Here is a 57671-nt window from a genome sequence, read left to right on the forward strand (position 1 = left end):
GCAGCAGCTCCGCTTTTGGCTTTTCGAGCATTTACATCATTTTCGACGAGGATGTCGAGTTTTACTGGAGCCGGTCGCGGGTGCTGGAAAAACTCAATTCGCTGCCTGCCGGCTTGTTACCCGAAGATGTGCAGCCCAAACTCGGGCCTGATGCCACGGCCCTTGGACAGGTGTACTGGTACACGCTGGAGGGACGCGACAAAGACGGCAGGCCCACAGGGGGTTGGGATTTGCATGAACTTCGCACCATCCAGGATTATTACATCCGTTATGCCCTCACCAGCGTGGAAGGGGTGGCCGAAGTGGCTTCGGTGGGCGGCTATGTCAAAGAATACCAGGTGGATGTTGACCCCGTTGCCTTAAAAGCCCACGGTGTTTCGCTGATGGACGTGATGCAGGCCGTAAAAAACAGCAACATCGATGTCGGCGCCAATACGATCGAAGTTAACCGGGTCGATTATTTTGTCCGCGGCCTGGGTTACGTGAAAAGTATGGATGACCTCGACCAGGCTGTGGTGAAAGTGGTTGACAACGTGCCGCTTCGCATCAAAGACATTGGTGTGGTCAATATCGGCCCCCAGCCCCGGAACATGGGCGGCATCCTGGATAAATCGGGTGCCGAAGCAGTTGGTGGCGTGGTAATTGCCCGCTACGGTGACAATCCGCTGAAGGTTATTAACAGTTTAAAAGAAGAAATTGATAAAATTGCGATCGGCCTTCCAAGTAAAACGCTCGAAGACGGCACCGTTTCAAAAGTCACCATTGTGCCGTTTTACGACCGCAGCGGGCTGATTTACGAAACCCTCGGCACCCTTTATGATGCCATCAGTTTACAGATTTTGATCACCATCATCGTCATCATCGTGATGGTGTACAATCTGCGCGCATCCTTGCTGATTTCGGCTTTGTTGCCGCTCGCGGTACTGATGTGCTTCATTTTTATGCGGTATTTCGGGGTCGATGCCAACATTGTGGCTTTATCGGGTATTGCCATTGCCATCGGCACCATGGTCGACCTGGGGATCATCCTGAATGAAAACATCCTGCGACATTTGGATGAAGCCCCGGCAGGACAGGCCAAGCTGAAAACCATTTTTGATGCCACCACCGAAGTGGCTTCGGCCATCCTGACGGCTGTAAGTACCACCATCGTTAGCTTCCTGCCCGTTTTTACCTTACAGGCGGCTGAAGGAAAATTATTCGGGCCCCTGGCCTGGACCAAAACTTTTGCGCTGGTAGCAGCCCTGATTTTTACGCTGATCATCATGCCGGCTTTCGCGCACTGGTTTTTTTCGACAAAAAAAGGGAAAGGCCACTTTGAAAAATACTTCAATTACCTTTTAATAATAGCAGGTCTACTGATCGCTTTTACCGTTTGGTACTGGGCTGGCTTGGTACTTTTTGGTTTTGGGCTGATCAACGTGTTGCTTTTTCATTTTCCTGAGCGCTTTGCAAAACACCGCAACCTCATGCTGGTTGGTTTGACCGTAGCGGCGGTTGCCTGGCTGTTAACGATTGAATGGGTGCCGCTGGGCGTTTCAAACAGCGCCTTGGTCAACTTTCTTTTTATCGCCCTGATTATAACCATCGTGTTGGGTGGATTTGCATTATTCATCCGGGTGTACCCCAAAGTTCTGATGTGGTGCTTAAATCATAAACTGTTGTTCCTGACAATTCCCGCTTTCATTATTCTGATCGGGCTGAACGTTTGGATGGGCTTCGACAGGTTCTTTGGCTTTATTCCAAAAGCTTCAGAAAAGATAGGGTGGAACATCAGGGAAAGTTCCGGATGGTCGGCAATGAAATCAACTTTTCCCGGTTTGGGCAAGGAATTTATGCCATCACTCGATGAAGGCTCTTTTTTGCTGATGCCCACCTCGATGCCTCACTCCGGCGTGGAAGCCAACCGGGAAATCGTACAACAACTGGATATGCTGGTGACAGCCATTCCCGAAGTGGACATGGTGGTAGGCAAAGCAGGCCGTGCCGAAACAGCTATCGATCCGGCGCCGCTTTCCATGTTCGAAAATGTGATCAACTACAAAAGCGAATATGCCTCCGATGTGAATGGTACCAAACTCAGGTTCAAGGTTGATCAGAAGGATCGATATTTGTTGAATTTCAATGGAAATTTATTGAAATATGACAGGAAACAAAACCACATGGAGGATGAAAGTGGTGCGAAGGTCGATCACGATACCTTTCAACAAGTTTCAAAGAATATCCGTCAATATCTTGTAGAAGACAAAAACGGCGAATATTTCCGCCAGTGGCGGGATCACATCAAAACCCCGGACGATATCTGGAACGAAATTGTGGGCGTGATCAACATTCCGGGTGTCACTTCTTCGCCTAAACTGCAACCCATTGAAACCAGGCTGGTGATGTTGCAAACAGGAATGCGCGCGCCCATGGGCATCAAAGTGTACGGCCCCGACCTGAAAACGATCGAAGCCTTTGGTATGCAATTGGAAAAATACCTGAAGGAAGTTCCGTCGGTGAAGGCGGAAGCGGTTTTTGCCGATCGGATCGTAGGAAAACCTTATCTCGAAATTGACATCAACCGGACCGAAATTGCACGCTACGGGCTGAGCATCCGCGATGTGCAGGATTATGTGGAAACAGCCATTGGCGGCATGAAGGTCAGCACGACGGTTGAAGGGCGCGAACGTTTCCCCATCCGGGTGCGTTATGCCCGCGAATGGCGCGACGACCCCTCGACCATCGAAACCATGCAGGTACCCGTTCAAACAGGCGCTTACATCCCGCTTGGGCAGTTGGCTGACATCACCTACCGCCCGGGCCCGGAGATGATCCGCGGTGAAAACAGTTTTCTGGTGGGTTACGTGCTGTTGGACAAAAAGCAAGGTTTTGCCGAGGTGACGGTAGTCGAGGATGCCCAACGTTATCTGAAAGAAAAGATCAATTCGGGTGAACTGGTGGTGCCGGCCGGGGTGCGTTACATTTTTTCGGGCAGTTACGAAAACCAGATCAGGGCCGAAAAACGACTTTCCATCGTGGTGCCGCTCTGTTTGATTGTCATCTTCCTGATCCTGTATTTTCAGTTCCGCTCGGTGTCAACCACTTTGTTTGTTTTTTCAGGCATCGCGTTGGCATTTTCAGGCGGTTTTATGATGCTTTGGCTGTACGGACAGGACTGGTTCCTGAACTTTTCGGTATTCGGCACCCACATGCGCGAATTGTTCCAAATGGGAACCTATAACCTCAGCGTGGCGGTGTGGGTCGGTTTTATAGCCCTCTTTGGAATTGCTACCGACGACGGCGTTGTGGTATCGACTTACCTGATGCAGAGTTTCAAAAAACACCGGCCCGAAAATGTGAAAGAAGTCCGCGCGGCAGTTTTGGAAGCCGGCATGAAAAGGGTCAGGCCCTGTTTAATGACCACAGCCACCACTTTGCTGGCGCTTTTGCCGGTACTCACTTCTTCGGGGCGCGGCTCCGATATCATGATCCCGATGGCCATCCCGTCGTTCGGGGGAATGACCATCGCGCTGATCACCCTGCTGGTTGTGCCGGTACTTTACAGTTGGTGGGAAGAACGTAAAGTGAAGCAAACTTCAGAATCTTAACAATGACGACATGAGACGAATAATAATTATATTTTTCATTTTTGTTGGGCTGACCGGAATAACAACTGCTCAAACCTTAAATGAATACCTTCAAATAGCTGCCAAAAACAATCCGGAGGTGAAAGCTTCTTTTTATGACTACCTGGCAACCATGGAAAAAATTCCGCAGGTGGGTTCGCTGCCCGATCCGGAGCTGAGCCTGGGCTTTTTTCTTCAGCCGATGGACCGGCTGATGGGACGCCAACAGGCCGATATCCGGCTGATGCAGATGTTCCCCTGGTTTGGCATGCTCCGCACCCGAAAGGATGAAGCCGGCAAAATGGCACAGGCCAGTTATGAAGTTTTTCAGGATACAAAAAACAACTTGTTTTTACAGGTGAAAAATACCTGGTACAAGATGTACCGGCTGGAAGAAGAAATCAGCATCACGGAGGAAAACCTGAAAATTCTGCAAACATTGGAGCGACTGGCATTGGTCCGGTTTCAAAGCGCGGGTACCGGATCGGGTACGGGAAATATGCCCGGCAACAGTCCGATGGGGAATAATAACCAGGGAGCAACTTCTGCTTCGTCCATGGGAAATATGGGAGGCAGCATGAACACCGGGAAAAGCGCTGGTTCTGCAAGTTCCGGCAATCCTTCATCTATGGGTTCTCCGGGAACGTCAATGGGTTCAGGCAAATCGGGCATGAGCGATGTGCTCCGGATCCGCATGGAAATCAGGGAACTGGAAAGCAGCCTGGCCCGGCTAAACGACGACCGGATCCCCTTGCAGGCTGAGTTTAACCAGCTGCTTAACCGCAATCGGAATGAACCGGTTGAGATAGCCGATACGCTGGCCGACACGGCCTTGCCCATGGAGCAGCTGGCTTTGCTGGACAGCATCACCCATAATAACCCCATGCTGAAAATGCTGGAAGCCGAAGAAGCGGCCTATGAAGCGCAAATGAAAATGGCGCGGCTCGAAGGAAAGCCCATGCTGGGCGCTGGGCTGAATTATATGCCGTTCAGCCCACGCACCGAGGACGGGATGTCGATGGGCGGAAAAGACATGGTGATGCCGATGGTGAGTGTGACGATTCCCATTTTCAGAAAAAAATATGATGCCATGTACAAAGAAGCCGAATTAAAACAGCAGGCTGTACAATTCCGAAGGGAAAACACGGTGAACCAACTGGCCACCCAATGGAGCCAATCCATTCGCGACCTGGAGAATGCTAACCGGAGAACGGCCCTTTACCGCGAACAAACCGGACTGGCAAAACAAACCCTCAACCTATTGACGACGAGCTATTCATCTGACGACGGAGGTTTTGAAGAAATCCTCCGCGTACAACAACAATTACTGGATTACCAGTTGAAGTTGGTCACGGCGATTGTCGATCAACATACCACAGTTGCCCTGCTCGAAAACCTGGCAGCAACGGATGGTTTAATAGAGTGATAATATGATGGTATGATAAAAGGATTAAAAATGAAAATACAATGGAAAAACGAACCGAAATATTGAAATTGAGCTTTGATTTCTCCTTGAAAGTCATTGACTACACGGAAAAGCTCGAAGAACAAAGGAAATATATCAACGCCCGACAGTTACTGAAGAGCGGTACGTCCATTGGAGCAAATATCCGTGAGGCACAGAATGCACACAGCCGGAAGGACTTTGCAGCAAAATGCATCATTGCCATGAAAGAAGCAGATGAAACGGAATATTGGCTGCTTCTGTGTCAAAAAAGTATGAATTATCCTGATCCTGAAGGACTCCTTTCAGAGCTCCTATCCCTGAAAAAACTACTATCCAGGATCATTTCATCAACAATAAAAAATGTAAAATCATGAAAAAGTTGACTCAAAATAAATATATAATCATTACCCTGACTTTAGTAGCCGGAGGCATCCTTGGATGGCTCCTCAAACCATCAAACAATGGAATCATCGAATCATCAGAACATCAACACATCGAATCATCAGATGATCAAGTCTGGACCTGCTCCATGCACCCGCAAATCAGGCAGCCTGAGCCGGGCGACTGCCCCATTTGCGGCATGGACCTGATACCGGCAACTTCCCGGAGATCGGCAGATGCCAACCCGATGGTGCATGAAATGACGCCCGAAGCCGTAGCGATGGCCAATATTCATACCTCTCGGGTAGCCGGTATTTCTTCGGAAGGACAGGTTTCCCTGAGCGGCAAAGTAAAAGCTGATGAACAGCGGCTGGCTTCGGTGACAGCTAAATATCCGGGGCGGATTGAGCAGCTGTTTGTCAACTTTACAGGGCAGGTGGTGCGGCAGGGCGAAAGATTGGCGACCATTTATTCGCCTGAATTGCTGAACGCGCAAAAAGAATTGCTGGAAGCAGTCAATTTAAAGAATACCTACCCGGAACTTTATGAGGCTGCCCGCGAAAAGTTAAGACTTTGGAAACTGACGCAAAAGCAGATTGACGAAATTGAAACAACCGGAAAAGTCCGCAGCCAACTAGATGTGCTGGCCGACCAGGGAGGCGTAGTCATGCAACGGAACATTGCTGCCGGAGATTATGTGAGTACCGGCTCGGTGTTATTCAATATTGTTGATTTGAGCCGGGTCTGGATCATGCTGGATGCTTATGAATCTGACCTGCAGTTTATCAAAAGGGGCGACCCGGTGTCATTTACTGCCACCGGTGTTCCGGGAAAAACCTTCACGGCCAAGGTTGATTACATCGATCCGGTGATTAATCCAAACACGCGTGCAGCGTCTGTGAGGGTGGAAATCGCCAATCCAAACATGGAGTTGAAACCGGAAATGTTCGTCAGTGCCGGCATCCGCTCATCAGTGGGCGCCGGCAAACAATCGCTGTCGATCCCGCGCACGGCTTTGCTGTGGTCGGGCAAAAGGTCGATCGTTTATGTGAAAGTTCCCGACACGGAATACCCGTCATACGAGATGCGGGAAATCACCATTGGCCCCCGGATGGGCGACAGGTGGGTGGTAGAGGCCGGGCTCGAAGCCGGTGAAGAAATCGTGACCAACGGCGTTTTTGCTATCGACGCGGCCGCTCAGCTTTCGGGCAATTACAGCATGTTGATGCGCCCGGAGAAAAAGACCATGGAAACGTCCCAGGCGTTCCGACAACAAATTACGGCTATGGCAGAGGCATATTTCGAGGTAAAAAATGCGCTGGCCGGTGATGACGCAAAGGCAGCCCGGTCGGGATCGCAAAAAGTAAAAAATGCCTTATCGAAAGTGGATATGAGTTTACTGCAAGGACAGGCACACCATCACTGGATGGACTTGGAAAAACAGCTTTCAGCAGCAGCCGGGATGATTGAAAATTCGAAAGACATTGTTGTACAACGGGAGCATTTTGAAAAACTTTCGGACCAGATCCTGGAAATGACCGAATCGTTCGGACTTGAAAAAGATAAAGCCTACAAACAATATTGCCCAATGGCTTTTGACGACAAAGGCGCTTATTGGCTAAGCGAATCGGAAGAAATCCTCAACCCCTATTTTGGCGACGAAATGCTCCGTTGCGGGGAGGTGACGGAAACTTACCGCAAAGGCCAGCCGGTGTACAAAAAAGGCGGGCCCCAACAAGCGGCAGCAGTTGGTGGACATCAGCATTGATCAATCGAAACGGTTCGTTGTTTCAATTAAAAACTGTTCTATACATGGAAATATACATCAAAAACATGGTTTGTAACCGGTGTATCATGGTGGTGTCGCAAATATTACGGGATGCCGGGATACCTGGTGCCAGTGTGCAACTAGGAAAAGTCACCCTTGGCGGTTCCATTGCAGTTGAAAAACTTGAACAGCTTAACAGCCGTTTGCATGAAGCTGGTTTTGAGATTATTAATGATACAAAAAGCCGTCTGATTGAACAGATTAAAAAGATTGCCATTGATTTTGTTTACGGACATCCGGCAGAGCTGAAAATAAACTTTTCGGATTACCTGTCGGAAAAACTGCACCTGGATTATAACCATATCAGTTCGCTTTTTTCATCGGTTGAGGGCGCTACGATTGAAAAGTACCTGATCAACCTGAAAATTGAGCGGGTAAAAGAGCTGTTGGTTTACGATGAAAAAACCTTGAGCAAAATTGCCGACGAACTGGGCTACAGCAGTGTGGCCCACTTGTCGGGGCAATTTAAAAAAGTGAGTGGATTTACGCCGTCTTACTTTAAAAAGCTGGGCGAAAAAAGACGAAAACCGATAGATCAGGTCTGAATTTCAGGAAATCATGTAAATCATTCATGAAATTCTGTAACACGCAGGCACCAGGGAACCTGTACCTTTAAATTCTGAAACATTAAAATGATTTATCATGAAAAATTTAAAGAAATTATTCACAGGATTCGGAAAGACCGCCGGCGTACACAAAGCCCATTCATGTTGCGGCGGAAATGAACATCAGCACGAACAGGGCGCCCATGCTCATGCAGAAATAATTTATCAATGTCCCATGAAATGCGAAGGCCATAAAACATACGATGCACCTGGCCGGTGTCCTGTTTGCGGCATGTACCTGAAACCGGTAACGAATGGTAAGGCAGATTGAACGACCAGGAATATCAATTTAAAATAACACCGCGATGAACAATCAGAAAACAACAAGTTATTACTGTCCGATGCTTTGCGAGGGCGATAAAACCTACGAAAAACCCGGCGACTGCCCCGTTTGCGGGATGCACCTGGTTTCGCAGGAAAAAGAGGAAGATACCAGCGAGGAAGAAAAAGCTTATCAAAAAACGGCCAGGAAATTTTGGTTTGCTCTCGCGCTAAGTATCCCGGTATTCCTGATCGCCATGTCTGATATGGTTAGCTTTCTGAACCTTGAAGCTCTCGCATCAAAAAAAGTATGGAGTTGGATCGAATTTATGCTGGCAACACCGGTGGTATTTTATTCCGGCTGGGTGTTTTTTAAGCGAGGCTGGAGTTCCATCCGCAGGTGGTCGCCCAATATGTGGACGCTGATTTCAATTGGAGTCGGCGCCGCTTATGTTTTCAGTGTTTTTGCCCTGCTGTTTCCCGGCGCTTTCCCGGAGCAATTTCAGGACCACCACGGCAACGTTCATTTATATTTCGAAGCAGCTGCCGTCATTTTAACGCTGGTATTACTTGGGCAAATGCTCGAATTGCGGGCACACCATAAAACCAGCTCAGCCATTAAAGCGCTGCTGGGATTGACGCCGCCTGTTGCCCGGGTGATCCGGAACGGGCAGGAAGTAGAAATCCCGCTCGAAGAAGTTCAGGTGGGCGACCTGCTGAAAGTAAAACCCGGCGAAAAAATTCCGGTAGACGGAATTATTCTAAAGGGCGATGCAGTAATTGACGAAAGTATGATTACCGGTGAACCAATCCCTGCCGATAAATCGTCCGGCGATCGGGTTACCGGGGGAACCATCAACGGCCGGACGGTTTTTGAAATGCGAGCTGAAAAAGTGGGTAACGACACCCTGCTGGCTCAAATCATCGATATGGTCAACCAGGCCAGCCGGTCACGGGCGCCCATTCAGCGACTGGCTGACACCGTTGCCAAATATTTTGTACAGATTGTCATCGCTATTGCCCTGCTTACCTTTACAGCCTGGGCCGTTTGGGGTCCCGAGCCAGTCTATGTTTATGCTTTTGTGAATGCGGTTGCCGTTTTAATCATTGCTTGCCCCTGCGCCTTGGGGCTGGCAACGCCCATGTCGATCATGGTGGGAACAGGCCGGGGCGCCCAATTGGGGGTTTTGGTGAAGGACGCCCGTGCCATCGAAGAAATGAACAAGGTAAATACCCTCATTATCGATAAAACCGGAACCATTACCGAAGGAAAACCCAGTTTAAAAAGTTTCAAATCATTCGGGAAGTTGAGCGACCTTGAAATTCTGCAACTGGCAGCCTCAGCCGATGCAAACAGCGAGCACCCGCTCGCCAATGCCATCGTCGCGGGTGCAAAAGCCAACGGGCTGAAACTGCTTTCTGTCGATCAGTTTGAATCTGTCACGGGAAAAGGGGTGCGAGCTGTTTATCAGGGGAAACAGATTGGTTTGGGAAATCATCGGTTGGTAGAAGATTTCAGTGCCGGTTTGGATGAAGAAAACAAAAAGTTAGCAGAAGCATGGCAGTTGACCGGGCAAACTGTGATGTACCTGGTCGTTCAGGATCGGGTGGAAGGGATGGTCAGTGTGGCCGACAAAATCAAAGACACTTCGGCCCGCGCCATCAAAAGCCTGCAAAAGATGGGCGTGAAAGTGCACATGCTCACCGGAGACAATCCTTACACCGCCAAAGCTGTTACCGATGAACTGGGACTCGATGGTTTCACCGCCGATTGCCTGCCCGAAGATAAATACAACAAGATAAAAGAGTTACAGGAACGGGGGCAGGTAGTCGCCATGGCCGGCGATGGCATCAACGACGCCCCGGCCCTGGCACAGGCCAATATCGGCATTGCTATGGGAACGGGAACCGACATTGCCATGCAAAGCGCCGAAATCACCCTGGTGAAAGGCGACCTGAACGGCATTGTCACGGCCAGAGAGTTAAGCCGGAAAGTTATGAAAAACATCAGGCAAAATCTCTTCTTCGCCTTTGTTTACAACGCGCTGGGCGTGCCAATAGCCGCCGGAATCCTGTTTCCTTTTTTCGGACTGCTGCTGAGCCCGATGATCGCCGCTGCGGCCATGAGCTTCAGCTCGGTCTCGGTTATTACCAACGCCTTGCGCTTAAGAAAAAAATAACTATTAGGTAAAAAAATAACTTTTGATTCAACCATTTGAGCGGTTAATCCTTTTAGATATGAAGATGACATGAAAAAAATCAAAAAACAGCTGACTCTCCTACCTGTCCCGTTACACAGCGGGATTAAGGAATTCTCCCGGTAATCCGGGATGGATACAGTGATCGGAAAAAAGTATTGGATTAAAAGTTGTCAACTTAAATCAAGGAAAAACATGAAAACAAAAGTAAAAGTTATTTTAAGCGCTCTGGTTTTAGCAACAATTCTCGGGGCCACCGCATGTGGGACTGCGTCGAAAAAAGAAAAAACCGACACGCAACAAGGAACAGAAGTGGCACAATACACCTGCCCGATGCATCCCGAAGTTCTTGCCGACCAACCGGGGGATTGCCCAAAATGCGGTATGGCCTTAATTGAGAAAAAAGCTGAAACGGAAGATCTCCGGGAAAAACAGGAATAAACCGGATCAAATGGCACATGAATGTTTTATAAAAAAATCAATTTAATAGAAATGAAAGCAAAAGTTTTAAGTTTAGTAAGTGTGTTCCTCTTTGGAACAGTGGCTGTTTTTGCAGCCAATAAGTCGGAGAAGTTCAAGGTATCGGGAAATTGCGGCATGTGCGAAAAACGCATTGAAAAAGCTGCACTTTCGGTCAAGGGTGTTTCGAAAGCCGACTGGAACAAGGAAAGCAAAATGATTGAAGTGGTGCTTGACGACAGTAAAACAGACGTGCACCAGGTGCAAATGGCCATTGCCAAAGCCGGGCACGATACTCCTGGGCACAAGGCCACCGACGAAGTCTACAACTCGCTGCACAATTGCTGCAAATACGACCGCGGCAATTCGGCCAAAGCACACGAAGGGCATAATCATTAAACTTAAAAAGAAGAGGTTGTATGAAAATGGATAGTCCGTTTTATACAACCTCTCTTCTCTTTTTGCGTCAGAAAATTTTGTACCGCAGTCCGAAATAGGTTTTCCGGCCAAGAATCGGGCCCCAAATCAGGGAACTGTCAAAATACAGGCTAAACGGCTGATCGCTGGCCAATATCGGCCTGTGTTGTTTATAGCCGGCCAGGTTTTCAACCCCCGCATAAAGCTCGAAACGTTCGCTCCACCGTTTACTTACCTGGGCATTCATCAGGAAGAAATCCGGTGAATAATCAGGTAAACGATATTCTTCCGGGTTTGAGCCGGTGAAGGGAATTCGCTTTCTCCCCTGCCAGTTAAGGGTATAATCGAAACTCCAGAAATTGCGGGTTTCGTAAGCCAGGTTCAGAAATGCCCGGTGACTGGATTGCAAAGGTTTCTGCATCAGCCCGTCGCGGTATGTGGTTTTCACATCGTACCAGCGATAAGCCATCCGGATATCCAGCGATTTGATCAGTTCGTAATCAACTTGCGCCTGAAAACTGTTTGACCTGGATTTCGCGTTTGATTGATAAAACAGCGCCTGTTGCGGATCGTTATCCAGGTCCATCACCACCTGCCGGGAAAAATCAGTCCGGTAAAAATCAAAACTGAGGCTTCCCTCCCGGTAGTTCATTCTGAATTTTTGGGTCAGGTTCAGTCCGTAGTTCCAGGCAACTTCAGGATCAAAACCGTAAGGCCTGTTATTTTTTTCACCCTGAAACACCAGTTGACGCGAACTGGCCAGAACGCCGCTGTTTTCGGCAATCACACTGGCCGTGCGCTGCCCCCGTCCTGCCGAAACCCGCAATACCGTTTGTTCGGCCGGGGCATACCGCACATGCAGGCGCGGCGTTAAAAAAACACCATACAGGTTGTGATAATCTCCCCGCAGCCCGGCCACCACGCTAACCCGGTCGGATGGCAGGTAAGTGTATTCGAAGAAAACACCCGGAACCGATTCGTTTCGGCTAAAGATGGTGTCATTCAACTCCTCCCTGAAATCATCAAACTGATAAGATGTACCTGTTTTGAATTCATGCCGGGCATTTCCAATGATACTCTGATAAATCAGGTTGGCATACCACGACTGCTGCCCGGCGTTGTAGGCATTCAATCCAAAATAACTGTCCTGCTCATGATCGGCTCCGGCCAGCTGTAATCCGATCGATTTCCAGGGCTGATCTTCAAATACTTTTCCAATTTTGGCCCAGCCTTCCAGCCGCCGCACGTCAATATTCATTCCCCATGCACGGGTGGTCAGTGCATCTTCGGACCTGAAATCTAACTCGCCCCCCTGGTTGTCCAACACCGAACCTTTTATCCCGAACTGAACAAACAAGCCGTCATCGCCGGTATAATCCCACCTGTTCAGGGCCGTAAACGTATTGCCCGTGGGCATGTCCATAAAGCCGTCGTTGTTGTGGTCAAGCTTTCGCGAGTTATCTTTTCCGTGCAATAATAAAACGGTTGACCATTTGCTGTTTTCGAACCGGTGAGCGAGGTTCAGGTTGGCCTCCAACCGGCTTTCGGCATCGGCAAACAGGTTTAAATACAAACGCTCGGCTACCTTTGGTTTTCTCAGTTCAATGTTTATTTGTCCGGCAATACTTTCGTAACCGTTCACCACCGAGCCGGTTCCTTTGTTGAGTTGGATGCTTTCAATCCAGGTTCCCGGAACCAGGGTCAGTCCATAAACTGAAGCCAAACCCCGCATATCCGGAACATTCTCCCGGGCTATTTGCACGTAGGGACCGGCAAGACCCAGCATCTGAATCTGGCGCGATCCGGTGACGGCATCGGTAAATGTAACGTCGATGCTTGGACTGGTCTCAAAACTTTCACTCAGGTTACAACAAGCTGCTTTGCATAATTCTTTCTCGGCGATCTGTTCTACTTTAATGGACGAGAGCATGGAAATTTCCGTCGATTTTCTGCGCTGAACAACTTCAACTTCATTCAACTCAAGAGATGCCTCCAAAACAACAGGCGGAATTTTGCCGGATGATACTTCAACGGTATCATTCCGGTAACCAATATAAGTAAAAATCCACACCCAAAGGATGTGGCTTTGGGATAACCCCTGGAAGGGGTAATTTGCTTTTACCCTCAAAGAAGGTAAAAGTTGTTGTCCCCACAGGTTAATGACTACTTTTCTTCTTCTCGTTTATCTTTCTTTTCCTGATACTTGACGTACCTCTTGATCATCTCCGCATCCAGTCCTACTGTATCCACACAGTAGCCTTTTGACCAGAAATGATTGCCCCAATAGGGGCGGCTCTTCAAGCTCTTATATTTGTTGAACAGCCGAATTGCTGTTCGTCCTTTAAAAATCCCAACCATGTCAGAAATAGAGACTTTCGGCGGAACCATCAAAACCAGATGTACGTGATCTTCCTGTACGTTCAACTCCTCAATAATACAGCCTTTCTGCTCCGAGAAAGCCTTGATGCAGTGTTCCACTTCAATTTTGATTTCTCCCTTCAATATTCTATACCTATATTTAGGGGTCCATACGATATGGTACATGCAATGCCAGATCGCATGCGACAACTTCTTAAAACGACTCATTGTTTTTTCCTTTCTTTGGTTGTGGGGACAACCTTCTAAAGGTAAATATGAGTCGTTTTACAGGCAAACCCGTGGAACGTCTCTGACCACGTTCAGAGAACGTGGGTTTTTAACTTGAACTAAAAACGAGGCGGTTGGTTTTACCGGTTCGTTCAATCACAAAGTGTCCGTGTTCGTTCGAGCTGGTACCCAAAGTGGTGCCTTCCCAATAGACGTTCACTCCGGCGAGAGCGGTTGTTTTTCCCCCTTCTTCTCCGGCGACGCTCCCGCTAACGGTTTCCGGGGCAGGCTGTGCCCCGCTTATAAACGGGACACTAAGCAGCAGAAAAAATAAATATTCTTTTTTGATGATCATGAATTGAATTTTAAATTGACACAATAAGCAATCACAGACCGATTTAATCAGCCCTTTTGTTTTTGTTCAATTTAAAAGCTAAGCGTAATACACGAGGGAGCAGTTCAGGAGCCAGGCCGGCGCTTTCGGCGGCGGGAAAAAATCATCATCGCCCGGCCCGATAGCTTGCATGACAATACAATCAGGGGAAGGAAACTGAACTCCGGCAACCAATTCCGTTACCGGGAGTTCCAGGTTCAACCTGAAGCCGGCATAAAACGATTGTTGCTCTTCAAACCGGATAATCTGCGTAACATCATGGCAACAAGCAGACTGGCAGACAAGCGCTCCGTCGCAGCAGCTTGCCGGTTCGGCATACAACTGAACCGATGCAATCTCGCCCGAACAATAATGAATATTTATGGCCAGCCCAACGGTAACCAGCAGATAAAACCCTGATAATATAGTCGCAACGGCTTTTTTCATCGGTACAATAATAGCAATAAAAACTTTATCTTCGTAATTGCTAAACGCTGAACAATGAAAATTAAAGTACTCTTCCTTCTTTTGCCTGTTTTCTACCTGACATCGGTGGCACAAACCGAAAAGCCGGAGCAGGTGACCAAACAGGGCTGGAACTTTGGCGCTCTTCCGGCGGTCACATTCGACACCGATTTAGGTTTTCAGTACGGCGGCTTTATCAACCTGTTTAATTACGGCGACGGCAGCCGTTACCCAAGTTATAACCACAGCCTCTACCTGGAGGTTTCGCGTTATACCAAAGGCAGCGGCATCTACCGGTTTAGTTTTGATTCGGACCAGTTGATCAAAGGCCTGCAAACCTCGGTCGATATCAGCTATCTCACCGACCAACTGTACGATTTTTATGGCTTTAACGGTTACGAAGCCGTGTACAACAAAAACTGGGTCGACGAGGATGCGGCAGGCTATGTCAGTCGTGCATTCTATAAATACGACCGGAAAATGTTCCGCTGGAAAATCGACCTGCAAGGGAAACTTCACGGCCGGAACCTCAGGTGGATCGCAGGCCTGAACCTCCTGAATTTTAAGATCGGCTCGGTGAATGTTGAAAAACTAAATAAAGGGAAGGATGAAGAAGATAAGCTCCCGGAAGTTGACGGTTTATACGATAAATACCTCGAATGGGGTCTGATTACGGAACAAGAAGCAAACGGCGGTTTTGTTCCAACCTTTAAAGCCGGACTGGTTTACGATACCCGCGATTTTAAACCCAATCCGATGAAAGGAGTCTGGACCGAAGCGGTTGTCGTGTTCTCGCCCGACCTGGCAGGTGCCGAGAGCTCCTTTTCCAAGTTAAGCTTAACCCACCGGCAATATTTCACACTGATCCCGGAAGACCTGTCATTTGCCTGCCGCCTTGCCTATCAGACAAGCCTGGGGGGACGCGTTCCGTTTTATTACCAGCCTCAAATCGAAACATCCATCATGAGAGGTTCCACATCCGAGGGCCTGGGCGGATCAAAAACACTCCGGGGAATCCTGCGAAACCGGGTTGTGGGCGATGGGCTGTTTTACGGGAATACCGAACTTCGCTGGAAATTTTACCGTTTTCAGTTTCGCAACAACAACTTCTACCTGGGCCTGAACGGTTTTACCGATTTCGGGAAGGTCACCAACCGGATCGGCCTGAATACTGACCCGGCCGCTTTCGCCGAATTCAGCCTGAATAACAATCCGGCTGATTATTTTGACCGGAATTCAGAAAAACTTCATGTTTCGTATGGAGCAGGCATGCGGGTGGTGATGAACGAAAACTTCATCATTGCTTTCGATTATGGGATAGCGGCCGACAAACGCGACGGAAGTTCGGGCTTTTACATGGGGCTGAATTACTTATTTTAAGCCGGATTTTTCTGAAAAAAACCGGAACATCCGGCCATATCATCTTCATATCAACACAAACAATGAGAATCTGGTCAGTTCATCCGATGTATCTGGATGCGAAAGGTTTGGTGGCGCTGTGGCGGGAAACGCTTTTGGCCAAACAGGTGCTCGAGGGAAAAACCAAAGGTTATCAACATCACCCGCAATTGAAGCGGTTCAGGGCAGCCGTCAATCCGCTTGACTGCATCAATCAATACCTGGCTGTGGTTTGGGACGAAGCGGCAAAACGTGGCTACCGCTTCGACGAAAAGAAAATACGCCGCGATTTTAAACCCGAAAAGCTAAGCGTGACCACCGGTCAGCTGAACTACGAAACCAGGCATTTACTCCAAAAGCTGAAAATACGCGACATGGCAAAGTTTCATGAGCTGAGCGGCAGACAAGAGCTTTTGCCACACCCGCTATTCGGCTTGGTCGAAGGCGGAATTGAAGACTGGGAAAAGATCAGCGAATAAGCCCGTCAGAATTCATCGATCGTATGCAACGGTTAACCGATCATCCCCTCCTCCGTGCAACATGTTTTAATTCGTTCAAATGCAGCTTCAATATCATGATCCAGGCCAACCGAAAAGCGAACCAGTCCTTCAGACAGGCCAATCTCCTGCTGCACTTCTTTCGGCACTTCCGACGAGGTACTGTGCCCCGAGCAGCTAAACAGCGTTTTAAAATAGCCCAGGCTGACGGCCAGGTAGCCCACATCACGCTCCTGCATTTTTTGCATCAGCCGGTTGGCCTTCGCTAAGGTCCCCAAATCAATCGCCAACATACCTCCAAAGCCAAAATCAGGATTCATCAACTGTTTGTGCAAACCGTGTTGTTTGTGAGTTCCCAACCCCGGATAAATTACCGGAATGCCATTTTTTTGCAGGTTCTCAGCCACATACAACGCATTTTTACTGTGTTGCTTCATGCGGATATGCAGGGTATGCAGGTTTTTCAGGATCGATGACGAACGCAGCGGATCGAGCACCGGGCCAAGTAACATGGCGGTGCCGTCGGTCACATTCGACAATTCACGGATAAACTGATTGGTTCCGCAAATGGCGCCTGCCACGCAGTCGTTCTTTCCGTTGATAAATTTTGTCATGCTGTACACCACTACGTCAGCGCCCATCCGGGCAGGAGCCATGATCATCGGGGTGAAGGTATTGTCGACCACCAGCTTAACACCATGTTTCCGTGCCAGTTGAGCCAAGGCCGGAATATCGGAAACCTGAAGCAGCGGATTGGTGACACTTTCGGTATAAATCACTTTGGTATTGGGTTGAATGGCTGCCTCAACGCTTTCCAAATCGGTAACATTGACGAAGGTCACTTCGATTTTAAACTTCTTCAGGTAATTTTTCAAAAAGGCAAAAGTGCCGCCGTAAGTGGTCACGCTGGTCACCATGTGATCGCCCGTACTGCACAATTGCAACAAGGTGCAGGTAATGGCTGCCATGCCCGAGGCCGTCACCCAGGCCGATTCGGTACATTCCATAGCAGCCAGTGCATCGGCCAGGTACTTGTTGCTCGGGTTCCAGTGACGCGAATACAGAAAACAACCTTCCAGGTGCCCGAGGAAGGTTTCCTCCATATCTTCGCCGTGCAGAAAAGTATAAGTTGACGAATCGGTAATCGAAGGGTTAACACCCCCAAATTCTCCAAACTGATGTAAGAACTGGATTTGTGAAGCAGGATCAAATTTTTGCATGACTTTTGGGTTGAAATCGCATTCAAGGTAGGCGGTTCCCAAACAAAAAATGATGATTTTAACCCAGCAACCGGACTCGCCCGCTATGTTGTTCAGCTACGAAAGTGTATCAGACAAAAACAGGCTTTTTCATGCAAAAGAACAGGTAGTATGGAGTCAATAGTAAACAGGCAGAAGGCCGAAGGTTAATTTTCACGACAGGGTAAATCTCTTGTTCCGGTTCAAACGGTCAGTTTAAACCTGACATGACAGTAGATGGTCTTTTACGGAATATTGGAATAAGCTCTCCCCGCGCACTTTGGCACTTTGAAACTTTACATCAAAACCCCTTCAGCAAAAAAGCCAGCGCCACGCCCAGGTAGTTGCCAAACGCGTAACCCAAGATGCCAACCGTAAGGCCCGAGATGATCACATCTTTATTTTTCAGGGCCCCGGCCACTACCGGCACAAAGGGCGGAGAATAGGTTAAAGCGGCAATGGTAATAATGGTGGTATCTGAGTCTACCTTAAAAATCCACGATAAAAACACATGGACGAGCATGGTACCGAACACCGCCAAGGCCACATAAAGGAACAAGTGAAGAAATTCGATGCTGAACATGTTGACCAGGTCACCCATACTGGCGACAATCAACGAAAACACAATGATAAAATACATCCCGAACTGAAAGGTTTTTTGCATCCGGTTGATGGCTTTAACCATGCTCAAAGCCAGGCTTAGCGTGGTAATGGAAAGGATAACCACCGTCATTTGCGCCGACTGCGGAAACAGGAAACTCAGGGCAGCACCCGCACCGGCCACCAACACCGACAGTCCCAGCGCTCTCCGTAATTGGGGCAAAGCGCTTCGGCTCAGCATTCCGCGGTAATTATCAATATCTTCACTCTCCAGCATAATTTGCTGAATTTCCAGTTCCCGGTGCGAATCGTAAAAGCGGGGTAAAAACAGGTTAAAAAGCCGTTGGGCCGATGTCAGCAAAAAAATCAGGAAAAAAGCTCCCAAAACCATATCGTAGGTGTTTGTCAGGATAAACTGGTTCGGTTCAACATTCAGCGCGGTACTGATGGCTGCCAGGTTGGGCGCTCCTCCGGTGTAAATTCCGATTAACATGCCGGCCACCTTCCAGCCGTCCGCGATCAGTTTTCCTAAAACAAAATAGCCGGAAATAACCACAATCAGCAGCGAGGCCAGGCCAAGAGCCAGCGAGAATAAAGCTCCTTTGGCCAGTTTTAACCAACGCTTTAAATCGAGCGAAAACAATAACAGCGGAATAGCCAGGGGAATGACAATGGACAGCAATACATTTTGAACGCTGTAAATCTGATGGGCTATTAAATCCGATTCGGTTATTCTTCCCTGTTCGAAATAAGTCATGACTTCCTGCACCGACAAATTTTGTTTTTCAACCAGAATTTCCCGGAATGCGGAGGAAGCCCGGGTCAGAATACCGATATTCCCGAAAATCAGACCCGACAGATAGGCCATAACAACGGCGCCAATCTTGTGAATCAGTTTTGACCGATGCGTCAAATAGATCAGGAGCGCCGGGAAAATAAAGTAAAACAGTATCAATAAAATTGAAATCAGCATATCCACCCGAATTGACAATCCTCAAAAATAGCAAAATTGAAGCAGATTTAAACAATTTGAAACGTTTGATCAAACAGCAGTTTCTTCCGGCCTAATTCGCCTGATTTTGATATTCAGGTAGGCAAACAGAATCGACATCAGCGGACTGATCAGGTTAAAGAAACTATACGGCAGGTAATCGAAGGTTGCCACACCAAGCACCCGCGATTGCGTAGCCCCGCAGGTATTCCAGGGAATGAGCACCGAGGTCATCGTTCCCGAATCTTCGAGCGTACGGCTTAAAACTTCCGGCTTCAAGCCCTTGTCTTCGTAACTTTTCCGGAACATGCGGCCCGGCACCACAATCGAAATATACTGGTCGGATGCCGTGGTGTTGAAAAACAGACAGGTAACCACCGTGGACGTGACCAGCGAACCGGTTGATTTGGCCCATTTGACAATCGGCCGGGTCAACCGGGCCAACAAGCCGCCCGACTCCATGATCCCGCCAAATACCATAGCCGAAAGGATCAGCCAGATGGTGTCGAGCATGCCGCGCATGCCGGTGGTCGACAACAACTCATTCACATTTTCATCGGGCGTAATAATCGATACATCGCCGTACATCGCCTGCATAAAACCAATATACGACGCCTTGGCATAGTTGGGCAGGTCTCCGGCCACTTCACGGATAATCTGCGGTTGAAAGATCACCGCAAAAGCACCTCCCAGCAAGGTCCCGATCATCAGTGAAGGAATCGGCGGAACCTTCAACATGATAATAACAAACAGGATGAGCGGCACCAGAAACAACACCGGCGACGTATTGAAGGCGCCGCTAATGGCCGATTTTGTATCGACTACATCAATCACCGCCTGACTAAAGTCGTAATTAAAACCGATCACCGCAAACAGAATCAGGGTCAGAAGCATACTGGGCACCGTGGTCAAAAGCATGTACCGGATATGCGTAAACAGGTCGGTCCCCGCCATCGCGGGCGCCAGGTTGGTGGTATCGCTCAGGGGAGAAATTTTATCGCCGAAATAAGCCCCGGAGATAATGGCGCCGGCCACAATCGGCTCGCTGATCCCAATGGCTTTCCCAATGCCGATCAGGGCTACCCCAATGGTAGCGACGGTTGACCAGGAGCTGCCTGTAGCCACCGAAACCACCGAACTGACCACCACCGCCGCCATTAAAAACAGGTTGGGGTGAATAATGTCCATACCGTAATAAATCATGGCAGGAATAACGCCGCTGATCAGCCAGGTACCCGCTAAAGAGCCAATCAACAGCAAAATCAGCATCGATGGCATGGCCGAACCGATCGTGTTCACCACATTTCGGATTGTTTTCTCCCATTTTTGCCCGCTTCGGCGAACAATAACACCGGCAATGGTGGCCGCCAGCAACAAAGCCAGCTGATTCGATCCCGCCAGGGTATCGTCAAAAAATACCACGTTTAACGACAGCAAAAGCACCAAAGCCAGAATCGGCAGCAAAGCTTCAATAAAATAAGGGTCACGCTTCATCAGAAAAAACCGGTTTTGTATATCAACATAAATAAAGCAATTAAATGCGATTTACCCGCATCGCTATGCCATAAAACTTATTTTTAAGCTCTAAAAAATAATATGGTCTTCTGTCAGTTTATATTTATATCGTTTCAATAATCGGGTTTTTGAGCTGATAATGATTAATTTTATCCTTATAATCCGGTAAAATGTGTTAAACTGTATGTTCTTGAAAAAAGCGCTTCTGGTATTCATCTTTATAGCATTTGTTTTTCAGCTTTCCGCGCAGCAGGAAGATGAAATCTTTTTTGTTGTGAACGGTCGTTTAACCACCGACAGCGGCAAACTCGACGGTGCAACCATTGCCGTTTCAAAAAATGGGGAACGCGGGGAAACAGTTACCCCCCCCAGATCCGGACGCTTCGATTTCAACCTGGAATTCAATAACGAATACCAACTCACCTTTAACCTGGCCGGCTGTTTTCAAAAAATCATTATTATTTCAACCCATGTTCCCGACGAAGTGTTACGGAAAAACAACAAATTCCCTCCCCTTCCCTTCGTTTTAAACCTGTTTAAAGAAGTGGATGATCTGGACAGATCGTTCACGATAAAACCAGTCGCCCGCGTGTTTTATAATGCCCGGATCGATAATTTTGATTCGGAAATTTACTTTTCCGACAATCAGCTCCGGGAAATGATTAAGGAAGCGCAGGCGCAAAATGCAGCCCTGGCCTCCGAAATGAAAAACATCAGCAAAGCCGACCAACTGGAACATGCCGCCCGCGAAAAAGAATATGACAAAGCAGTGGCCGAAGCCGACGCCTTTTATGCCAAAAAGCAATTCGAAGCCGCGCTCGAAAAATTTCAGCTGGCTAACTCCCTCTTTTTCGACCGCCCCTACCCGAAAGACCGCATTGCAGAAATTCATGACCTGATGGCTGCTATGCTGCTGGCCGATGACGTGACCAAAAGTTACCAGGAGGCCATCCGCGAAGGCGATACCCAATTCGGGGCAAGCCGCTACGACCTGGCCGCGACCGCTTATCAACGGGCGCTCGACATCAAGCCGAAAGATAAATATGCCACCGACAGGCTGGCTGAATCAAACCGGATGCTCGGCCAACAAGAAATTGATGCGAAGTATAATCAACTGATTGCCCGGGCCGATGATGCCTTTATTTCGCACATCTTCGACCAGGCCGTCGACCTGTATACGGAAGCCATTGGGTTAAAACCCCGGGATTCGCAATACGCCCGCGATCAGCTCAAACGAATTGAAGAAGAAAAAGCCAGACTGGCCCAACTGGCGTCCATCGAGAAACAATACCTGGATGCAATGGCCAAAGGAAATTCGGCTTATCAGGAAAAATCATACAACGATGCACTGCTGGCCTTCAACCAGGCTTTAACGATAAAGCCCAACGATGAGCCGGCCCAAAACCGGATTCGCGAAACCGAAGAAATGCTCCGCCAGCTGACAAACCAGCAAAACTATGCCAGCCTCATCGCGCAGGCCGATCAGCTGTTTAGTCAAAACCAGTTAAGCGGATCAAAAGAGTTATATACGCAGGCACTGGTCATACAGCCCGATCAGCAACACCCGAAAGACCGGATCGCCGAAATTGACCGGCTGCTCTTACTGAACCAGCAGTTCGAAAGCTTACTGGCCAATGCCGACAGCGAATTTGACAAAAAGAACTACGCTCCCGCGAAATCGCTTTATCAGCAGATTTTGCAACTGAAACCCGAACAGGAGCATGCAAAAAACAGGATCACACAAATTGACCTGATCCTGCGGCAACAGGCGCTTGACGAACAATACGCCACCCTGATTGCCCAAGCCGACCAGGCTTTTGGAATCAAACAATACCAGCCGGCACAAACAGCGTATAAGCAGGCGCTGACGCTGAAACCCGAAGAAAGTTATCCGAAAGACCAGCTGGCCTTAATTGACCGGGAACTGGCTTTGGCCGAATCGCGCGCACTCGAAGAAGCCCGTCAGCTTGAGCTCAACCGGCAATACCAGGCTACCATTGCCGAAGCCGACCGCCTGTTCCAGGCAAGCAGTTGGGAACCGGCCAGGACCGGATATCAATCGGCTAACTCCATCAAACCGGACGAACAATACCCGCTGAGCCAGATTGCCGCGATTGACGAGATCATGGCAAACAGGGCCCGCATCGACCAGGCCTACCTCGAAGCTATTGAAGCTGCTGATCAGCTGGCCAGCCGGGAAGCCTATTCCGAAGCCATCGGCAAGTACCGCGAAGCCTTGACATACAAGCCCGCCGAAGTTTACCCGCAAGAGCAGATCCGGCGTTTAAACGGAATTCTGGCCCAACTCGAAACATCCAAACAACTGGAAGCCTCCTACCTGGCATTGATAGGGAAAGCCGATTCCTTGTTCCGTTTAGAAGCTTATCAGCCCTCAAAAAATGAATTTCTGGCTGCCTCGGCCTTAAAGCCGGCAGAGCAATACCCGAAAGACCGTATCCGCGAAATTGACGGCATTCTGGCCGATTTACTTCGCCGGCAGCAGGAACTTGAGCAAACGCAAAAAGCTTACGAAGAAGCCATTGCCAAAGCCGATGCCTTGTTTAAAGCGGAACAGCTCAACGACGCCAAACCGGCCTACCAAACGGCCCTTTCGTATAAACCCGGCGATGCTTACGCCCGGCAACAAATCAGCCTGATTGACGAAAAACTGGCGCAGCTGGTCCGCGAAGAAGCAGACCGGCTGAAGCTGGAAAGCGATTACCAGGCGAAAATTCTCCTGGCCGATCAGGCCTTTAACGGCGAAAAGTATCCCGAAGCCAAAACAGCATACCTGGAAGCCCTGGTCATGAAACCGCAGGAACAATACCCGGCGCAGCAAATTGAAAAGATTGACGGAATCCTGCTCTCCCTGCAACAACAGGCCGAACGGGATAAGCAATACCTGTTATACATCGCCGATGCCGGACAGGCCTTCAAACAGGAGCAATACACCGAATCCATCGGACTGTTTAGAAATGCCCTGGCCCTCAAGCCACAGGAAAGCCTTCCTCCCAGACGAATTGCCGAGATTGAGCAAATCATTGCACAACGCGAAGAAGCGGCCCGTTTAGCGGCAGCAGCTGCTCAACGTCTGGCCGAAGAAGAAGCCAAACGCGCCAAATACCAGGAGATCATTGTCCGGGCCGATAACGAATTTAAAAACGAATCGTACGAACCCGCCCGCTTGCATTATACCGAAGCCTTGAGCCTGTTTCCCGACGAACAATACCCGAAGGTAAAACTCGAAGCGATTGCCAACCTGCTGAAACAACAGGAACTGGCCGAACTGGCGCGTAAACAAAAAGCGCTGGCCAAAGCGAAGCTGGAGGCGTTCAACCATAAAATCGCGGAGGCCGAAGCCCGATTCGACCGGCAAGAGCTAAACGAAGCCATCAGCGCATACCAGGAAGCCATCGTTATCCTGCCCGAAAGAACAGCCGAGGTGAATGAAAAAATTAAACAGGTACGCGATCTGATCAGTTTCTTCGCTCAGCAGGAAAGCAATTACAAAAATGCCCTCAGCCGGGGCGACCGTCAGTTTGAAAACCAGGAATGGACCAACGCCCTGGCTTCGTACCAACAAGCCCTGAAAATAAAACCGGAAGAAGCTTATCCGGCCGGGCAGATTGAACGCATCAACCAGATTCTGGCGGAACAACAGGAAGCCGCCGCGCGGAGGTTGGCCTCATCGGGTACCGATGACCAATACAGGGAAGCCATTAAAAATGCCGATGAGCACTACCAACTGAAAGATTACACCGTCGCCCAGTTCTACTATTACAAGGCATCTGCCCTTCAGCCACAGAATCAGTACCCGAAAGACCGGATTGCCGAAATCGGTAAACTGATCGACCAAAGCCTGGAAGCCGGACAACTGAAAGCCTACCAGGATGCCATTGTCCGTGCCGACTCTGAATTTGAACGCAAAAATTACAATGTGGCCCGCTTCTATTACCACAATGCCCTGGGTATTAAATCGTGGGAACAACACCCCAAAAACCGAATTGCCGAAATCAACGGACTGACCAACAGCTTACTTTCGGTCAGGGAAGAGCAGGAGTACCAGAACCTGATCTCGAGCGCCGATGAAGCCTTCTTCGGTAAAAACCTGGCGGTCGCCCGTTCCTATTATCAACGCGCCGCGTCCATCAAAAAAGACGAGCAATATCCGGCCATCAAAATAGCTGAGATCCAGAAAATGATGGAAGAGGAAACCCGGGAACAGGCCAATCGCGAATACGCACAAAACATCGAAGAAGCGGATAAGGCCTTTGCTACCGCGAACTACAGCGTTGCCCGTTTTTATTACAACAAGGCTTTAAGCTTAAAACCCAACGAGAATTACCCGAAAGAACAACTGGAAAAAATCAGAAAAGCCTTATCGGGGAATTAGACAGCAGAACTGATTTTCTCATAGATTCCCGGATGCTTTTGTTGCAGGTTCATATTTTTTGAGGGGGAACCAAGGAAATCGCTTTTAACCTTACATGAGATGTTCCACCCGTTATAAATAAGGTAAATAAGGTTGGATGCAATGAGGTCGGACAGGCTATTAAGGCAGATCACGAAAATAAGGTTTCAGGAGATCAGTACCACTACTTTGATCCGTCGGCTGATGAGCCATGTGAGGTCAAATCCAGTATATCTTTCTAAAAGCGATTTCCCTGAAATTAAGCCAGAGTTCCCCCCGAAAAATTATTGACGCTTGTTATATTGACGACCGCAATTTTTTCAGTTCTATTCAAATCAATCTTTCCAAAATCTCAGGACTGACTGATTTTCTTTGTAATATTTTCCAACTTTAAACTCATCTCTTCCGGTACTCACGGGGCGACATGTTCATCACCCGGCGAAACTGACGCGAAAAATAGAACTGGTCATCAAAACCTGACTCTCGGGCAATCACGGCAATACTCCGGTCCGAATTGTCTAATAGCCGACACGAACGCTGAATTTTCAACTGAATAAAATAATCGATCGGCGAATGGCCGGTTTGTTTCGAAAAAAGCCTTGCAAAATGCGAAGACGACAGTTTCATTTCAGCGGCAAGTTCTTTCAGTGTTAGTTTCCGGTCCAGGTTTTCCAGCATAAAATTGATGCTTTGACCAACCGGGTCATTTCCCCGGCTTTCGTTGATCAGCCGGAACTGCCCGAGGTGGGTGAACGACGCCAAGAGACGGTTCAGGCAAAGGTTGGTATATTCCAGCGTCTCGATGCTAAAACCGCGGTCGAAGTTTTTAAAAATTTCGTTGAACAGCCCAAGTCGTTCGTTGATCCGCGAAGTTTTTCCCCTTTCAATGCGGACCGGAAGAAGCGCCAAACGCGAAAACAGGGGTGCTTTCGGGCCTGCAAAATGAATCCAGTAAATCGACCACGGCTTATCCTTGTCGGCAAAATAGGCGTGAGACATGCCCGGAGGAATAATCAGAAAATGATCGGGCGGCAGTTCGTGTTTCGTATTGCCTGCTAATATAATCCCTTTTCCTTCAACATTATAAATAAGAATAGCCTGGCTCACACCTTTCTTTCGTTCACGGAAATGATGGCGCGCCTGCGGGTAATAACCGATATCGGTGATATACAGATCGGCGATCAGCGGGTTCGCGGTAACCATGTCCAGAATTTTGTCTGGAATGACATAACTGATCTGCCCGGGAAAGCCTTCCTGCTTTTTCATGTCGCTAAAATAAAATCGTTCATATTCCGGCTCATAAATTTGTACCGAAAAATAGAGATTATTATGAAGTGTGCTTGTAATTAGTGAAAAATTATTGAAAGTTGAGCCTTTACCTGACCGGACTGGGACGCCTTGTACAGAAAAATCAGGACGAGGCGTTCCGCTTTTTCGGAGAAGTGTTAAACAGCGACCAAACCCACAAAGGAGCCGTGGTTCATCTAAAGCTTAAACAGGAATCCGGAAGGTGAAGGTAGTTCCCCGGCCAACTTCAGATTCAAGCCGGATATCGCCATTCATCAGTTCGACCAGTTTTTTCACGATCGAAAGCCCTAATCCGGCGCCTCCGTACACGCGGGTCGACGAATCGTCGGCCTGCCGGAAACGGTCGAAAATGGCCGTTTGATGCTCGGGGCTGATCCCGATACCGGTATCGGAAACAAAAAAACTGATTTGTTCGGGAGACATCGCGGCAATACCGAAGCTAATTTGTCCCTGGCGGGTAAACTTGACCGCATTGCTCAGCAGGTTCATGAAAATCTGGTTAAACCGAACCTTATCGTTATTGATCAGGACCGGCTCATCCGGAAGAACAAACTTCAGCTCAATTTCCTTCTGATCGGTTTCGTGCAGGCGTTGTTTGAACATGGTGTAAAGCCCGTTCAGCACCGACCCAACATCAAACTGGCTCTGGTACATCACCAGCTGCCCGGTTTCCAGCTTCGAGATATCCAGAATATCATTGATAATTTGCAGCAAATTTTCGGAGCTTTGATCCAGAATCTCGTAAAACTCTTCCTTGGTGGCCTGATCCAGTTTTTCCTCTTCAACCAAAATATTGGTAAACCCAAGGATCGCATTAAGCGGGGTACGGATTTCGTGACTCATATTGGCCAGAAATGCCGATTTTAACCGGTCGCTTTCTTCCGCTTTTTCCTTGGCCATCTGTAAATCGGCAATGATCCGTTTCTTTTCGGTAATGTCTTCTTTAGCGGCTACAAAATAAATGATCTCTCCTTTTTCATCCAGGATCGACGATATAACGGCACTCTCCCAGTAGATCTCCCCGTTTTTCTTCCTGTTGAGCAACTCCCCGTGCCATTCTTGTCCGGCAAGAATTGTATTCCACATATCCTCATAAAATTCAACGGGGTGTTGTTCCGATTTCAAAATGGCCGGAGTTTTTCCCACGGCCTCGGCAAAGCTGTAGCCCGATATTTGCGTAAATTTCGGATTAACGTATTCGATGTAGCCTTTCGGATCGGTAATAACAATACTCACCGGGCTTTGCTCGGTCGACTTGCCGAGAAGTTGTAAGCGGTTTTCGGCTTCTTTCTTCTCCGTGATGTCGTGAATAATGGAATGAAGGTAGATTTTCCCTTTGAATTCAATTTTACTGGTGAAAACCTCCACATCGCGGACAGACCCGTCTGCAAGCCGGTGCCGGTGTTCCGATTGTTTGTTTTTTGATTTCCGGGCGATTGCCAGCAACTTTTCCAGCTCTTCATCCGAAAATAAAACAATCTGCCGCAAGTTCATCTGCCTCAGTTGCTGGCGCGAATAACCGTAAAATGCCCGGGCAGCCCGGTTGGCATCGACAATGTCTCCCGTATTCATATCAATCAGCAACTTGATGGCCGAATCGTTTTCAAAAAGGTTTTTATACCCTTTCTCGCTTCGTTTCAAAGCTTCTTCTGCCTTATAACGTTCGGTAAAATCCTGGTAAATCACTAAAAACTGAGGTGATCCATCCCAGTCAATCAGCTTCCGGCAGACACGCAGGTTCCGGATTCCCCCATCCTTGTGAAGAATTCCGATTTCATATTCCGACTCAACCTGCTCCCCTTTTTTGCGCTTCGCTTTTCGAGCCTGATGTTGTTCCAAACTGGCCCGGGTATAACGTTCTTCCAAAGGAACGCTAACATATTCAAGCAGGTTTTCAAATCCGTACAGTGACAAAAAAGCCTGATTAACGTATAGTGTTTGCCCGGTTTGCGACACAATGCGCAGTCCCATCGGAAATTCGTCCATCAACCGGCGGAAATTCTCCCGCGACCGGAGTAAGGTCTGCTCGGCCAGTTTCCGTTCGGTAATATCTGTGATTGTTCCGATATATCCAAGAATCTCGCCCTCGGCAGTGCTTTCAGGTACCGCCTCTCCCATCACCCAGGTGGGACTGCCGTTTGAATTACGAAAACGATACTCGGCAACCGACTTCGCCCCATTGTCGGTTGCCTGCTCCCAGCCCCGTCGCAACTGATCGCGGTCATCCGGGTGAACAGCTGCCAGCCAACCGGTACCAAGAGCATGTTCAGCAGATACACCGCTGATTGCACACCACTTCGGATTAACGTAAGTCGTGTATCCGTCTGCCCGGGTCCGGAAAATACCAACAGGTGACTGATCGGTCAGGGTATGATACAAGCGTTCGCGATCCTGGACTTGCCGGTGTATATTTCGCTCGTTCGTTTGATCTCTGAAAACCAACACAACTCCGGTTATATTTCCTTTCGTATCGCGGATCGGCGCCCCGCTGTCGGCAATGGGTATTTCTGCTCTCTGCCTGTTAATCAGTAGTGTATGATTGGCCAAGCCCACAACCACTCCTTTATCCAGTACTTTCTCAACCAGGCAGTTTGCCTTCTCTCGGGTACTCTCGTTGACGACAGGAAAGACGACACCGATGGGTTGTCCCAGGGCTTCCTGCTCGGTCCAACCGGTTAGTTGCTCCGCCATCGGGTTGATAAAGGTGATGGTTCCCTGGTTATCTGTGGTAATCACCGCATCGCCAAGGCTGTGAAGGGTGGTCCGGTAACGCATGGCGCTTTCGCGGATTTCCGTTTCAGCCAGAATACGTCTGGTCTCATTCTTCAGCAACAAGCCCATCAACAGGGTCGTAAACGGGAAAACCAGCAACACAGGAACCCAAACCTGACCAACCACTTGCACGGCAAATGGCCAGGGTAGCAACAACTGGCACAACAACATCACCAGGTTGGTAAGCAAGCCCATGCCTAATAAGTGAATGGCTTTTATATTCTCCGGTTTACCTGCGTAAATTGTTCTGAAAAGCAGTCCAACCGAAGCAGCCGTGATGATGGTGGTTAAACCGGCCCAAATACCGGCTCCACCGATATAAAGCCTGTACACCACAGCCAGCAACGCTGATATGCCGGCAACAATCCCTCCGCCAAACAGACCTGCCAGAGAGAGTACAATGGATCGTCCGTCATAGATAATTCCCGGCTGATAATAAACCGGGAGATTCATTCCGGCCACGGCAATGGCTCCAAACAGCAGGCCTGATATGATTTTAAAAATCAATATCCCGGACTGTTTGTTCCTGGCAAGGAAACTGTATAAAACAGTCAGGGTAACCAGTAAAGTCGAATTCAGAACCAGATCAGCAATCATTTCCTTCTATTTTCCAAAATACCAGGCATTCACAGGTAAAGAACGCCTTTACAAAAAAACCGCCTTTACAAAATTTTAGCGTGTAAGATAATATTTTTTCTAAACATAAGAAATTGAACTTTTGATCACTTCCGCATGACTTAACTGATATCTTTTAAAAACAATTTTCCGATCTCCTCAATGGTTTTATCGGGCTCACGGTAGTTAAAGGGAACAGTTCTGCAAATCTTGTTCCCGTCAAAGCGGTTGATGCGGTTAGAACCCGACACGGTATCACGGGTGATCACCGGTCTTTTCCCGGAGAAAAAACTGGCTAGACGGGCAGCTCTCCAGGCAAATTGCAGGATCATGTCGGAAGCAAAGGTTTTCGGCCGGGGTTTTTGCAGCACATCGGCAATCTTGTAGAAAAAATCCTGGTAGCTCATATTCCCGGCATTCAGGATAAACCGTTGGTTTTTTGTCTGGCTGAAGTAAGTCTCATCCATCAGCAGGATCATGGCTGATGCCACATCGCGCACATCGACAAAGCCGGTTTCTCCTTTGGTGTAGTATTTCAGCCCTTTCCAAATGGCCTGAAACATTTTAGGGCTGCCCACATCCCAGTTTCCCGGCCCCAAAATGATAGAAGGATTGACAATAACTGCTTCCAGTCCTTCTTCGATCCCGCGCCAGACCTCCATTTCGGAGAAAAACTTGCTGAGGCTGTATGCCGATTTTTGTTTGGACGGCGTCCAGTAGGTTTCTTCATTGATTTCCGAACCATCCTGTGTTTTGCCCAAAGCCGCGATGGAGCTGACGTGGCAAAACTTCCTGACCCGGTTAAAAAGAGCAGCATCAATCAGGTTGGCTGTTCCTTTCACATTATTATTAAGCATGCTGTCGTGGTCGTTTGGATGAAACGAAACCATAGCCGCGCAATGGTACACTTCGGTAACTCCGGCAAGCAGCTCCTCCATGCTGTGGTAGTCGAGTATATCACCTTCCACCCATTCAATCTGATCGAACAGGCGATCTGCATCGCCGGAATAATAGGAAAAGACTTTGCCCACCAACCGCAAATTACTGCTGCCGCGCTTCAGCGCGCGCACTTGTTTTCCCGACCTCAACAGATTGTACAACACGTGAGAACCAACCAAACCCGTTCCACCGGTAATAAAAATCATAAGACGCCTCCCCTGCCCCCTTCATCAAAAGAGGATTTGTTTTATTAAACCATTTCACCATCCTGAACCGGCAAACGCAATTCTTCAATATCGTCCACATAAGATCTCTTTACGCTTGCCCTAGTCGTCGCCAGCCGACCTGCAAAACAAAAATAACGAACTAATTCCGATTTTTCCCCCCAAATCCGGATCGTCTTTCAGCTTTTCCTGTTTTCATCTGTCGACGGAAGGTTTATTGATTCCAGGGAGTAACAGCCTTTGCGCCAAACTCTTTCGCACTAATGCGTTCGATTTTCACCTTGATCAGGCCCACGTTCAACACGGCCGGGCGGTTAAAATTAAACTCCCGCTCGCTGTACTGGGCCATCGTTGCCTGTAAAAGCCGGTACTTTTCGTCATAATCATCAACAAACTCAACCGTTCCATCCACAATAACCGACTTCGACTTAACCCGGTAGCTGCACCCCACGCGCACATCCTGCCAGGCCAGTTCTTCGCCGAGCGTCCAGTTAATACAAACCCTGGGGTTTTTCCTGAGAGTTTCCCACATGCGCCCATGCTGCGCGGAATGCAGGATCACCGTATCGCCATCCAGCCCGAAATTCATTGGCAAAACATAGGGACGGCCTTCATCGCTCATGCCCACATAACAGGTTTTACAGGCCCGGATAATTTGGTTGATTTCGTTGCGGTCGTCGATCAATAGGGTTCTCATACTTATTCTTTTAGCTGATGGTTCGGTTGCCTAATTGGGCAGACAGGTGTTTTTCCACTTTCTTCAGATTGATATACTGATTCTGGACATCCATAATTTGTTCCATATCCTGCGTTTGGGCAATCTGCTGTTGCAGGTCATCCAACATGTGTTTCACTTTTCGCAGTTTATATTCCTGCACAATTTTCGGAACCAGGATATCCAGGATTTCATCTTCCGCTTCCACAAAAGCACCGCCTTTTTTCCAGCGCTTGCTTTCGACATATTTTTCGGCTAAAAGATCGCTGGCCAGTTTGCTTACCTGCGGATCGCCATGCTGAATGAAAAACTGTTCCGGCCGGAAAGTGTCGTTTCCCAGATTTGCAGTAAACAAATCCAGTATGCGGTTGATCAGCTCACTATCCGAACGAAGCCCGTCGTTCTCCAATTCTTCCAGCACGAACTGTCCGACCGAAATGCTTATGGGCTCATTTGGGTTTTCACCTTCTTCTTCAAATACTTCCCGGTGGAAATATTTCAGCAGGATGCGAATGATTTCCCGCTCCTCCACTTCGCAGGTATTTTTCTTCGGGCCCACATGAACCGGTTGAAGCGGAGCCGGACGGGATTGCTCCCGAAAGTTTTTTTTCTGAAATTCTTCGCTGTCTTTAAATTTAATCTTGCGGACCTCATGGAACAAAACTTCTTCCTGAACATCCATCAGGCGACTGCATTCCTGAATGTAAACTGTGCGCGTAATGGTATCGGGGACCATGGAAATGGAGCGGACAATATCATTGATCAGGCGCGCTTTGCTCACGGGGTCATTCCCGGCGCCTTTCATCAGCAGTTGAGTTTTAAAGCGGATAAAATCGGTTTCGTTTTCAGCGATATAAGCCTGTAACCGGCTTGAGCTCATGGAACGGGCAAAGGAGTCGGGGTCCTCTCCGTCGGGCAAGAGCAATACCTTTACATTGATCCCTTCTTCCAGAACCAGATCGATCCCGCGCAGCGAGGCTTTTATCCCGGCCGCGTCGCCGTCGTAAATAATGGTGATATTGGGCGAAAAACGTTTGATCAGCCTGATTTGATCGGGCGTGAGCGCCGTACCCGACGAGGCCACCACGTTTTCGATACCCGCCTGATGCAGCGAAAGCACATCGGTATAACCTTCTACCAGGTAGCATTTATCGAGCCGGGTTATGTCGCGTTTAGCTTGAAAAAGACCGTAGAGCACACGGCTTTTGTGATAAATTTCCGATTCGGGCGAGTTCAGGTACTTGGCTACGGTCTTGTCGTTTTTCAGCGTTCTCCCTCCGAAAGCGATCACCCGCCCGGCAATGTTATGAACAGGAAACATCACCCGCCCTGCAAAACGGTCGCGCACCCAATCGTCGCGCTTAATGGTCAGTCCCGTTTTTTCAAGGAAGTCCATTTTATAACCTTCTTTTTGTGCCGACCGGGTAAAGCTGTCCTTTCCGTCGGGACAATAACCCAATTCAAATTTTTTGATGATCTCGTCGCGGATGCCCCGCTCGCGCAGATAACTGAGGCCAACGTCGCGACCCTCACTTTCTTCCCACAAAAAACGCGAAAAATATTTTTGCGCGTAGGCCGACACGATCATCATACTCTCGCGCTCGTCTTTCTGCTGCTTTTGCTCGGGCGTTTCCTCTTCGTCGTTGACCTCGATGTGATATTTTTTGGCCAGCCATTTCAAGGCTTCGGGGTACGACAGCGACTCGTGCTCCATAATAAAATGAACCGAATTGCCACCCTTGCCGCAGCCGAAACACTTGAAAATGCCCTTGGCCGGCGACACGGTAAACGAGGGAGTTTTCTCGTCGTGAAAAGGGCAATGCCCGAGCATATTAACCCCGCGTTTTTTAAGCGTTACAAATTCGCCTACCACGTCGGTAATCTCCGCGGCATCCAAAATCCGGTCTATCGTTGTCTGGTCGATCATCGGCACAAAAATAGCAAATTAAAGCAGCAGTAAAAAGGCCGAAACAGCCGTAATGATGATAACCGCTGCCCGGTACGTCTGTTCAGGCAAGATTTTCACCAGGCGGATGCCCAAAAAAGCTCCCAGTGCTATCGCCGGCAGAGTTATTAGGTCGAGCGACAGGGAATGCCAGTTGATATTTTTCCAAACAAAAAGCTGAAGGGGGAATTTGACAAAATTGACAATCATAAAAAACCAGGCCGTAGTCCCGATAAAATTATTTTTAGGCAGGTGCATGGCCAGCAAATAGATGGCAAAAATCGGCCCGGCCACGTTGCCGATCATCGTGGCAAAACCACCCAAAACTCCCATCAAAGCAGCAAACCACCACTTGTCAGGGAAAAACTGTTTTCCTCTTTTTCGGTCTTTCCAAAGCATGAGACCGATACACAAGAACACCAGAATGGCCATGGTGTCTTTAAATTGCTCATCGTTGACAACTTCGCCAACCCAAAGCCCGAGCCCAAGCCCCAGAAAAGCCCAGGGAAGAATTTTTACCAGGTAGCCCCATTGGGCATGTCGCCGGTAATACCCTACGGCAAATACATCGGCCATCATCAGGATCGGCAACAAGACACCGGTCGATTGTTTTCCTCCAAAAATAAAGGCCAGCGTAGGCACAACAATCAGCGAAACACCCGGCACGCCGACTTTCGACATACCGATCAACATACCGCATAAAGCCATCAGCGACCATTGCAGGAGATTGAGGTCTAAAAAAAGTAATTCCATCCGTTTTGTTTAGAAACCGCAAAGGTATAAAATTTCAATCCGCTGAGATGAAAAGAAAAATTGGATTCGATGAAGGGGATGCCGGGGATTGGATCATGACCATCAAAAAAAAATTACCCTGACTTGACCTTATCAAATCAGGGTAATCTAAAATAAATTCCCTCTTCAGGGAAAAATGTTATCTTTTTGTCGGCAACATTTATTTTACCACAAAACTAACTCTGCGGGCCAACTGACGAGCCTGTGAAGAATCTTTATTCACGCTGGTATCTTCGCCTTTACCAACTGCATTTAATCTTGAACCGTCAATTCCTGATTCAACCAATACTTTCACGGCTGCATCAGCGCGTCGTTGAGAAAGTTTCTGGTTGTAATCTTCCGGTCCAATCTCGTCGGCATAACCCAGAACATCCAGTTTCGCACCCGGGTTCTTCTGCAGGTAAGTGCGGATAAAACCTAAGGTAGAAGCATTGGCGCCTTTAACCACGCTGCTGTTAAAGTCGAAGTAAATATTGGCATACCCGTCGTTAACCAGCTTCTTTACAAATTCATCGTAGTTTCCTGCGCCTGGTTCTTTATCGCCCAAAGCGGCAATTCTTTTGCTCAGCTCTTCAACATCGCCCTGTGTTTTGGCAAGATCCCTGGCTTTGGCCGATTCGTCTTCAACGGTTTTCACCCGTGAATCCAAGGCCGAAACCCGCGAATTAAGCGCGTTGTACTTTTCGTCGCCACGCAGGTACCAGTCGGCGTGTGTTTTATTTTTACCCAAGTAAATTGAAAGACCTACTGTTCCGTTAAAAACAGTTCCCAGGTTTTTGTCGCTGCCGGGTCCGTTACCATTGAAAGACGGCTGTTGACGAACGTTTACAAAAGCGCTTCCGTCAAGGTTCAGGGCAACGCGGGGTGACAATTTCACCTGAGCGGTCAGACCGCCAATGACATTGCCAACGTAGTCATCTACATCAGATGCCAGGTCGTAATCCATCTTCCCAACGCCAAAACCTCCGTGGGCCAGTAAGTTAAATGTTTTGGTCCAGTTCTCGAATTGCAAAACGCGACCAACATTCATCACACCCTGTAAATCCAGACGGTATTCACTCGTTTGGAAATCAAGGCTGCTCTTTGCTTCGGAAAATTGGTTGTAACCAAAACCGAATTTCAGACCAAAAAACTCGTTAATCATGTAGCGTAATCCAATCTCTGTTGCCAAAAAATCAGGTGTCGCTGCATAATAACCTGCGTCAAAATTGCGATAAGGCTTAGTTAAACCAATACCTGCATCAATCGACCACTTGTTAAAGCTTGCTCCTTCAGCATTTTCCTGAGCAAAACCCCAGATAGTTGCAAAGCTAATTAGCACCACCAGTAATAATCTTTTTTTCATAGATCTGTTATTAATTAATAATTCAAATTATTGCGTATAAAATTTGTTTCATTTTTTACTACAAATGGTCGCAATTTCACCCTTCTTTACGGCGTCAAATATATGATAATTTGTTTAAAATTAAAAAACTTCTATTGAATAATAAAATTTAATAACTAAATAACATCTTTTTTTTACCATCTTAACATATACCCCCATTTATTTGATCGGCCAAAAACGAAATACCGGGCCTTCCATTCCATCCTCTCATTAGCAATAAAAATCACAAAGTATTCATGCAACAAACTAATTACAAGATAGTTACATGATCATACCTTATGAATAAAAGCAAGTTAACCAAAGTTTTTCCATAGTAAATATAAGGAATCCGGGCCGAATACCTGCAAAAAGTCGTTCTTTTGATTCAAACTTTATGATTTAATAATGCAAATGAGCATTCCGGTTTATTTTATTCAGCTGTAAATCAATGATTACTCTTCCGTTTCGGGTCTTATCATTTTTTCGGCGCTCCCGTGTTTTCGTTCCGACAATGCTGCCAGAACCACGACGATCATCACGACAACAACCGCTACATACACAGATGAAGGAACAGGAGGAGCATCTCCCTGTGCATACGAATGCATGCCCGACAAATAATAATTGACCCCAAAGAAAGTCATTAAAACCGAACTAAAACCAATCAAAGACAAAGCGCTCAAAATAAAGTGGTTATAAAGCCCTGGAACTTTCCGAAGATGGAGGATGGTCGAATAAACCATGATGGTTACCAGGGTCCAGGTTTCCTTCGGATCCCATCCCCAGTATCTCCCCCAGGACTCGTTGGCCCATACTGCGCCAATAAAACAACCTACGATAAGTAATGTTAGCCCAACCAGTAAGGCTAACTCAATAATAATAGCCACTTCGCTTATGGTGAGAGAGGTATTTTTCAGATTTTTGGGCGCCCGCGAAATCATAATGACCATGTTCAGCAATCCCAATAAGGCGCCTATGCCCAAAAAACCGTAGCTGGCGGTAATCACGGCCACATGCACAATCAACCAGTATGATTTTAATACAGGAACCAGGTTCGTAATTTCAGGATTCATCCAACTCATGCCGGCTACCATAAGAATCAGCGAGGTTAAGATACTGGTTACGGCCAGCGTAATTTGCGATTTACGGAGAAATACGAAGCCTGACAGCAAGGTCGCCCACCCGATAAACAACAAGGTTTCGTAAGCATTACTCCAGGGAGCATGACCGGAGATATACCAACGTACCGCCATACCTGCCGTATAAATCAGAAAAACTACAAACAGTAAAATGGTCCCGGGAAGTACATATTTGCGCAAGCTGGCCCTCGGATTGAAAATCTCAATTAAGTGCATAACCAGAAGAATGCCCCCCAATACGCCGCAAAGCTTGGAGAAGAATCCAAAAATATCATACCGGTTATACAAAATCTCCAGTTTCACTTTGGTTTTCGAAAGCATCAGGTCGGCGCCATGCTCATGCTGAAAATCTTTCAAAACCTGCAAGGAGCGATTGGCAGCCTGATAATCATTTGTTACAACCGCTTTTTGCAATGCCTGCAAATAATTAGTCAGCAACAGTCCCTCGGCGGAGGGGCCTGTTGCTGCCCGATTGGAAAAATATGTTTTCTCGGTATGCCAGGTTCTGTTCGAATCGGCCGTATCAGGAAATATCCGGAGAAAATCGCCATTGAATATCTGATAACAAATATTTACCCGTTCGTCTACAGCAATCACCTCCTTATCAAATTTATTTCGCTCAACCGGTTTTTTGTGATAGGCCTCGTCAACCAGGGAACGTAAGAGATATGATCCCTTATTCAGATCGACCAATTGGTTAAATGAAGCCAAATTGCCAGAGATACCCAATTGCCGGGCTAATTCTGTATTTGAGATTCTGATCAGTTTTTCATTTTTCCAGGATTCGGGGAAAGCGCTCATTCCAAGAAAAACCTCCGGAGCCGACATTCCACGTAAGTTATTTTTTCGGATTAATTTTCTCAGAACCTTTGACGATAAGGTATTAACCGGCTCAATCCGACCTTGCCGGTCCTGCACCAGCAATTCATCAAATGCGCGGATATGTTTCCCGTCAATCTTCCGGTCATTCAAATTATTCGCCTCCGAAAAAATTGGTAAAAACAGGAACACCGACAATAAAAGGCCAATCACCGATTTGTTTTTTATTTCCTTTAAACGGGATGAAGCCCGAAGTAAAAACTGGAAACGGCTTCGTTTATTGAAGAAGGTAAACAACAGGCCAATGGTCATCAGCAAATAACCGGCATAGGTGGTCGCTGTCCCGACGCGATCGTGGCTAACCGAAAGTATCGTGCCTTTTTCGTCCTGATCGTATGACGACTGAAAGAATCGGTACCCGCCGTAATCAAGAATATTATTCATATAAATCCGGTATGGTAATTCCAGGCGGGTTTCAGGATCAATCAGAGTCACTTCGCTGGCAAATGAAGAAGGGCTCATTGATCCGGGATAACGCTCCAGTTGAAACTCATTCAAACGCAATGAAAAGGGTAATTCAATTACTTTTGAACCATAACCCAATTTCAGTTCCAACCCTCCCAGACTAAATGCTACCGGCTCGCTCACCACGCCTTTATTTCCATAACAAACCACATCTTTCTGCTGTCCGTCAACCGTCACTGTCAATTGCAGGGCATCGGGAAATGATACCCTGTTTGACGACTGGACCGTCGCCAAACTCTTTCGTCCCCGCGGAAAATAGGTTTGCAGCACGAAAAGGTTTTTACCTAGTTTATACATGTTTTTATTCGACAGGGCATATTCGGTTCCGGGAAACAAGGTGTCGCCTTCCAGTCCCTCCATCGTGACAATAAACATTGTATCCGGCGGTATGAGAGTCAGTCCTTCTGCTGATCGGCCCAACCAGATTGTTTCCTGATCTTTTGCACCTTCAAAGCTGACCTTAAATTCATCAAATTGATGCACTTCCTGAAGCTCCAGCGCGATGTCTTTACGCACTGCCTTGTCTAATACGATACACGCCATCACCGGGTTTCCCAGTTCGTCGGCAATAACAGACTGAACCCCGTTCGGAACAAAAAACAGGTTGTTCAGTTTTATTTCTTTTCCTAAAAGAGAAACATGTTTATTAAAATGATTGTGTGTGTAGGGAGAATATCTTACTTCCCAGTTTTCCTGATCTGTTTCTCCGCCGGCAGTCGCTTCAAGTTGAATAAACGTTTGGTCGGTTACCAAGGAATTGCTTGTTTCGCCTTCCCGGATATGCATCATGCCCTCGTAACTATAAAAACGGGTAATACCGGCGCCAATAATCATCAGCACAAAAGCCAAATGGAACAATACCATGCTCCAGCGTTTCAATTTAAAAGCCCGATGATAAAATAGTCCGCCAATCAGATTTACCGCTCCAAATGCCAGCAACAGGTTGAACCAGTTCGCATTGTAAATCAAGATACGGGCTGTCTCTGTCCCGTAATCGTTCTCAATGAAGGTGGCATAGGCAATCACTATCGCAAAAACAAGCAGTAATACCACTGAGGTTAACATGGAAAACAGAGGAGCAAAAATTTTCTTCATAATACACTTTTTAAATCGCCATACAGCAAGCCATTATCCATCCCGTTTATAAACACGAACTCATCTTTTTCCGTTGACGGGCTGTGAGACTGATGTGCCGGCATCAATTTTTCATTAAAAAATCACTTCAACCAAAACGACTCTGGCTGAAGTGATTCAAATTTAAATAAACATCCCGAAATTAAAGCTTACAGATCGCTTTTAATACAGACCTGAATGACATTCCGCACAAAAACTCGTCTTCCACTCGTCCCTGATATCCACGGGATGTTTAAACTCAAGCGGTTGGTTTGCTGCGGAATATTCAATCGCATCCACAGTGCCCTGAGCCAAAATATCGTGACACAAATTACAGTCTCTTGAAATAACCCGGCCCTCGGCCGACCGATGTTTATCATTATGGCAGCGGTAACATCCGTTGGTTTCCAGATGGCCCAGGTGATTCGGATAGGCTGTCCATTTCACTTTCATCTCGGGAAAGATATTTTTTCGGTAGCCCGACTGCATGGAAGCGATCGCTTCATCGAGCAAATGCGGTTTCTCAGCCAGCAGTTCAGGGTACATGATATCGTAATATTCCATCACAGCGGCCTTGATTCCATTCATCGCGCTGTCGGTTGTGGGATAATCGGCATGGAGCGCCTCCATTGCGACCACCTTAATATCCGGTATTTCGCGCGAAATTTTGCCCGAAGTGATGTACTCATCCATAAAGTTTGGCGGCGATAAATAATTATGCGATGGCCGGTTATGGCAATCGATACAATCCATCACCCGAAGTTCGTACACATCCAGCTTGTCCGGCTCAATGAGGTTATTTTCATCCGTATAAATATGGGTTTCTCCTGTTTTCAGGTTCGTATATCTCACCCAGGGAATCTGGTTTCTCCCCTCATCCGTTGCGATATATTCAATTTTTACGTCGGGGTTAATGTGCCAGTGAATCCCTTCCTGTAGTCCTTGCGCGCTGTAAGTAGCACTGGTTTTCATCAAAAGGTGAATATCCCATTCGGTAGTTGTTTCGTCGGCGAGATACGATTTTTTCGTCTTCAGTTTACGATCATAAAATTTTTCAGTCCAGTGACACTCTTCGCAAGTTTCGCGTGCAGGACGCAGGCTGGCAATTGGTGTGGGAATAGGCTGCGGATACTTATTAAACACGACCGAATAAATCTGATACAAGCCCGACAATTTACTTTTCACGTACCATCCGGCGCCGGAGCCCACATGACATTCCACGCACGCCACCCGTTCATGCGGCGACTCCTGGTAAGCCGTATATTCAGGCGTCATAACCTGATGACACAACTTTCCGCAAAATTCATTGGACTCTGTGAGGTGAAACGCTTCAAAACTCCCTATGGATGAAAGAATTAAAAAAACAATGGTCCCGGCAATAAAAATCACCGTTGCATTCCGTACAGATTGGCTATTGAAATCGATGACCGGCCATTTTTTAAAATCGTCTTCTGCCTGGTGAATTTTCAACCGTCTTTTCTCACGCCATATACCAACGGGAATCAGAACAAGCCCCAATACCAGCACAATTGGCAGGATGATATAGATAAAAATACCGAGGTATGAGCTTCCTGCATCAAAAACGGAGGAAATGATAAAAAGAATCACGATGATCCCAAAACTGATTGATGCAATGGAGGCACCAACAACAGAAATCAGGTTTTTTACAGCCGGAGGTAGTTTCATAACCAATTTATTTACAGGTTAATAGTTTGTCCTTATATATCGGAATTACCCCGAAGATCAGCGCTCCACACCATCTGTCAGCTTCTCATTCAAGCCAACCGACGTTTCGTCCTTTTTTAATGAACTGAATTGTGATATCCGTTTATGATGCTTTTAAAATTATCCAGCGGGTTCTTCCCGATTGAGGCAACATATAAATGCACCAGCAAAAAAATGGATATCAGGTAACCCATACTAATATGCAACAAAGCGGTCAGGAAAATCCCGCTAAACGAATAAACATTTTCTATAATTGATTCCGGGAAAAGAAGAGCCAGACCGGTAACAATCAAAATAGGCACAAAAAGAAACATGACCACAACGTAGGCGTACTTTTGCAACGGGTTAAACTTTCTTTTTTCGGAAATCGGAAAAGGCGCCGCCTCATTCCTGAAAATGCCGGATAAATAATAATTGATCTGCATTTTCATCCGCTTAGGCAAACCTTTGGGTTTAATTTTATAGTACTTCTTGTTATCTGTCAGTAGATTACCAAATAAAAAAAGTAAATAATTGAGCGATACCAAAACGCCGGCATAATTATGCAAGGTCACGGCATCCTGAAATTGAAAACCCAAAAATTTCAAATCGGCATATTGCATCCTGACACCTGTAATGATTAAGAGAATAATCCCTAAGGCATTTATTCCGTGCCAAATCCTTAACCAAAGCGGGTATAAGTATAATTTATCTTCCGAGCTCATGCTTATTTTCTTTTAATGATTCTAAAGATCCAGTGAGCGCCAATCGCCAAAACCGTGCAACCAAAAATAATGAAGCTGATCGTCCTCATAAAAGGGCTTTGGTTGGTCCCGATAATATAGGCTTCATTAATCATGAAAGCTTTAAATTTTCCTTCTCCCGACCGGGCCTGGATATTTTGATATTTGTACAACGACGCCTTCAGCAACGAGTTGGATGAATGACACTCGTGGCATGATTTCAACGCATTCAGCTTTGGCATGATATTGTGCGATACCATAAACGAGTCAACCACCACGGTATGGCATTCGATGCACCTGACTTGTTTAAAATGAAGTTCCTGGTTGGGTAACCATTCATGAACCTGCGCCAGCGACGGATTGGAGTGAGAGGAAACCGTCTGGTATTTTACCGGGTTATCGTGACAGGAAAGGCAGAAACTGTTGTTATAACTCACAATTTCACTCACACGGTTACTTGTTCGGGCGGTTGGGGTATAATAATGTTGATTGTGACATTTCGAACAACTAAAACTTTCACCAACCATTTCGTAATGAACGCTTTTTTGAAACTCCTCTTCGATTTTGTCAAACTGGTAATCGGCATACGTATCGTCGCCCCCATGACAATCGATGCAGTTCATCAATGGTTCCAGTTTCAACTCGCCGCTATGCGGATAAGCTTCGTATTCGGAAGAATGGCAATCAAAACATTTAAAACTACCGTGAACCCCGTTTACAAACCTTGTTGAATCGATGATGTAGAACGGGTTCATCATCCGCTTTTGTTCGCCTTCAATCCAATCATTGTAATAGGAGTATGTTTGATTGGCATGGCATTTCAAACAATGCCGGTTTTCCTCCTGCATCACCTGATCATCAGCAAAAACCGGATGAACAACAGAAAGAAAAACAAGGACAAAAATAACTTTAACTGAGAATCGCATCACACAGGAGATTAAAAGAGCCGGGAGTCCAAATCTACTCCCGGCAACAAAAATTATTTTAAAGAACGGATGAAATTGACGATGGCCCAACGATCTTCTTCATCCGGGATTTTACTCTCATAATTCGGCATTTCATCCCGCCCGACGATGGACTGATAGTAAATAACACCGTCGCTCTGGGTCTGGAATTTAGCATCCTTAAATGATAAAATGGCCGTTTTCATGCTCGCGGCTTTTGGTCCGTCACCCAAACCTTCGCCACCGTGACACGATCTGCAATGCTTCGTATAAAGAAGCTTTCCAACTTTCAATGATGCTTCATCATTGGCAGCCGGATTTTTCATTTTCTGATATTTTTCAGGAACATTCCACGGGCCACCATCTTTTTTGTCCTGAACAGTCACAAACGAAAGTAACAGACCGGCTGTGAAAACAACCATTAACAACGCGAATAGATTTGTGTACTTTTTCATAATCCTCAGTTTTAAATTACCAACTTAAAAGCTCCACAATCGGGTGATTGTGAACCCAAAAGCAAAGTTATCTTTATTTATCTTGTTATAATTATTCATCATGATGTCCTGCGGCAGCATTCCCCGCGAGTTCCCCGCATAAATCTGAAAAGCATGGGTACTGGTTGAGATTTCGTAACCGAACGACAGACTTGGTTCCGGATGGTTTCCCCACTCCGGACGTTGTTCGGAAATCTTCTGTATTTTCAACGGAGCATCATAGGTAAAAATGACGGCTCCCTGAGGAGTAACTTTGATCCGTCCGTTAACATGCAAACCAATCCGGTCATGATCAAACTGTTCGGGTACTGAGTTGGCATGCGAAAAACTCACAGCTCCTTGAACTGTAATCCGTTCAGAAACTTTACGCCCGACAATCAACTGGGCAAAATAGGTAAATCGTTCGGGAAAATCATAACCTGGCTCATACATCGATTTATTGTTCCCGTCAATGCCCATATTTCCGTACAAAGTAACAAACACCGGTATCACGTTTCGCCGGGTTTGTTCCAGGATGGTCCACTTGGCATTCAAATCATTGTACATATTGGCTTTCGAAATTCCCCAACCAACCTGCAGGTTATTGGCAATCACATAATTTAAACCCAGCCGGATATTTGCTGCAGGAGCATAAATCCCCCATAAATCGGAATGCCCGTTGGAAATGCTGCCAAATTTATGCTGAATAACAAACTCAAGTGTCTTTACTGTTGGAATCAAGGAGGTTTGATTATCGATCAGCAAGCCGCTTTCCCAGGCAAATCGTACCGGTTTGTCTTTCTCTTTCTGCTCCGGAGCTTCTTCCTGTGCCCACAAGTTAGTGCATACCAACAGACTTAATACGACAATTATTGTTATTTTTTTCATGTTCTTAAGTTCTTTAGATGTTCACTAATTGTTTTTGGCCCCTTCCTGTATCCATACAAGAATAAGCTGGGCCTGGGCTGCCGTATATTTTTTCTGGGTGTGAGTACTTGTACCTGGACCCGGGTACGCATAAATTAAACTTTGCTCAGGCGAGCTTACATTAATATACTTCGCATTACCAATGCTTTGGTAGGCCTTCCCTGCCGAAAGATCAGGCGCCCGTCCTCCGGTATTGTGGCAACCTGCGCAATTCGCGGTGAAGATCGGCTGAATATCGGTCGAAAAATACACCGTTTCTTCCCCGTTGCCACCTCCGTTGATCGGAGGAAGTTCTTCTTCTACCAGAAAGTTGTACTCACAGGCACTTATAATTAATCCAATTACAGCAGCAAAAAAGAATATTTTAAATTTTTTCATGTTGTTGTGCGTTTAAACGTCTTTAACAATTTCAAAGAAGCTTCCGTAACCAGAAGCTTCTTTTTAAAATCTTCTTTTTTTATTGAAGTGCCTGAATTGAATTCTTCAGCAGCGCTAAGATGTAACCCGGATTATGAACTCCCTTACTGCGGTCTTCTTCAATAGCTTTATAATTATACGCAACACCGGCAAGTTCAACCGGATAGGTCCCTGTATAGAATAATCCGGTTGAAGGATTAAGGATATTCTTTTCCACCAACAAACCGCGTAATTCAACTAATAATTCTTCAACCTCTGTCTGAAGCCCATTTACGTCAAAATTATTTATTTCACCATGACATTGTGTACAAGATGACTTATTAGGATTAAACGTATGGTTTCCTTCGTGCATATGACAGGTAACACAAGCTTTCGTATCTTTCCGGTGAGCAGCCGATTTTGTTCCCGGATATGGAACTGAGCCAACCAATTCATAACCTCCCAAGCCTTCTAAAAAGTTGCCTTGAGGCCCATGATGAGGGCCAAACCTTGAAGACGTAATTTTATAGTTGCCACTATCATCCGGCACTAAGGGAGCAACGGCTCTTGACTGATGACATTTCACACATAAATTTGATGAAGATTGGAAATCAAGTACTTTTGTTGGGTCATTGTACATCATCATCTTTACAGGAGCTGTTGTACGCAATGCATAATCTTGCCCATCAGTTTCAAAATCGAAACTAATGTGTCCACCATGACAAGTTTCACAACCGATTCTTGTTGGCGCCAATAAAGCGCTTGTGATTGAATCTCTGCCTGTAAAAACGACCTCAACAAATCCTTCATGCGTATGACAAATTGCACAAGATTTTCTGGATTCGCCCCTACCGGCATAAATGTAAGTTGGGTCTGGAGTATGCGGACTGACGCCATGAACAGAAGTTTCATACTGTGCACGAATAGTATTCATGCTCTCTTTATTATGACATGCCAAACAGGTCACGTTTCCGTTCCGGCCGTCCTGTCCGTCAACGCCATCAATCCCGTCTTGTCCGTCAAGTCCCGGAGGACCTTCTTTTACACAGGATGGAGCAACAAACAACACAAGGGTAACGACTACTAATAAGTGGAGTATTTCTCTGATTTTCATAGGATTGAGATTTAGTACTATTATTAAATTCAGAATAAAATTTCAAATGTTAAATTTTACTCTAAAAATAGATATTGGGCAGTAATAAATCCCGGACCCTTAAGTGACATTTGATGCGCTAAAAATTGATATTTGTCAATTACCCATGCCTGCTCAACATCAGCAAATCGTCTTCTTTTAAAATCTCAATCTCCCGTTTATCCTGCCGAACAATTCCCGAAACTTCCAGTTCTTTGATACTCCGTATAAAACTCTCTTTGGTCATTCCCGACATTTCGGCCAGTTCCTGTTTATTCAGATTACAATTAAACGGATTACGCTGATAAATGGTATTTTTTAAGTACAAAAGGGTGTCGGCAACTCTTCCCGGCATGTATTTCTGGGTTAAACTGACCAAACCCTCTAGCATCTGAATATTTTGGCGATTGTTATATTTTAACAATTCATAAGCAAACCGACTGTTGCTTTCCAACAGCTTATGCAAGCGGGCTGAATCAATCAAACAACAGTCGACATGGGTGATGGCTGTCACGGTAAAATGCCTGATATCATCGCTCACCACTCCACCGGCAGTCACCAGACTATGAGTTGAAATAAGGCGTAAGATGACATTTTTGCCTTTAGGACCTTCGGCAACAACTTTAGCCATTCCTTCCCGAATACACACAAAATGTGTCGTATTCGTATTCTGCTTGATAATTGTTTCACCAGGTTTAAAGATAATATTCCGCTTGCACGACATTAAATAGTCAAGCTCATCTTTGGTTAACGTTTTAAATATGGTGGTTTCCTCCTCCGGGAAACACTTCAAACAGCATGATCTTGCACAGTTGGTGCAGTCCTTTAATTGCGATTCATCAAACATCTTTCACCTCCGCTCGTGTAAAAACATACATTGTTTCACAACTATATATCAATATTTATACAAATAAACAGATATTTTTGGTTTTTTAAACCATGTACCCTGTTTTCACTCCAAATGAAAATATTAATAAAACTGACTACTAAGATATTAGAACAAACGGAGATGAAAGATGTTTTACAATACAAGGTGTTTTTATAAAATATAAATCACTTTTTAACTAACGTATGTTTAAAATTAATTGGTCAGAAAATCCAATACATCGCTCATTTTACCCGACGGACCGGATTTGTACAATTCGGTGTAACCGCACTTTGTACAGGAAACTGCTGTAAAACGCCGGTTCTGGATATTAAAGTACCGGGTGAATCCCGAGCCGGTTGTCCTGATTTGATCAAGCTCAGCTTTACGTGCGCCACATTTGGGGCATTGATAAGATTGTTTCATCATTCAAAAGTTTTAAGTATTTGTTTTATTGTCTTTTGGGTTCGATCCGGGTTTCCGGCCGGCATCCTTCAATGCTTTATGGATAATCCACTCCAGCTGTCCGTTAATGCTGCGAAACTCGTCGGCAGCCCAACGTTCAAGCGCCTCATAGTCTTTGGGGTCTAACCGCAATACAAATGATTTCTTTCCTGCCATCTTTATTCCTCATCTTAGCATGTAATCCCCTGTTCGTGTCATAAATACCCGAAAGAGGTAGATTCGCCTGATACCTTAATATATACTACCGGTGTTTACCACCGGAGTCACCTCTTTGTCTCCACACAACACAACCATCAGGTTACTCACCATGGTTGCTTTTTTATCTTCATCCAGGTCGACAATCTGCTTTTTGCTCAATTCATCCAGGGCCATTTGCACCATGCTAACAGCACCCTCAACAATTTTAAAGCGGGCAGCAACAATCGCCGTTGCTTGCTGGCGTTTAAGCATGGCCTGGGCTATTTCCTGTGCATAGGCCAAATAGTTAATGCGTGCCTCAATCACCTCGATACCCGCGATGGCAAGCCGTTCTGCCACCTCGCGTTCCAATTCATCATTCACTTCCTCACCCCCGCTTCTCAAGGTGATTTCAGCCTGTTCGTCCTCAAAATTATCATACGGATAAAGGCCTGCCAGCTTGCGGATAGCTGCTTCTGTTTGAATATTGACGAAATGTTCATATTCATTTACATCAAATGCGGCCTTAGATGTGTTATTAACCCGCCAGACCAGTACCACCCCAATCATCACCGGATTCCCGATCTTATCATTGACTTTGATTGGTTCGCTATCCAGATTACGCGCCCGAAGAGAGATTTTCCTTTTAATAAGAAAGGGATTGGCCCAAAAAAATCCGTTTTTCTTAATGGTTCCTTTGTATTCGCCAAATAAGACCAGTACAGCGCTTTTATTTGGTTCAACAATGAGAAAGCCCAATGAAAAAAAAACGAAAATGAAAATGAATAAAATTGCCGGGATCACCAACCCGCGCATAAAACCGCCAATGATCATTAGCAACAGAATGAGTTCGAGCGAAACAATCAAATAACCTGATTTTGCTGAATAGACCTTTTCCATAATTGTAGTTTTAATTTAAATTCATATTGATATTATTTTGATATCACAAATATAAAATAAAAAAAGCATCTTTGTCAAGATGCTTTACAATACATGCTGATTTTTTTTATCAGTTTAAATTCATTTCAACATAGCCAATCGATGTTGTTTCTTCTGTGCTAAACGATTTCGCAAAATCCAAAATGTTTTGAAGCACCCGCTTTGAGGGTTGGTACTTCTTCTTCCCGGTTTTTTTTAACATCCCTATTTCCTCCAGCTTTAGTTTCTGTCCCAATTCACAAAATCCGTCTTGGCAAGTGTAGAATAAATTCATTAAAGTAAAATTTTCTTCCATAGGCTAATTTGATTTCTTTTTGTTCAACCCATTTATCAAACGCCTAAAACAGAAAAATATTGCCTTAATAAATGTTAATTCCTTGTCAACAACAGATTATTTTTTTCGATGATTTTCCTCAGGTTAATTAAAGCATAACGCATCCTCCCCAATGCGGTATTAATGCTTACGCCCGTCTTGTCAGCAATCTCTTTAAAACTCATCCCCAGGTAATGTCGCATAATGATCACCTGACGCTGATCCTCAGGCAATTCGTCGATCAACCGCCGTACATCAGTCCGAATCTGATCGCAGACCAACTGATCTTCGATATTATCATCTGAAAATCTGGCTGAATTGAACAAATCAAAATCAGAATCTTCATTTGATGTGGTATTCAACAGCTTCTCTTTCCTGAAATGGTCGATAATCAGGTTATGGGAAATACGGAGCACCCAGGATATGAATTTCCCGTTTTCCGTGTATTTACCTGTTTTTAGAGAACGGATTACTTTTATAAAAGTATCCTGGAAGATGTCTTCAGCCAATTGCTGATTCTTGACGATCAAAATGATGTAGGTATAAACTCGATTCTTATGCCTATAAATCAAGCTTTCGATAGCCGACTGATCGCCACCAATGAATTTTTGGACGAGCATATTGTCGTCCGTCGTAGTCATACTGAACATTACTTTCTATTTAATTTTAAACAAAAAAGTAAAATTCGTCTATAGGCAATCAGTTTTAAGAATGAGTAAAAGATTTCATTAATTTTGCAAGAGCTAAATTGGAATATTTTTGTTAAAAAAACAAATTTTCCTGGCAAAAAATACTCAAATCAATGACAAAAGACAGTATTTCGACTAAAAGTATCTACATAAAAGGAGCCCGTGTTCATAATTTAAAAAATATTGAACTTAAAATTCCACGAAATAAATTGATTGTCGTAACTGGCCTTTCCGGTTCCGGCAAATCGTCTTTGGCATTTGACACGCTTTATGCCGAAGGCCAGCGCCGGTATGTTGAAAGCTTATCGTCATATGCTCGGCAATTCCTGGGCCGGATTAATAAACCGGAGGTTGACTTTATAAAAGGAATTCCACCTGCCATCGCGATCGAGCAAAAAGTAAACACCCGAAATCCGCGTTCTACGGTAGGAACGTCCACCGAGATTTACGATTACCTCAAGTTGCTGTATGCACGAATCGGCAGAACAATCTCTCCTGTTTCAGGAAACGAAGTGAAACGCCACCAGGTTGATGATGTGGTTGATTATCTGCGTTCTTTCCCCGAAGAAACCAGGTTAATGATTTGTGCTCCATTGCAGGCAAAAAATGGCCGGTCGGTTTTAGAAGAAGCAGAACTGCTGCTGCAACAAGGCTTTTCGCGCGTTGAGACGCCAAACGGTATCCAACGCATCGACGAACTATTGAAAGAAAATTCGACCGGTTTTTGCTCCGGCAGCTGTAACCTGGTTATCGACAGGTTGCAAGCCGCTCAAGACGAAGATAATATCAGCCGGATGGCAGATTCGGTACAAACCGCTTTTTTTGAAGGACGTGGCGAATGTATTATCAAAGTATACCAGGAAAACCAGGTACTGGAAGAGAAGTTTTCAAACCGCTTTGAAGCGGATGGAATTACATTTGAAGAGCCCACAGAACACATGTTCAGCTTCAACAATCCGGTTGGCGCATGTCCTGCCTGTGAAGGTTACGGAAAAGTTATCGGCATCGACGAAGATCTGGTAATTCCAAACAAATCGCTGTCGGTTTACCAGGATGCCGTTGCCTGTTGGAAGGGAGACAGCATGAAACTCTGGAAAGAACGTCTCATTCAAAATGCCGGCCGTTTTGGTTTCCCCATTCATAAACCATTCTACGAACTTAGTCCGGAACAACAACAGTTACTATGGAAAGGCAATGCTTACTTCAAAGGCATCAGCGCTTTTTTTAAAATGCTGGAAGAAAAAAGTTATAAAATTCAGTACCGCGTCATGCTTGCCCGGTATCGTGGCAAGACCACCTGTCCCGACTGCCGCGGAACACGATTAAAAAAAGAAGCCGGTTATGTAACGGTTGCCAATACGGCTATCCAGGATTTAGTATTAATGCCCGTGAATGAATTACGCGAATTTTTCAGCAGTATCCGGTTAACTGAACATGAACAAAAAATTTCGAAACGGATTTTAATTGAAATCAACAGCCGACTGGATTTTTTGTGTGATGTCGGATTAGGATATCTAACCCTTAACCGGTTGTCATCAACGCTTTCGGGCGGAGAATCCCAACGGATCAACCTGGCCACCTCGCTGGGATCCAGCCTGGTTGGTTCACTTTATATTTTGGATGAACCCAGCATTGGGCTTCATCCGAAAGATACCGAACGCCTGATTCATGTTCTTCGAAAACTGCAAAAAATCGGGAACACGGTGCTGGTTGTTGAACATGATGAAGAAATCATCCGCGCTGCAGATGAAATTATTGACATTGGCCCCAAAGCCGGAGTACATGGGGGAGAACTGGTTTTTCAGGGCAATCACCTGCAACTTGCAGATGCAAAAAACAGCCTGACTGCCGATTACCTGAATGGCACCAGGAAAATTGAAACACCACGGTTACGACGTAAATGGACTGATTTCATCGAGATCATAGGCGCCCGTGAAAATAATCTCAAAAACATTGCCGTCAGGTTTCCGCTGAACACAATTACCGCGGTAACCGGGGTGAGCGGCTCGGGAAAGTCAACCCTTGTCAGCAAAATTCTTTATCCGGGAATAGCCAAAATACTGGGAGGCTACAGCGAAAAAACCGGACAGCACGACGCCATTAAAGGAGATATTAACCGGCTGACCGCCGTTGAGTTTGTTGACCAAAACCCGATTGGAAAATCATCCCGCTCAAATCCGGTAACCTATCTGAAAGCATTCGACGAAATCCGAAAATTATACGCTGATTTACCGGCGGCAAAATACCAGGGATTCAAACCGGCCCATTTTTCATTTAATATTGAAGGGGGCAGGTGCGAAGAATGCCAGGGGGAAGGCGAAATTAATGTCGAAATGCAATTTATGGCCGACGTACACCTGGTATGTGAAAGCTGCCAGGGAAAACGATTTAAGGATGAAATACTTGAAATCGAATACCGGGGAAGAAGCATTTACGATGTTTTGGAAATGACAGTGAATGAAGCCATTGATTTTTTCGCTAACGGAAAGAGTTCGACCGAAAAGAAAATAGCAAAAAAACTGCAACCACTAAAGGATGTTGGTCTCGGATACGTAAAACTTGGTCAAAGTTCGTCTACCCTTTCGGGCGGAGAAAGCCAACGGGTAAAACTGGCCGCTTTCCTGGCAAAAGAGAAAGATTCTCCAACCCTGTTCATTTTTGACGAACCAACAACAGGGTTGCATTTTCATGACATCAAAAAATTATTGATTTCTTTTAATGCACTGATTTCAAGAGGACACAGTATTATCATTATTGAACATAATCTGGATGTCATCAAATCGGCTGATTGGGTGATTGACCTGGGACCGGAAGGAGGTAAAAACGGCGGGGAGGTCATTTTTGAAGGGAAACCCGAAGATTTGGCCAGATCAGCCAACTCTTTCACCGGTAATGCGCTGATTGGCAAACTCTAAAAAAGGAGCAAGCAATTTAGATTGATTATTGGCGGTAAAACCCCAAAAACCCTTATCTTTACGCCCGTAGAGCAGAATGGGAATAGCGTTGATTGAATTAAAAGGGTATTAACTCTCTTTTGAAAAACCCTCTCCTGTTTATTTAAACCGACAAAAATGAATTTTAACAAACACAGCTTTCATATTCCGGTCATGGGGCTAGGCTATACTGTTGATACGCCTGTAAAAGTAGCCCATCTGGGAATTTCATCCGTTATTTCGATTGTAGATGATTTCTTAATCGAAAAAATGCGCGAGTTTTACAGCCTCAAGTTTGATCTTCCTTTTAATGAAATATCAACAAAAGCCGAAGACTTCAGGGCAAAACGGATTACTGCTTACCTGAACATGATCGATAAGCTTGTTCACGATAAATACGAAGAGCTTATTGCCAATTTCCATAAAAAAGGGAGTGAACTTGAAAAATACTTCGAGCTGTTGCCAGATGCAAAAAGTATCCGCGAAAAGTTTAATCATGCACTGGAAAGTAAGAATCTGACGGATGTAAAAAACTGGCTGCGTAACAACCTGGCCAAAGGCTGCATTGATGTGAACATCATGACCAAAGTGGACAAGGTAAACTACAAAGACCAGGTAGCGATGCCGACAGAATTCAATGACGCTCATGCCGCCCTGCGCGGATTTGCCAACAGCACCCTGTCTTCATCACTGGTACTTTCAGCCGGGATGAGTCCGCGCCTGTACAGTTACATCGAAAATTTTGATGACTTTTACCCCGATGCTGAAGGCCGGCTAAAAAAGAAAATCACCCTTAAGGTAAGCGATTTTCGCTCGGCCATGGTACAGGGACGTTTTCTGGGGCAAAAAGGAATCTGGGTTTCCGAATACCGGGTTGAATCGGGCTTAAATTGCGGCGGCCACGCTTTTGCCACTCAAGGATACCTGCTTGGTCCTATTTTAAATGAATTCAGGGAAAAACGGCAGGAGCTGTTGGATACCACCTTTGCGGTGTACCAAAAAGCGCTGGAAAAAAAAGGCAAAACAGTATTGCAGAAAGCTCCCGACATGAAAATCACGGCGCAGGGAGGTGTTGGAACAAACGAAGAACACAATTTTTTACTCGACGAATACCAACTCGACAGCATTGGCTGGGGTAGCCCGTTCATGCTCGTTCCCGAAGCCGTGAATATTGACAAAGAAAGTTTAGAACTGCTTCGGAATGCAGGCGAAGACGATGTATACCTGAGCGACGCCTCACCACTGGGTATCCAGTTCAACAATATACGCGGAACCAGCCAACAAGCACAAATCAGGAAGTATTTGGACAAAGACAAAGCCGGATTTCCGTGTGCAAAACGTTACCTGGTTTTCAATACCGAATTTACCGAACAGCCTATTTGTACAGCTTCGCGCCAATATCTGAAGAAAAAAATCAGCGAGGTAAAAGAAAGCGGCTTGCCTGAACAGGAACAACAAAAACAAATCAGCCTGCTCACTCAGAAGGAATGTTTATGTGAAGGTTTAACCAACTCAACCTACCTCGCAAACGACATCACCCCGGACAGTTCACGCATAGGTGTCAGCATCTGCCCCGGGCCCAACATTGCTTATTTCAACCAGGTAGTCTCGCTGAAAGAAATGGTACACCACATTTACGGCAAAGTAAATTTGCTAAAAGGAGTAAAACGCCCCAATCTGTTCATAAAGGAGCTGAGAATGTATGTTGATTACCTGGAAAACAAACTGGCAGAGTTCGGACAGAGCCACGATGAAAAGCAATCATCTTACTACCGGGTATTCAGAAAAAACATGCAGGATGGCATTTCCTATTATAAGCAGTTATTCACCAAATACGACAGTAAGCTCCAGGAGATGAAAAAAGATGTTTTGGCTGAACTGGAAAACATCAGTAAGAAACTGGAAAACATCAAAATTTAGCCGTTACCGATACGTTTATTTGATTTAATTTCGGAAGAAGATCCGACTTAAACATTGGATGTGGCAACCGACAATTGCCGCCATTCGCGAGATATAAAATAAGTCACAATCAGGGCTGAACAGGTATCCGAAATTGGCATAGCCACCCAAATTCCGTTGAGATCAAAGAAATTTGGCAAAATAAACAACAAGGGAATCAGAATGATCACCTGGCGTAAAAGCGTCAGCAGTGTTGCAATCTTAGCTTTTCCAACAGACTGAAAGAAGTTTCCGACCACCACCTGGAAACCGACAAACGGCAATGCAAACAACCCCATACGAAGACCTTGTCTGCCAATCACGAGCAGTTCAGGGTCTTCGGCGTTAAAGAAGCGGACAATGGTATCCGGGATAGCTTGTACCAAAGCAAAAGAAACAATTGAAATAAGGGTTGCAGCAATCATTGAAATACGCAAGGTGTCTTTTACCCGCATATGTGCATTTGCACCAAAGTTAAAGCCAATAATCGGCTGCGACGCCATATTGATGGCAACAATGGCCATGACGATCATGGTCAGCACCGAATTGATAATTCCCATGGCGCCCACAGCCAAATCGCCCCCAAACCTGATCAATTTGGTATTGATAAGCCCCTGGACAACCGAATTGGCGATCTGCATAAAAAAAGGCGCCATCCCGATCGCCAAAATCTCGTTGATAATCCCGGCATCAAGTTTAAAATATTTTGAGCGGATTTTAAGGACCGACCGGTTGCTGCGAAAATGCAACAATACCCAGGCCGATAGCACCATCATGGAAATGACCGTTGCATAAGCGGCCCCTTTTACTCCCATATCCAGCCAGAAAATAAAAATCGGATCTAAAATAATATTCGTTCCGGCGCTGATCAGCATCGAATACATCGCAATTCGCGCATTTCCCTCCGAGCGGATGACATTGTTCAGCGAAAAACCAACTACCTGAAAAACAACCCCAAACAGAATAATATTAAGGTATTCATTGGCAAAATCAACTGTTTCAGCGGTTGCGCCAAACATTTTCATCATCGGGTCTTTAATCAAAAACCCGATCAGGGTAATCAATCCCGAAGCTATAATCATCAAAACAAGGCTGTTTCCAATCACGTGTTCTGCTTTGTTCATATCCTTTCGTCCCATATTGATTGAAACCAATACGCTGGTACCAATTCCGATCAACAGCCCAAAAGCCATCATAATCAGCATCACCGGAAAAATAACGGAAATACCGCTTAGCGCCAGCGATCCGATCCCCCGACCAATGAATATCCGGTCGACGATATTATATAAAGCATTAACAAAAACACCGATAAATGCAGGAATAAAATATTTCAACATCAGACTGCCGATATTCGACTCTCCTAACTCTCTCGTTCTATCCATGTAAAAAATTTGTGCAAAGGTAAACAATCAGGCGTAAAAACCGGAATATATGACTTCTTGTTGTATTTTTGAAAAGATTACTTTTGCATCCCAAACTTGAATCAAATGAATACAGAATTCTCAAAAAAACTAAATAACGAAATAATCAGCAGGCTGAAGTCTGACAATTTGGAACTGGTAACAGAAACGCTTAATGAGTTAGGAGAAACAGGGAACTCGGCTTATATTCCCTTCTTGATTGAACTGTTGCATACCACAGATCAGCAAGAAATAAAACAGCGAATTTCCCGCTTATTGGCCGAATTGAAACACAGCGACGCCATCCCGCTCATCATAGACGCCATCCGAAACAAACAATACGGCAACGAGTTGCACTTTTTAGTTTCGGCCTGTTGGGAAAACGGGATGGATTACCGCAATTACCTCTCCCTTTTTACCGACTTAGTGATCGAACACGACTTTATTGTCGCTTTCGAAGCCCATACCGTAATTACGAACATGAGCGGGAAGATTTCGAACGAAATTTACGAAAAGGAAAGCCGGAAAATTAAAGAAGCGATCGTGGACGCAGGCGAAGAGAAAAAACAATTGTTACTCGATTTGCTCGATTTTTTACCCGAACTTGAAGCAGGTATAGAACCTCAGCAATTTTAGAATGTTCGTCATATTTAGGATTTCAGCTCAGAATAACTAATTTTATCAGGAAATCGACTATGCTGAAACCTTAAACTGGCCATGTGAAAAATGTACCCGTATTCTTTTTGCTGTTTTTATTTTTTTTTCAAGCCGGTATGGCACAGGATGCCGAATATTCGCAGTTTTATGCCAATCCGGTTTACCTGAATCCGGGCTTTACCGGCACGTCGGCTCTGCCCCGTTTCGCGGTAAATTACCGTAATCAATGGCCTCAACAAGGGAATACCTTTGTCAATTACAGTATTTCGTTCGACAGCTATATCGACAAACTTAACGGAGGCTTAGGTTTTCAACTGCAAAATAACCGCGAGTTAAACGGTATTGTAGAAAATACCTCGCTGTATGGTTTCTATTCTCATCACATCAAAATAAACAACTGGTTTTTTGTTGATGCCGGACTACAGGCTGGATTTTCCTATAAAAAATTAGATTACGCAAAATTGATTTTCCCGGACATGATTAACCAACTCACCGGGGAACGATACCTGGGAGCATCCGACCAGCCTGAAAACTCCAGTTTACTTTACCCCGATTTCGGAATTGGTTTTCTGGCCCAGTATGAATCGTGGTTTGGCGGCATCAGCCTGAATCACCTCACCCAGCCTCACGAATCTGTTTTTATTGGCGATCAGCGCGGAAGGCTCCCATTGAAGCTGACTGTTCATGCCGGAGCAAGAACTCATAAATTGCACCGGGGATTGTTGTCGAAAGAATACACCGTTTCGCCCAATATCATTTACCAGCAACAAGGCGATTTCAAACAGCTTAACCTGGGAATTTATATCCTTGAAAAATCGCTGGCCGGAGGGATCTGGTATCGTCAGAATTCGGGATTTCAACCGGATGCCGTTATTTTCATGCTGGGTGTCATGCGCGAAAAATTTAAAATCGGGTACAGTTACGATCTGACCTTATCCCGCTTGTCAAATTACTCAAATGGCGCCCACGAAGTGTCGTTAATTTTTTTTACGGGTGAAAAAGCGGCAAACCGAAAGTCGCTGCTAATCCCGTCGCTTTAATAAACAAGGGTAACGGTGCCTGTTTGCCGGTGTTGTTTTTCCAAAACATCCTGGTACGAAAGCACCCAAACATAGGAACCGGCTGGCGCATTCTGCCCGTTTTTCATTTTAGCATCCCAACCGGTGTATTTATTCTTCGACTCAAAAATAAGTTCTCCCCATCGGTTAAAAATTTGCATCAGATAGCCCTGCTCGTGAATCGCTTCTGACGACAACAGAAAAACATGGTTTTCAGGATTGGAACTGTTCGGGCTAAAGCCGTTTGGCGGATAAAGTTTATCGGGCGCCACCAATAGCAGGCGGCTGACCGTATCGGTACACAATTCGTTATTTTCGGCCACCAGTTGCACCGTAAACCATCCGACTTGCTCATAGGCATATTGCGGCTCAAA

46 protein-coding genes (2 of these 46 only partly in view) are annotated in these 57671 nt (G+C 46.1%); 16 read left to right on the top strand and 30 right to left on the bottom strand.

Annotated features, from left to right (window positions below; genetic code table 11):
- The 9 genes from AC6H3C_RS14650 to AC6H3C_RS14690 all read left to right on the top strand — a co-directional run.
- On the top strand, positions 1-3590 hold the 3' portion of the coding sequence (locus AC6H3C_RS14650) for an efflux RND transporter permease subunit (RefSeq protein WP_497516147.1). The gene continues 280 nt to the left of window position 1, outside the view; only the last 3590 of its 3870 coding nucleotides appear in the window; its start codon lies beyond the left edge, outside the window; it ends in the stop codon at positions 3588-3590.
- 10 nt (positions 3591-3600) lie between these two features.
- On the top strand, positions 3601-5034 hold the full coding sequence (locus tag AC6H3C_RS14655; RefSeq protein ID WP_497516148.1) for a TolC family protein: 1434 nt from the start codon (positions 3601-3603) through the stop codon (positions 5032-5034).
- Between the two features lie 41 nt (positions 5035-5075).
- On the top strand, positions 5076-5429 hold the full coding sequence (locus AC6H3C_RS14660; RefSeq protein WP_497516149.1) for a four helix bundle protein: 354 nt from the start codon (positions 5076-5078) through the stop codon (positions 5427-5429).
- Positions 5426-7204 carry an efflux RND transporter periplasmic adaptor subunit gene (locus tag AC6H3C_RS14665; protein ID WP_497516150.1) on the top strand — a complete coding sequence of 593 codons (1779 nt, stop codon included), beginning with the start codon at positions 5426-5428 and terminating at the stop codon, positions 7202-7204. Before AC6H3C_RS14660 ends, AC6H3C_RS14665 begins: the two co-directional genes overlap by 4 nt.
- A 44-nt stretch (positions 7205-7248) precedes the next feature.
- Positions 7249-7809: a helix-turn-helix domain-containing protein gene (locus AC6H3C_RS14670; protein ID WP_497516151.1), complete on the top strand. Its 561-nt coding sequence runs from the start codon at positions 7249-7251 to the stop codon at positions 7807-7809.
- A gap of 97 nt (positions 7810-7906) precedes the next feature.
- Positions 7907-8140 carry a heavy metal-binding domain-containing protein gene (locus AC6H3C_RS14675; RefSeq protein WP_497516152.1) on the top strand — a complete coding sequence of 78 codons (234 nt, stop codon included), beginning with the start codon at positions 7907-7909 and terminating at the stop codon, positions 8138-8140.
- Positions 8141-8174: 34 nt separating this feature from the next.
- Positions 8175-10310 carry a copper-transporting P-type ATPase gene (locus tag AC6H3C_RS14680; RefSeq protein WP_497516153.1) on the top strand — a complete coding sequence of 712 codons (2136 nt, stop codon included), beginning with the start codon at positions 8175-8177 and terminating at the stop codon, positions 10308-10310.
- Between the two features lie 213 nt (positions 10311-10523).
- The gene (locus AC6H3C_RS14685) at positions 10524-10769 is read left to right on the top strand and encodes a heavy metal-binding domain-containing protein (protein WP_497516154.1); all 246 of its coding nucleotides are present in this window, start codon (positions 10524-10526) and stop codon (positions 10767-10769) included.
- A gap of 51 nt (positions 10770-10820) precedes the next feature.
- Complete coding sequence (locus AC6H3C_RS14690) at positions 10821-11186, top strand: heavy-metal-associated domain-containing protein (RefSeq protein WP_497516155.1); 366 nt, start codon at positions 10821-10823, stop codon at positions 11184-11186.
- A gap of 67 nt (positions 11187-11253) precedes the next feature.
- On the opposite strand, the gene AC6H3C_RS14695 is transcribed toward AC6H3C_RS14690, so the two are convergent.
- The 4 genes from AC6H3C_RS14695 to AC6H3C_RS14710 all read right to left on the bottom strand — a co-directional run bounded on the left by AC6H3C_RS14695 (position 11254) and on the right by AC6H3C_RS14710 (position 14610).
- Positions 11254-13332, bottom strand: a complete 2079-nt coding sequence (locus AC6H3C_RS14695) for a TonB-dependent receptor plug domain-containing protein (RefSeq protein ID WP_497516156.1) — start codon at positions 13330-13332, stop codon at positions 11254-11256.
- A 35-nt stretch (positions 13333-13367) separates the two neighbouring features.
- A complete protein-coding gene (gene tnpA, locus AC6H3C_RS14700) occupies positions 13368-13790 on the bottom strand; it encodes an IS200/IS605 family transposase (RefSeq protein WP_497516157.1) in 423 nt (140 codons plus the stop codon).
- 109 nt (positions 13791-13899) lie between these two features.
- Positions 13900-14145, bottom strand: a complete 246-nt coding sequence (locus AC6H3C_RS14705) for a carboxypeptidase-like regulatory domain-containing protein (RefSeq protein ID WP_497516158.1) — start codon at positions 14143-14145, stop codon at positions 13900-13902.
- Positions 14146-14223: 78 nt separating this feature from the next.
- Positions 14224-14610, bottom strand: a complete 387-nt coding sequence (locus tag AC6H3C_RS14710) for an HYC_CC_PP family protein (RefSeq protein ID WP_497516159.1) — start codon at positions 14608-14610, stop codon at positions 14224-14226.
- Between the two features lie 54 nt (positions 14611-14664).
- Between AC6H3C_RS14710 and omp85 the strand changes: the two genes are divergently transcribed.
- Positions 14665-16008 carry an Omp85 family outer membrane protein gene (gene omp85 / locus AC6H3C_RS14715; RefSeq protein WP_497516160.1) on the top strand — a complete coding sequence of 448 codons (1344 nt, stop codon included), beginning with the start codon at positions 14665-14667 and terminating at the stop codon, positions 16006-16008.
- A gap of 62 nt (positions 16009-16070) precedes the next feature.
- Positions 16071-16505, top strand: coding sequence for a pyrimidine dimer DNA glycosylase/endonuclease V (locus tag AC6H3C_RS14720; RefSeq protein WP_497516161.1), 435 nt, complete (start codon positions 16071-16073; stop codon positions 16503-16505).
- 32 nt (positions 16506-16537) lie between these two features.
- Here the strand turns inward: AC6H3C_RS14720 and AC6H3C_RS14725 are convergent, their stop codons facing one another.
- The 3 genes from AC6H3C_RS14725 to nhaC all read right to left on the bottom strand — a co-directional run bounded on the left by AC6H3C_RS14725 (position 16538) and on the right by nhaC (position 20846).
- Positions 16538-17743 carry an aminotransferase class I/II-fold pyridoxal phosphate-dependent enzyme gene (locus AC6H3C_RS14725; RefSeq protein ID WP_497516162.1) on the bottom strand — a complete coding sequence of 402 codons (1206 nt, stop codon included), beginning with the start codon at positions 17741-17743 and terminating at the stop codon, positions 16538-16540.
- 319 nt (positions 17744-18062) lie between these two features.
- Positions 18063-19334: a DUF819 family protein gene (locus AC6H3C_RS14730; RefSeq protein ID WP_497516163.1), complete on the bottom strand. Its 1272-nt coding sequence runs from the start codon at positions 19332-19334 to the stop codon at positions 18063-18065.
- Positions 19335-19403: 69 nt separating this feature from the next.
- Positions 19404-20846, bottom strand: coding sequence for a Na+/H+ antiporter NhaC (gene nhaC, locus AC6H3C_RS14735; protein ID WP_497516164.1), 1443 nt, complete (start codon positions 20844-20846; stop codon positions 19404-19406).
- 211 nt (positions 20847-21057) lie between these two features.
- Between nhaC and AC6H3C_RS14740 the strand changes: the two genes are divergently transcribed.
- Positions 21058-25260: a coiled-coil domain-containing protein gene (locus AC6H3C_RS14740; RefSeq protein WP_497516165.1), complete on the top strand. Its 4203-nt coding sequence runs from the start codon at positions 21058-21060 to the stop codon at positions 25258-25260.
- A gap of 414 nt (positions 25261-25674) precedes the next feature.
- Here the strand turns inward: AC6H3C_RS14740 and AC6H3C_RS14745 are convergent, their stop codons facing one another.
- The 21 genes from AC6H3C_RS14745 to AC6H3C_RS14845 all read right to left on the bottom strand — a co-directional run bounded on the left by AC6H3C_RS14745 (position 25675) and on the right by AC6H3C_RS14845 (position 49272).
- Positions 25675-26544: an AraC family transcriptional regulator gene (locus tag AC6H3C_RS14745; RefSeq protein ID WP_497516166.1), complete on the bottom strand. Its 870-nt coding sequence runs from the start codon at positions 26542-26544 to the stop codon at positions 25675-25677.
- A 225-nt stretch (positions 26545-26769) separates the two neighbouring features.
- Entirely contained in the window at positions 26770-29955 is a 3186-nt protein-coding gene (locus tag AC6H3C_RS14750) for a PAS domain S-box protein (protein WP_497516167.1), read from the bottom strand.
- A gap of 140 nt (positions 29956-30095) precedes the next feature.
- Positions 30096-31118 carry an NAD-dependent epimerase/dehydratase family protein gene (locus tag AC6H3C_RS14755; RefSeq protein ID WP_497516168.1) on the bottom strand — a complete coding sequence of 341 codons (1023 nt, stop codon included), beginning with the start codon at positions 31116-31118 and terminating at the stop codon, positions 30096-30098.
- A gap of 232 nt (positions 31119-31350) precedes the next feature.
- Positions 31351-31833 (bottom strand): pyridoxamine 5'-phosphate oxidase family protein, encoded by a 483-nt coding sequence (locus AC6H3C_RS14760; RefSeq protein ID WP_497516169.1) that lies wholly within the window; start codon positions 31831-31833, stop codon positions 31351-31353.
- Between the two features lie 10 nt (positions 31834-31843).
- Positions 31844-33778 carry a DNA primase gene (gene dnaG, locus AC6H3C_RS14765; RefSeq protein WP_497516170.1) on the bottom strand — a complete coding sequence of 645 codons (1935 nt, stop codon included), beginning with the start codon at positions 33776-33778 and terminating at the stop codon, positions 31844-31846.
- Between the two features lie 18 nt (positions 33779-33796).
- Positions 33797-34549 (bottom strand): sulfite exporter TauE/SafE family protein, encoded by a 753-nt coding sequence (locus AC6H3C_RS14770; protein WP_497516171.1) that lies wholly within the window; start codon positions 34547-34549, stop codon positions 33797-33799.
- Positions 34550-34748: 199 nt separating this feature from the next.
- The gene (locus AC6H3C_RS14775; protein ID WP_497516172.1) at positions 34749-35933 is read right to left on the bottom strand and encodes an OmpA family protein; all 1185 of its coding nucleotides are present in this window, start codon (positions 35931-35933) and stop codon (positions 34749-34751) included.
- Between the two features lie 470 nt (positions 35934-36403).
- Positions 36404-39526, bottom strand: coding sequence for a cytochrome c biogenesis protein (locus AC6H3C_RS14780; RefSeq protein ID WP_497516173.1), 3123 nt, complete (start codon positions 39524-39526; stop codon positions 36404-36406).
- Between the two features lie 201 nt (positions 39527-39727).
- A complete protein-coding gene (locus AC6H3C_RS14785) occupies positions 39728-41230 on the bottom strand; it encodes a cytochrome c3 family protein (RefSeq protein ID WP_497516174.1) in 1503 nt (500 codons plus the stop codon).
- Between the two features lie 116 nt (positions 41231-41346).
- Positions 41347-41973, bottom strand: coding sequence for a cytochrome b/b6 domain-containing protein (locus tag AC6H3C_RS14790; RefSeq protein WP_497516175.1), 627 nt, complete (start codon positions 41971-41973; stop codon positions 41347-41349).
- Between the two features lie 2 nt (positions 41974-41975).
- A complete protein-coding gene (locus AC6H3C_RS14795; RefSeq protein WP_497516176.1) occupies positions 41976-42917 on the bottom strand; it encodes a cytochrome c3 family protein in 942 nt (313 codons plus the stop codon).
- A 53-nt stretch (positions 42918-42970) separates the two neighbouring features.
- Positions 42971-43390 (bottom strand): c-type cytochrome, encoded by a 420-nt coding sequence (locus AC6H3C_RS14800; protein ID WP_497516177.1) that lies wholly within the window; start codon positions 43388-43390, stop codon positions 42971-42973.
- Between the two features lie 24 nt (positions 43391-43414).
- Complete coding sequence (locus AC6H3C_RS14805) at positions 43415-44296, bottom strand: DUF5777 family beta-barrel protein (protein ID WP_497516178.1); 882 nt, start codon at positions 44294-44296, stop codon at positions 43415-43417.
- A gap of 24 nt (positions 44297-44320) precedes the next feature.
- Entirely contained in the window at positions 44321-44713 is a 393-nt protein-coding gene (locus AC6H3C_RS14810) for a c-type cytochrome (RefSeq protein ID WP_497516179.1), read from the bottom strand.
- 79 nt (positions 44714-44792) lie between these two features.
- Positions 44793-45845 (bottom strand): multiheme c-type cytochrome, encoded by a 1053-nt coding sequence (locus AC6H3C_RS14815; protein ID WP_497516180.1) that lies wholly within the window; start codon positions 45843-45845, stop codon positions 44793-44795.
- A 139-nt stretch (positions 45846-45984) separates the two neighbouring features.
- Positions 45985-46710: a Crp/Fnr family transcriptional regulator gene (locus tag AC6H3C_RS14820; RefSeq protein ID WP_497516181.1), complete on the bottom strand. Its 726-nt coding sequence runs from the start codon at positions 46708-46710 to the stop codon at positions 45985-45987.
- A gap of 234 nt (positions 46711-46944) precedes the next feature.
- A complete protein-coding gene (locus tag AC6H3C_RS14825) occupies positions 46945-47157 on the bottom strand; it encodes a zinc ribbon domain-containing protein (RefSeq protein ID WP_497516182.1) in 213 nt (70 codons plus the stop codon).
- A 9-nt stretch (positions 47158-47166) separates the two neighbouring features.
- A complete protein-coding gene (locus AC6H3C_RS14830) occupies positions 47167-47349 on the bottom strand; it encodes a type II toxin-antitoxin system antitoxin (RefSeq protein WP_497516183.1) in 183 nt (60 codons plus the stop codon).
- Positions 47350-47424: 75 nt separating this feature from the next.
- Positions 47425-48270 (bottom strand): SPFH domain-containing protein, encoded by an 846-nt coding sequence (locus AC6H3C_RS14835; RefSeq protein ID WP_497516184.1) that lies wholly within the window; start codon positions 48268-48270, stop codon positions 47425-47427.
- A gap of 109 nt (positions 48271-48379) precedes the next feature.
- The gene (locus AC6H3C_RS14840) at positions 48380-48604 is read right to left on the bottom strand and encodes a hypothetical protein (protein ID WP_497516185.1); all 225 of its coding nucleotides are present in this window, start codon (positions 48602-48604) and stop codon (positions 48380-48382) included.
- A 74-nt stretch (positions 48605-48678) separates the two neighbouring features.
- Positions 48679-49272 carry an RNA polymerase sigma factor gene (locus AC6H3C_RS14845; RefSeq protein WP_423127943.1) on the bottom strand — a complete coding sequence of 198 codons (594 nt, stop codon included), beginning with the start codon at positions 49270-49272 and terminating at the stop codon, positions 48679-48681.
- Positions 49273-49424: 152 nt separating this feature from the next.
- Here AC6H3C_RS14845 and uvrA point away from each other — a divergent pair, with 152 nt between their 5' ends.
- Positions 49425-52226 carry an excinuclease ABC subunit UvrA gene (gene uvrA / locus AC6H3C_RS14850; protein WP_497516186.1) on the top strand — a complete coding sequence of 934 codons (2802 nt, stop codon included), beginning with the start codon at positions 49425-49427 and terminating at the stop codon, positions 52224-52226.
- 156 nt (positions 52227-52382) lie between these two features.
- Positions 52383-54164 (top strand): hypothetical protein, encoded by a 1782-nt coding sequence (locus AC6H3C_RS14855; RefSeq protein WP_497516187.1) that lies wholly within the window; start codon positions 52383-52385, stop codon positions 54162-54164.
- A gap of 47 nt (positions 54165-54211) precedes the next feature.
- On the opposite strand, the gene AC6H3C_RS14860 is transcribed toward AC6H3C_RS14855, so the two are convergent.
- The gene (locus AC6H3C_RS14860; protein WP_497516188.1) at positions 54212-55564 is read right to left on the bottom strand and encodes an MATE family efflux transporter; all 1353 of its coding nucleotides are present in this window, start codon (positions 55562-55564) and stop codon (positions 54212-54214) included.
- A gap of 105 nt (positions 55565-55669) precedes the next feature.
- Between AC6H3C_RS14860 and AC6H3C_RS14865 the strand changes: the two genes are divergently transcribed.
- Positions 55670-56218 carry a HEAT repeat domain-containing protein gene (locus tag AC6H3C_RS14865; RefSeq protein WP_497516189.1) on the top strand — a complete coding sequence of 183 codons (549 nt, stop codon included), beginning with the start codon at positions 55670-55672 and terminating at the stop codon, positions 56216-56218.
- An 83-nt stretch (positions 56219-56301) separates the two neighbouring features.
- Positions 56302-57279, top strand: a complete 978-nt coding sequence (locus AC6H3C_RS14870; protein ID WP_497516190.1) for a PorP/SprF family type IX secretion system membrane protein — start codon at positions 56302-56304, stop codon at positions 57277-57279.
- On the opposite strand, the gene AC6H3C_RS14875 is transcribed toward AC6H3C_RS14870, so the two are convergent.
- Positions 57276-57671, bottom strand: partial view of a PKD domain-containing protein gene (locus AC6H3C_RS14875; protein WP_497516191.1) — the 3' end only. It continues 2781 nt past the right edge of the window; only the last 396 of its 3177 coding nucleotides appear in the window; the start codon falls outside the window, past its right edge; its stop codon occupies positions 57276-57278. The two genes, AC6H3C_RS14870 and AC6H3C_RS14875, sit on opposite strands and share 4 nt — an antisense overlap.

The sequence above is a fragment of the Gaoshiqia sp. US2 genome, from assembly GCF_059705485.1.

Coding starts and splice junctions, on each gene's coding strand:
- AC6H3C_RS14670 (WP_497516151.1), top strand. CDS start 7,249: ATGGAAATATACATCAAAAACATGGTTTGTAACCGGTGTATCATGGTG.
- AC6H3C_RS14795 (WP_497516176.1), bottom strand. CDS start 42,917: ATGCGATTCTCAGTTAAAGTTATTTTTGTCCTTGTTTTTCTTTCTGTT.
- AC6H3C_RS14860 (WP_497516188.1), bottom strand. CDS start 55,564: ATGGATAGAACGAGAGAGTTAGGAGAGTCGAATATCGGCAGTCTGATG.
- AC6H3C_RS14805 (WP_497516178.1), bottom strand. CDS start 44,296: ATGAAAAAAATAACAATAATTGTCGTATTAAGTCTGTTGGTATGCACT.
- AC6H3C_RS14745 (WP_497516166.1), bottom strand. CDS start 26,544: ATGAAAAAGCAGGAAGGCTTTCCCGGGCAGATCAGTTATGTCATTCCA.
- dnaG (WP_497516170.1), bottom strand. CDS start 33,778: ATGATCGACCAGACAACGATAGACCGGATTTTGGATGCCGCGGAGATT.
- AC6H3C_RS14865 (WP_497516189.1), top strand. CDS start 55,670: ATGAATACAGAATTCTCAAAAAAACTAAATAACGAAATAATCAGCAGG.
- AC6H3C_RS14785 (WP_497516174.1), bottom strand. CDS start 41,230: ATGAAACTACCTCCGGCTGTAAAAAACCTGATTTCTGTTGTTGGTGCC.
- AC6H3C_RS14660 (WP_497516149.1), top strand. CDS start 5,076: ATGGAAAAACGAACCGAAATATTGAAATTGAGCTTTGATTTCTCCTTG.
- AC6H3C_RS14830 (WP_497516183.1), bottom strand. CDS start 47,349: ATGGCAGGAAAGAAATCATTTGTATTGCGGTTAGACCCCAAAGACTAT.
- AC6H3C_RS14800 (WP_497516177.1), bottom strand. CDS start 43,390: ATGAAAAAGTACACAAATCTATTCGCGTTGTTAATGGTTGTTTTCACA.
- AC6H3C_RS14835 (WP_497516184.1), bottom strand. CDS start 48,270: ATGGAAAAGGTCTATTCAGCAAAATCAGGTTATTTGATTGTTTCGCTC.
- AC6H3C_RS14655 (WP_497516148.1), top strand. CDS start 3,601: ATGAGACGAATAATAATTATATTTTTCATTTTTGTTGGGCTGACCGGA.
- AC6H3C_RS14770 (WP_497516171.1), bottom strand. CDS start 34,549: ATGGAATTACTTTTTTTAGACCTCAATCTCCTGCAATGGTCGCTGATG.
- AC6H3C_RS14730 (WP_497516163.1), bottom strand. CDS start 19,334: ATGCTGATTTCAATTTTATTGATACTGTTTTACTTTATTTTCCCGGCG.
- AC6H3C_RS14675 (WP_497516152.1), top strand. CDS start 7,907: ATGAAAAATTTAAAGAAATTATTCACAGGATTCGGAAAGACCGCCGGC.
- AC6H3C_RS14855 (WP_497516187.1), top strand. CDS start 52,383: ATGAATTTTAACAAACACAGCTTTCATATTCCGGTCATGGGGCTAGGC.
- AC6H3C_RS14755 (WP_497516168.1), bottom strand. CDS start 31,118: ATGATTTTTATTACCGGTGGAACGGGTTTGGTTGGTTCTCACGTGTTG.
- AC6H3C_RS14820 (WP_497516181.1), bottom strand. CDS start 46,710: ATGTTTGATGAATCGCAATTAAAGGACTGCACCAACTGTGCAAGATCA.
- AC6H3C_RS14710 (WP_497516159.1), bottom strand. CDS start 14,610: ATGAAAAAAGCCGTTGCGACTATATTATCAGGGTTTTATCTGCTGGTT.
- AC6H3C_RS14825 (WP_497516182.1), bottom strand. CDS start 47,157: ATGATGAAACAATCTTATCAATGCCCCAAATGTGGCGCACGTAAAGCT.
- AC6H3C_RS14790 (WP_497516175.1), bottom strand. CDS start 41,973: ATGAGCTCGGAAGATAAATTATACTTATACCCGCTTTGGTTAAGGATT.
- AC6H3C_RS14780 (WP_497516173.1), bottom strand. CDS start 39,526: ATGAAGAAAATTTTTGCTCCTCTGTTTTCCATGTTAACCTCAGTGGTA.
- AC6H3C_RS14680 (WP_497516153.1), top strand. CDS start 8,175: ATGAACAATCAGAAAACAACAAGTTATTACTGTCCGATGCTTTGCGAG.
- AC6H3C_RS14720 (WP_497516161.1), top strand. CDS start 16,071: ATGAGAATCTGGTCAGTTCATCCGATGTATCTGGATGCGAAAGGTTTG.
- AC6H3C_RS14775 (WP_497516172.1), bottom strand. CDS start 35,933: ATGAAAAAAAGATTATTACTGGTGGTGCTAATTAGCTTTGCAACTATC.
- uvrA (WP_497516186.1), top strand. CDS start 49,425: ATGACAAAAGACAGTATTTCGACTAAAAGTATCTACATAAAAGGAGCC.
- tnpA (WP_497516157.1), bottom strand. CDS start 13,790: ATGAGTCGTTTTAAGAAGTTGTCGCATGCGATCTGGCATTGCATGTAC.
- nhaC (WP_497516164.1), bottom strand. CDS start 20,846: ATGAAGCGTGACCCTTATTTTATTGAAGCTTTGCTGCCGATTCTGGCT.
- AC6H3C_RS14705 (WP_497516158.1), bottom strand. CDS start 14,145: ATGATCATCAAAAAAGAATATTTATTTTTTCTGCTGCTTAGTGTCCCG.
- AC6H3C_RS14840 (WP_497516185.1), bottom strand. CDS start 48,604: ATGGAAGAAAATTTTACTTTAATGAATTTATTCTACACTTGCCAAGAC.
- AC6H3C_RS14690 (WP_497516155.1), top strand. CDS start 10,821: ATGAAAGCAAAAGTTTTAAGTTTAGTAAGTGTGTTCCTCTTTGGAACA.
- AC6H3C_RS14685 (WP_497516154.1), top strand. CDS start 10,524: ATGAAAACAAAAGTAAAAGTTATTTTAAGCGCTCTGGTTTTAGCAACA.
- AC6H3C_RS14760 (WP_497516169.1), bottom strand. CDS start 31,833: ATGAGAACCCTATTGATCGACGACCGCAACGAAATCAACCAAATTATC.
- AC6H3C_RS14845 (WP_423127943.1), bottom strand. CDS start 49,272: ATGTTCAGTATGACTACGACGGACGACAATATGCTCGTCCAAAAATTC.
- AC6H3C_RS14815 (WP_497516180.1), bottom strand. CDS start 45,845: ATGAAAATCAGAGAAATACTCCACTTATTAGTAGTCGTTACCCTTGTG.
- AC6H3C_RS14750 (WP_497516167.1), bottom strand. CDS start 29,955: ATGATTGCTGATCTGGTTCTGAATTCGACTTTACTGGTTACCCTGACT.
- AC6H3C_RS14810 (WP_497516179.1), bottom strand. CDS start 44,713: ATGAAAAAATTTAAAATATTCTTTTTTGCTGCTGTAATTGGATTAATT.
- omp85 (WP_497516160.1), top strand. CDS start 14,665: ATGAAAATTAAAGTACTCTTCCTTCTTTTGCCTGTTTTCTACCTGACA.
- AC6H3C_RS14665 (WP_497516150.1), top strand. CDS start 5,426: ATGAAAAAGTTGACTCAAAATAAATATATAATCATTACCCTGACTTTA.
- AC6H3C_RS14725 (WP_497516162.1), bottom strand. CDS start 17,743: ATGCAAAAATTTGATCCTGCTTCACAAATCCAGTTCTTACATCAGTTT.